Source organism: Marinobacter excellens LAMA 842 (assembly GCF_001574445.1).
Classification (GTDB): Bacteria; Pseudomonadota; Gammaproteobacteria; order Pseudomonadales; family Oleiphilaceae; genus Marinobacter; species Marinobacter shengliensis.
In genome coordinates this window covers 230,687-288,357 of the sequence record NZ_LOCO01000002.1, presented here as the reverse complement: position 1 = coordinate 288,357, position 57,671 = coordinate 230,687, and the positions used below count along the sequence as shown (strand labels likewise).

Below are 57,671 nucleotides of genomic sequence, written 5' to 3'. Positions count from 1 at the left end.
CGGGTCGCCGTTTTGTTTGGGCCAGATTTTTTCTGACTAAATAAAAACGCCCCGCAATGCGGGGCGCTCATCACCTACTCAGGTGTTCAGGTCAGATTAATCGTGACCATAAACAGCCAGCGTGGTGTCAGAGATGGTCAGGTTCTGCATGGCGATGGAGCCGATAGAAGTACCACCAATCTCGATTGCACCAATGGAAACATCCATACTGATGTCGGCGATGTCGATTCGCAGAACATCTGTCATGGTGGAAGCACCAAGGCCATCACCTTTGTAGACATGAACGTCTGCATAGGCAAAGGCTGTCGCGGCACTCGGAGCAGCGATATAGCCAGCGCCATAGATAGCCATGTCGCGAATGCCTACACCCAAGAACTCAACGTCGAAGTCCATATCAACAACGTTGAACAGAACATCCAGTTGCAGCTCGTCAGTTGCGGTATCAACGCGGATATCCAGCTGTCCCAGATTACCCCAACCGCTCAGGTTCGACACCAGAGTCGTGCTCTCGCTACCGTCAGCGGCAACCAACTCCATGGAGCCAGCGGTCATACCCCAGTCAATCGGCGCACCAGAGATTGAGCCAACGTGAATCACGGCGTCACCATCGGCCTCAACATCGATATCAATATAGAGGTCGTCCAGCAGGTTGGTGCCCGGACCGCCAGCGACACCAGAACCACCCAGAACGATGTCGTTAACGTTGAACGAACCTTCGTCAGTGTAGGTGAAGGTGCCAATGCTAACCTGCGTTTCCAGCTCGATGGTCACACCAGCCTGACCAGTAACGTTACCCATTGCGGTATCGTCAAGAGCTTTCAGGTCAGCATGAGCCGCGAACGGCATAGCAGCAACAGCAGTTGCCAGAGCAATTTTCTTCAGGCCTTTCATTATTATCTCCTTGTGAAACTCATTTTATTCTTGTGTGAGTTTTTAAAGTGAAGTCCTTTACTCCACGAGCCCATTTAAGATTGTTTTACAGTCCTAGTCCGTGACCCCATTCACAGTCTTTTACGTTGCGATTACATTTGGAAACAAGTATCGATGAGTTCACATATTGCTCAGGACTGGCCGTCTTTTCCATCGTAGAACCATTCAAAAGGCTTCTCCTGGGAGACAGGTTCTGCCCAGGAAATCGATCCATTCCGGATCTTATAGCCAATCACCTTGTTGGAGGAAACGCCCAAACGATGCTCGTGCTCGATAACCAATACTTCGGTATCACTGTTCTCACTAATTCGCCCGGTGTAGAGAATAGCGGCGGCATTAATCTGCCCCCTTCTCGCAATCGATTTTATGGCTGCGCGATACATTTTTAGTTGTGCGGCCGCCGGCATGCCGTCAGCCTGACCATCAATGTTGATTCGCTTAACAGTCTCCCCGTCTTTCATAAGCATCCACGCAGCAGGCATCGTCGCACCAGATCCGAGAATAGATTCGTTGTACTCTTTGGTTGCAGTATCCGATAAGTGAATCAATTGCTGCTGGGCGCCAACTATAAACATCCCGATTTCCTCCTCAGTGACTTTTCCATCAGACAGAGGGCCGCTTTGCGGCAGTCCCTGCCCCCAAGAGCCGCCTGAAATGAATATCGAAACACCGAGGGCTGCAGCAATTGCCTGTTTTCTGAAGCGGGACATAGGACAACTTCCGTTCTTGTTTTATGGATTTTCAGTTCATGGGCGTCAAAACCCGGTAAAATACGCTCCGGGCTGATCGGCTCCGTATAACCATTAGATCAGCGCCTGTCCTGATCGGACAACGGCCGTTTTGTGCATCGTGTATCATTCTTCCAATTTTTAACGGAGGTATCTTGGCCTTTCCTCTCTGCCAGCCTGTTACCCGGCAACAGTACAACCAACTGTGCACCCATGCCTCGCAGCAACCGGACTTCGTTTTTCTGGGCAGCCAGGCGTCATCGGGAGGTCGTGGTGGGGCCAGGGGCTTCAGTTGTCTTGCCGTGGAGCAGGTCGTCATCGAGAGCAATCCGGGTAGCCGAATCGATACGCCAGCGTTGGCCGCCAAGCTGGAGGCACTGGCAGACTCCTATCGGCAGCCCGGGATTACCAATGCCGAGGTGCCCTGCCCGCTAGCGGGCGGTTGGGTTGGCAGTATTGCCTACGAGTTCGGCTACGCCCGGGAGCCAAGGCTGAACAGATTGGCGAAAGAACACCGTTACCCGCTGTTTTTCTCCGGGCTGTACCTGTGGATGGCCAGTGAAGACCTGGAGAGTGGCGAATGTTATCTGTGGGTCCATCCCGCACTGCCTACCGCCGCGGCCAAACAAATAATCAGCTGGCTTGAGAGCTCCCCCAACGCTGATCATGCCCCCTGGCTGATGGCCAGCCATTTCACCCCAACGCAATCCCCCGAGCGTTTTCGGCAGCGGGTAGATCAGGTAAGACATTACATTCAGTCTGGCGACTGCTATCAGGCGAATCTGTCCCAGTCCTTTGAGGGGCGTTACCAGGGCAGCCCCTGGGCGGCCTTCAACGCGCTCAGCCATGCCAACCCGACGCCTTACGCGGCTTTTCTGCGCTTCCGGGGTAACGCCGTAGTGTCAGTATCACCGGAACGATTCCTGGCCATTCGCGACGGTGTGATTGAAACCAGCCCCATCAAGGGCACTCGTGCCCGGGGCCAGAACCCTGAACAGGATGAAGCTTTGGCGCAGGAGCTACTGGCCTCGGAGAAAGACCGGGCCGAGAACCTGATGATTGTGGATCTGCTTCGTAACGACCTCAGCGTTCACGCCCTGCCCGGCTCGGTCAGTGTGGATGAGTTGTTTGCGCTTCAGTCATACCGCAACGTGCATCACCTGGTTAGCCACATTCGAGCCAAATTGAAACCTGGCATCAGCCCGTTACAGGCATTGTTTGATGCGTTCCCCGGTGGCTCCATTACCGGCGCCCCGAAAATCCGGGCCATGGAAATCATTGCCGAATTGGAGCCCCACTGGCGGGGTCCCTACTGTGGCTCGGTGTTCTATTACGCACTTGATGGCAATCTGGACAGCAGTATTGCGATTCGCACCCTGCTGTGCGAGCCGGACGGGACAGTTAGTTGCTGGGGAGGGGGTGGAATCGTGGCCGACTCTGAACCAGAGGCTGAATATCAGGAAACCCTGGCAAAAGTTCGGCCGCTGATGCGGTTTCTGGAGCAACTGAAACTCTGACCTACACTGCCAGGCTTGCGGCAGCGCAAGTCAGAGCCCCAAAGGATCAGGCCGGGTGAACAGCGCTGGCCTTCAGGAATTCCTGCCGCAGATCATCGAAATTGTGCACAGCGGGGAAGTGCGGGAACTCGTCAATAACATTCTGCGGAGCATGGAACAGAATGCCGGCCTCTGCCTGGCCCAGCATGGTGGTGTCATTGTAGGAATCACCGGCCGCAATCACCCGGTAATTCAGCAACTGAAAAGCACGAACTGACTGGCGCTTGGGATCACGCTGACGCAGCAGATAGTTGGTGATCTGCCCATTCTCCGCCACTTCGAGTTTATGGCACAGCAGAGCCGGATAGCCCAGTTTTTTCATCAGGGGCATGGCGAACTCATAGAAGGTATCCGACAGGATCACCACCTGGAACCGCTCACGCAGCCAATCCAGAAATTCACGGGCGCCAGGCAGTGGGTCCAGGGTGCTGATCACTTCCTGGATCTCCGGCAGCCCGTAACCGTGCTCGTCCAGGATGCGCAGGCGCTGCTTCATCAGCACATCGTAATCAGGAATATCCCGAGTGGTTGCCTTGAGCTCCTCAATGCCGGTTTTTTCTGCAAATGCGATCCAGATTTCCGGGATCAGTACGCCCTCAAGGTCAAGACATGCGAGTTCCACAACGGTCTCCTGAAAAAGTCATAATTGGCCGGGCCAACAAGGCCCGGGTTGTCTGGGGCGTATGATATGAAAATCCTGGCCGGAATGCATCGTGAATCCCATGGATCACCTTATCAGCGAGGCATAAAGATATAGGTGCTCATTCCTTCAAGCTATGAGGCATTTGGTGGTAGCCTTTATTTCAGGTTAGATCACGCCTTTATTCACTCCGTTGATCGCACAGTGGAAAAGCCCCCTGGAGCAACATGACTGATATTGAAAATCTCCGCGCTGAACTCGACGGCCAAAGCCCCCGGGCTATCCTCAAGGCGGCGCTGGCACGCTATGACAACATCGCCATTTCATTCAGCGGCGCCGAAGATGTAGTGCTGATCGAAATGGCCCACAAGTTAACCGACAACCTGCAAGTGTTTACCCTGGACACAGGCCGGCTGCACCCGGAAACCTACGAGTTCATCGAGCGCGTGCGAAAGCATTACGGAATTGAGATTGAAGTGCTGTTCCCGGATGCCGGTGAAGTTCAGGACATGGTGAACCGCAAAGGATTATTCAGCTTCTACGAAGATGGCCATTCCGAATGTTGCGGCATTCGCAAGGTCAACCCTCTGCGCAAGAAACTGGCAACCGTTGATGCCTGGATTACCGGGCAACGCAGGGATCAGAGCCCCGGTACCCGCAACGACGTACCGGTAGTTCAGGTTGATTCAGCTTTCTCCAGCGACAACAAGACTCTGGTGAAATTCAACCCGCTCGCGAACTGGAGCTCGAAAGAGGTCTGGGATTACATCCGGATGTCTGAGGCTCCCTACAACACACTGCACGAAAAAGGCTTCGTCAGCATCGGCTGCCAGCCCTGCACCAGGCCGGTGCTGCCGGGCCAGCACGAGCGGGAAGGCCGCTGGTGGTGGGAAGAGGCCACCCATAAGGAATGTGGCCTGCATGCGGGCAACCTGATCGGCAAATCAGGCTAAACCCATTCTGCACCTGTAAAAAAGCCCGCTCGTCATCACTGACGGCGGGCTTATCTGTTATTCAGAACTTCAATAAACCGGCAGTTCAATATCCTTGAACAATTCCTGGATTTCTGTGCGACTGCCCTGACGCGCGACCACGTTATCGATCATGTCTTTAGTCAGGTGTGGCGCAAACCTATGCATGAAATCGTACATGTAACCACGCAGGAAAGTCCCTTTCCGGAACCCGATGCGGGTGACGGAAGGCCGGAACAATTTGCTGGCATCCAGCGATACCAGATCGGTATCCACTTTTGGATCAAACGCCATGCTGGCAATAATCCCCACCCCAAGGCCCAATCTTACGTAGGTTTTGATCACGTCGGCGTCCGCAGCGGTAAACACCACTTTTGGTGTCAGGCCACGGGACTGGAAGGCCTCATCCAGCTTCGACCGGCCGGTAAAACCAAAGACGTAGGTCACCAGGGAATACTCCGCCAGCTCTTCCAGGGTCAGCTCCTGCCCTTTTGCCAATGGATGATCCTTGGGCACGATTACGCAGCGGTTCCATTTGTAACAAGGCATCATAATCAGATCATTGAACAGATCCATGCCCTCAGTGGCGATGGCAAAATCCACGGCGCCATTGGCCGCCATCTCGGAAATCTGCATCGGCGTGCCCTGATGCATGTGCAGAGAAACATCCGGATATTCTGCAATGAAACCTCTGATCACCGGTGGCAAGGCGTAACGGGCCTGGGTATGGGTGGTGGCAATACTCAGGTCGCCCTTACGCTGATTGCTGAACTCCTGGGCAATCTTTTTGATGCCCTCTACCCGGCGCAATATTTCACCGGCTTCCCGGATGATAATCTCGCCACCAGGGGTGATGCGGGTCAGGTGCTTGCCACTGCGGGCAAACACCTCCAGGCCCAACTCATCTTCCAACAACCGAATCTGCTTTGAGATACCCGGCTGGGAAGTGAAAAGGCTCTGGGCGGTGGCGGAGACGTTCAGATCGTGGTGCGCCACTTCCCAGATATAACGCAGCTGCTGTAATTTCATTGAGTCTGTCGCTCCCTGGATGAGTCTTTTACTCGATAATACGCATAAGAATTTATTTTTTCATTCTTTTTGGATATACAATTTAATCTGTATTCAGTGTAGACCAATTACCAGGATTCGCTGCCCCACCAACGCTTTGCGTCACCACAGCACTTGACTTGTGTGCGACAAAGCACACAATCCGGTAACGACCATGCCCTGACCCCGGGAAACCATGCTACTGACCACCAAATTTCTCAGGCCAACACCCGATTCCAGAGCTGTGCGCAGGCACCGGCTGGACGCTCTGTTGGAACCGGAGCAAGGTAAAAAGCTGAACCTGATCGTGGCGCCGGCCGGCTTTGGCAAAACTACTCTGGTCAGCCAGTGGTGCGCCCGCAACAGTACCAGTACCGCCTGGCTGTCACTGGATGAACATGACGACCAGCCAGTGCAGTTCTGGCAGTATGTGATTGGCGCGTTCAAGCACGCCGGGCTAATGGGGCTTGAAGATAGCGAAAAACAGCTGGCCCGGCAGCAGGGTGATGACCTGAACGCCGCCATTACCGGGCTGGTCAATGCCCTGGCCGAAGACCGCAATCCCTGGCATCTGGTTCTCGACGATTACCATGTGATCAGTAACGACGGCATCCATCGTCAGTTGGCCTGGTGTATGGACTACCTTCCCCCGGGCATCCTGGTAACCATTGCCTCCCGCACTGAACCCCCACTGCCATTGGCACGGTGGCGGGTCAGGCGCCAGGTTCAGGATATTCATCCGGGACTGATGGCGTTTTCGGAGGACGAATGCAGAGCCTTCTTCCAGAACACCATGGCGATGAACCTGTCTGAACAGGAGATCCGCACCATTTGCCGGCGCACCGAGGGCTGGGTTGCCGCCATGCAGCTCTCCGCACTGGCAGGTAAGACCGAAGCCCTGGAGTCCGGCCACTCCGGCCATGAGCGTATCGGCACACCAGATGGTGCACTGATCAGTGATTATGTTCTGACCGAAGTTCTGCACCAACTCCCGGACGAACTCACCGGATTCCTGCTGGACACCGCTTACTGCCCTCGTCTGTCCAGCTCACTGTGCAATGCCGTTCGCCAGCGGGATGACAGCCAGGACATCCTCACTCGCCTGCTCTCCCTGAACCTGTTCCTGATTCCCCTGGACAAACACAACCAGTGGTTCCGCTACCATGACCTGTTCCGGGAAGCTCTGCTCCAACGGATAGAATCCATTGATCCAGAACGGGCGGCGGTGCTCCAGTCCCGCACCATTGACTGGTTGCTTAGCCACGGCCAAGTGCAGGAAGGGATTGCCCAGATCGTCAGCCAGAATGACACCGACCGCCTGGCCCGGGTGCTTGCCGAGCATGGTAACAACCTGATTCACGGTGGCTACCACCTACCGGTACTGGCCTGGCTGGATACCATACCGCCAAGGCAACTGGCTGAAAGCCCTCAGCTACAGATGCTTAGAATCTGGGGGCTGTTCTTTGCCAACCGCGTTGAGGGCCTGGCGCCGCTGCTGACAGAAGTCGAAGATTTGCTCGACCAGCGGGTAGCCGATTCCCATCCTGATGCCGAGGGCGCGCTGGCTATCCACAGTGAAATATCCCTGGTGCGTTCTTACCTGGCCCGAAGCAGGAATGACGAAAAGAATGCGTCGGACCTCACCCGTCAGGTACTCAAGGACATCGATCAGATCCAGATACCGTTGAAATCCGTCACCTATTATGGCCTCGGCCTCGACTACTTTGGCAAGGGTGAACTCAACGATGCCGAGGAAGCGCTGGAATCAGCCGTTCACTATGGACAGATAGAGCGCAAGGCCAGCACCGCGCTGTCCTCTGGCGGCCTGCTGGCGTGGATTCAGTACAACCGTGGTGACACCGAGCTGGCCCTGAAAACCACCACCCGCGTACGTAACTGGGTGGATGAGCATTTTGCAGACCCAAGCCAGCCACGGCTTATTTCCTGCTGGCAGAACAGTGCGCTGACCGAAATCTACCGTGAACGCAATGAGCCGGAGTTGGCCGCCAGTTACCTGTCTCCGCTGCTAGAGCATGTGGAGAAAGGTACGGAGCCCGGACAGCACGTGGTCATCCAGTACGTACGCGGCCACCTTGCGTTCAGCCAAGGTGAACTCGAAGAAGCCATCGAATTGCTGGGAGACGCTGTCGCCGTTGGCAGCAAGCGCCGTGACCACATCCTGTTTGATCCACCTGCCGCTTCGGCCCTTCTGGCCCGTTGTTACCTTGCGCTGGGCCTCGCTGATAAAGCCATGACCACCCTGAAGGCGGCCCTGGAAACACCAGCCACCAACCCCCTGAACCGGGAACAGAACCAGATCGCGCTGGCCCGGGTGCAGGTAGCCCTCAAGGATTACCAGAAAGCGCAGGAAACCCTGTCGGCACTGGTTCCGGTGGCAGAACGCAACGCCCATAACCGACATCTGGTGGAGATCCTGTTAGTGTATGCCGATGCCCTTGCGCAGGAAGATCGCACTGAGGAAGCCGCCGTCATGCTGGAGCGGGCGCTGGATCGGGCCGAAAACGCGGGTTTTTTGAAGCTGTTTGCGGAAGAAAGCCCCAGCATCCGGGCCATGCTGCTGGACTGCCCCCGACTACGAACGCCCGGGCGCTGGAACCGTGAACTGCTGACCATGCTGAAAGACCAGCTATCCGGAAACGCCGACATTGCCCTATCCAAGCCCCAATCGGACCAGCCCTCTGAAACAACTGACGGGCTGGCCGAACCCCTGAGCCAGAGAGAACAGGAAGTACTGCTCCTGATTAATCAGGGGCTGGCCAACAAGGACATCGCCACAAGGATGGCGGTGGCGCCCGCCACCGTCAAAGCCCATATCCGGAACCTGTACGGCAAACTCGGCGTTAGCCGGCGCACCGAAGCCCTGGCCCGGGCACGGGAACTGAAAGTGCTCCGCGAATAAACGTGTGATGTGCGTCACACTTTTCGAGAATTAAGCCTCTTCACTACGCCCTTTGGACGATCCATTTACGCCCCGTTAAGCCCTATTATTCAACCATGGTGAGGTTAACGCCTTACCGAGAATTCTGAACTTCAGGCCTTCAGACTTCTTGTTCCGCGTTGTTTCGACGCCCGGGTTCGTTTGAACCCCTTTCGATAAGAGCCATCCCCTTTCGGGCTGGCTCTTTTTTTATGGGCAAGACCCGAATTAATGCTCGATGATTCGCCGGAACGGCGGCAGCGCGTCCAGCAGCAACTGTCCGTATCGGCGTGCCACTATACGCCGGTCCAGAATGGTTACCCTCCCGGTATCCTGCTCGGTGCGCAACAGCCGCCCCACCGCCTGAACCAGCTTGACGGAGGCATCCGGCACGGTGATTTCCATAAACGGGTTGCCACCGCGCTGGGTTACCCACTCCGCCAGACTCGCCTCGATCGGGTCGTCCGGCACTGAGAACGGCAGGCGGGTGATCACCACGTGGTGCAGGTACTTTCCGGGCAGGTCGATACCCTCGGCAAAGCTGGCCACTCCGAACAGCACACTGGGCCGCCCTTCATCAACACGAGAGCAGTGCGTTTTCAACACCTCGTTCTTGGCCATGTCATCCTGAGTAAGAATCAACTCGGGATAATCCGGTGCCAGGGCATCCCTCACCTGCTGCATTTGCCGGCGGGATGTAAACAGAACCAGGGTGGCCTTCTCACCGGCCCAGAGATCTGGTAGCCGCTTGATCAGCGCCTCGGCAAAGCCATCATCGGTTGGCATGGCAGCCATAGCCGGCACTTCCACCGTGGCCATCTCGCCATAACGGAAGGAACTGGGCACCACCAGATAACGGCTGGCCTCTGGCAATCCCGCCCGGGAACGCAAACGGTCGAAACGGCCCAGGGCCGTCAGTGTGGCACTGGTCAGAACGGCGCCATAGACCCGCGACCACAGGCGGGAATACAACAGGTTGTCCGCCAGCACCGGTGAGCTGAACAGGGTAATATCTTCCGCGTGGTCCCAACGTTGGCGCACGGCCCAGCGGGCAGGCGGTGGACCTTTGCGCACCACCGGCGCGGCTTCCGCCTGCTCTTCGTTTTGCGGAACAGCTGGCCCGGATTCACACCAGGCCGCCCACAGGCGCAACTGTTCCTCAGCCCGGCTATGGAAAGCGCCAATCACCGGATACCAGGAATCGGCGGTGTCCCGGTCCAGCTCCGGGTCTTTTCGCTCATCGAAGGCACTTTGCAGTTCATCCACCAGGTTACCCAGGTGCCGAACCAGGCCGGCGGTAACAATCCGGGTCTCCGCCGCCAACTCTGCAACCGCCTCCGGCAGTTCACCATCCGGGTAACGCCACTGGGCGCTGCGCCGTTCATCGTTGAATTCCCAACCGGTGTTCTGTTCAACCTCTTCGTAAACCTTACCAAGCGTAAGATCCAGGTCACGACCAGAGGTACTGATTTTCTCAACCGCCTTGGCCGCCTGGGAGCCGCCTGGCAACCAGGGCTGCACCTTTACCAGAGCCTGGGACAACTGTTTCAGCCATTGCCGTGTGGAGTTTAACGGCACCGACGCGGCAAAATGGTTCAGCGCTTTGTCCGGCAGGTGATGCGCCTCGTCAAAGATGAACAGCGCGTTCTCAGGCTCCGGCAAAATGGCTCCGCCGCCGAGGGCAAGATCGGCCAGCACCAGGTCGTGGTTGGCCACCACCACATCGGCGTCATCCAGGTCTTTGCGGGCATCGAAAAACGCGCAACTGTCGAAGTAGGCACAATGGCGATTGGTGCACTGGCGGTGGTCGGTGGTCACCTGGCGCCAGATGTCATCAGGAATTTGCTCGGGCCAGTGGTCACGGTCGCCGTCCCATTCACGGGAACCGTAGGTGGCAAGCATCTTCTCAAAGGTGATTCGGCTTGCTGCCTCGTCGTCCATAGGCTGATCAAGAAGGAACAGGGGCATGGTATCGCTGTCGCCGTGCCCTTCGTCGTGTAACCGGGCTTCCAGGCGGGACATGCACAGATAGCGGCCCCGCCCCTTGGCAAGGGTCCAGCTGAAATCCAGCTTGCTGTGTTTACGAAGATCCGGCAGGTCTTTCAGGACAATCTGATCCTGCAGGGCCACGGTTGCCGTGGAGATCACCAGCGTCTTACCCAGGGCCTTGGCCACGGGTATCGCCGAAATCAGGTACGCCAGGGTTTTGCCGGTACCGGTTCCTGCTTCCACTACGCAAGCCGCCGGCGGTGAGGTGCGCTGGCCGTCGTTGTCAGTGATTTCGCCCATGTAACGGGCAATCTCCGCGATCATCAGCCGCTGGCCGTACCGGGCGCGAACGTCCTTACCGGCCAACACATCGCGATAGGCCTGCTGGATTTGTTGTTTGACGTCGTCAGTCAGCGCCATTATCGCGGGCTCACCCAGTCTCGTACCGTGCCCACCCGGAAACGTTGGCCAGATTTGCTGAGAATCACGCCATCCTCGGTGATACGTTCAACCACCAGGCTGGCAAAGGTGTCGCCAGGGCGAAGATACTGGTTGTTGATCATTACCCGGCTGGCCATGGGGTCGGATGAATAGATATGGCTATTGAAGGTCAAATCAGGAACGCTCTTTTGAAACGACAGCGGTAGTTCTACCAGGTGCGGCACTCTGCCCTGAGAGTCTGCCGGCGTCAACACCCTTTCCCGAACAGACTGGTCCGGCACAATCACCAGGGGAGCTTCATTGCCGGATTCAACCAGGGGTTCGCCCGCCACCTCAAATGCTGCAACCACTTCCTGGTTTGGCTCTGCCTGGGGCGTAGCCTCAACCGGCACAGGCTCCCGGCCCGGCTGCCCCTGTTCAGACACCGATACATCCGGATCAGCAACCAAATCAGGATCGGCAACCAATGGCGTCTTTCGGGCCACTGTTGGCGTTTCGTCGACCGGACGCTGATCTGCCGGCTGTTCTGGCCAGAACAGGTATGCCATCACAGCTGCATTGAGCAGCAACGCCAGAACCACCCAGACAACGGGCGATAACGGCTTCTTTTTGGGCCGATAGACCATTTGTACCTGCTGCCCCAGGTCTGGTGCCTTGCCCTGTCGCCGCTCGGCTTCGGATTTTCTCAACGCATCAAGAATATATGACATAGCCTACCCGCTATTGCCCACACGGGCCGCTACCAGCCGGGGTACATTCGTGCCCAGGTCATTATTGATCTGGATAATGGTCATCGGCCCGGCAATCCCATCCACCGTCAGTCCTTTGACCTCCTGATACCAGCGCACCTGTTCTTCGGTGGTCAGCCGCTTTACCCGGGCGCTCTCTGCCTGGTTCGGCGATATCCGATCTGCCAGCTCCATCATCCGTGCGCCCATCCATAGCTGTGCCCCGGAAGTTCCGGCAAAAAAACCATCACCCGACATATATTCGGGCATTCGCCACAGCACCCGGAAATCACCGTACCAATACTGCTCTAACTGGCGAAACGGAATCTCCCGGGTTTCCCCCGCCAACTCGATACTGGCAGTATCACCCTCCAGAGATCGCAGCACCACATAGCCGGTGTCGCCTCGACCATTGCGAAGGTGCAGAATCGCCGGGCGATCCAGAAACTCCAGGCTTCGTCGGCTGCCCTGCCGTTCCAGGCAGCCAAGGCGGACGCTCCGGGCGTAATCGCAGGCAACCGGAAACTGCCGGGCGTCATACTCTTCGCCCCAAACGCCGAACAGCTGGCCAAATGCCTCGGTCAGCGCTTGGGTGTGTCGTTCGAATTCGAAGGGTGTTACATCGGGTTCCACGGGTGCTGGAGGTGTAGTCGGCGCTGCCGTGTCGGGTTCGGGCTCAGCCACCACCGGCTCACCGACTCGCTCGATAATGCCAGAGATGGCGGGCGCGTCGAGGTCGTCAGCGAGGGTCTGCTCGGTTACCGGCAGCTGGAACAACCAGATGGTGCCAATGATCGCCACCAGAATCGACGCCGATAACAACAACAGATGACCCGCGCGGGAAACCTCCCTGCCACCCCCGGTGTTCATCAGGCGGCTGTTACCATGAACTTCCCGAGCTGCCTGGCGGATGTGGTCGGCGGTGATCTGGTGTTCACCCTCAGCATAAGCGCCCAGCAGCGCACGATCACTGATCAGGTTGATCAGGCGGGGAATTCCCAGGCTCTGGCGATAGAGTTTCCGGACGGCGGCCGGGCTGAAGATATCCCCGCGCAGCCCGGCGACACTCAAACGGTAGCGAAGGTAAGCCGGCAGATCTTCCTGCTCAATGGCATCCAGATGATACCGGGCGGTCACACGCTGGTTGAGCTGGCGCAATTCGGGCAGTGCCAGCATATCCTGCAATTCCGGCTGGCCCAACAGCACAATCTGAAGCAGCTTTTTCTCGGCAGTTTCCAGGTTGGTGAGCAGGCGCAATTGTTCCAGCACATCGGCGGACAGATTCTGGGCTTCGTCAATGATCAGAACTTTATGACGGCCCGCAGCGTGAGCCTTGAGCAAGTCCTGATTGATGCCATCCACCAGTTGCTTGATGGTGGCTTCCGGCGCATGGTCGATTTCCAGCTCGTCACAGATCGAAGACAACAGTTCCCGGGCAGACAGCCGCGGATTGAGAATCAGCGCAATGTCGACATGCTCGGGAGCATTCTCGATAAAGCAGCGGCATACGGTGGTTTTGCCGGTTCCCACCTCACCGGTAATGACAATAAACCCGCCCTGCCCCTGCACGCCGTACATCAGGTGCGCCAGGGCTTCCTTGTGGCGATCACTCAGGTACAGGTAGCGAGGGTCCGGTGCGATTGAAAACGGAGGTTCCCTAAAGCCGAAAAAATCGTAGTACATGGTTCCTCAGGATCAGGGTTTAGCCTTGTCGGCTCCGCTGACCAGTCGTAATTCAGCGGCCTTGCGGTTCTGTTGTTTCAGGCGACGAACGCACCGTTCAAGCGTTTTTGAAATGCGTGCGTGGGAGCGAATCATCGAAATTTTCGGCCAGGTTGCGCGCTCTCCGGCCAGAATCATCTCACGGACATACTCCGGGCTGGGATTCGACAGCATACGACGGAAGTCCCGGAATGCATAGGTGGGTGCAATCGTCACATCGCCGGAGTAGCGCTGAGCCATAATGGTGTACATCTGACCAGCCATCTGCCGCATCAGTTCCGGGCGTACCCTTTTTCTCAGATAATCGAACACACCCTGGCCGTGGAACTGGATCTCGGACTTCACCAGATGCATCGGCAGGCTTCCCAGGGACAGCTTTTCGTCCCGGCTCTGCTGGCTGAGGAACGGCACAACATGGGGATTGGTCTGACTGACAATGGTGAAGTTCACATCGTACAGATGGACCAATCGCTCAATCGGAAGGTCACTGACTACCGAGCCATCCACAAACTTCAACCGGGGCATGTACGGCAGCGAATTACCGTAAAGGTCTTTCTTCATCAGAGTAACGGGAGGGAAAATGCCTGGCACCGCGGCACTGGCAAGAGCCGCACTCCACACCTGGATATAAGGCGAGGTGTAACCGCACATCAACCGGGCTTTCTGGTGAGTCTGTACCGGAGACACACTGATATTGATGCTACGCCCGGTGCGCTGATAGGCCTCCTCAAAGGTGTAGTCGCCGATGTTTGCCCGCAGGCAGTTTTTCAGGGTTTCCTGATCCATCAGGCCATCACCCCGCATGGCGCTCATGATCCCCCGCCACTTCCAGGCGTTGAGGTTGTGGTTCTCGGGCACCAGCATCTCGGGGATTTCCGCGTCAGTATGCACGCCGAGGATACCGGCAATGATGGCACCAATACTGGAACCCGCAATAACCTGCGGTAGCAGGCCTTTTTCCCAGAGCGCCTTGATCACACCGAAATGGAACATGCCCAGACTGGCGCCGCCGCTGAGCAGCAACGTTGGCCTGCCATAACTGGTCAGGGTGTCTCTGAAGAACTGGAGCTTGTCGTAGACGGGGAAGCCTGGCACCGGATGATCACACAGATAATCCAGGGCCTCGCACACCTGGGTGATGTACTCCTCGATCAGGTGCTTGGTACCAACCCGGGAACGGGTGTAAAGCGCGGGATTGCCCATGTTGCCAAGATCATGGTGGAGGCCTTCCCGGAGCGCTCGCTTCAAACGCTCGAAGTCGTTCTGCTGACGATACTGCTTGATGTTACTGAGCCGGTCATAGATCAGCTCATAGTGATAAAGGTCAGATGCAAAGTCCTCCTTCCACTCCGCGTTGCCTTCGAGAAAATCCAGTTCCAGCGCGGCAGCCTTCCACTGTTCATAATTGGGAGCTTCCGCCAACAACTTGCGGAATCGGGCTATCCTGGGGTCCTTGATCACCTGCGGCCTCCCGGCGTGAACGCTCAGAAATCGTCGAGCATGAAGTCGTCATCATCTGCGAAGGGGTCTTGCGTGATCTTACCATCGTTAATCAGGAATTCACGACGCTGCAGGAAAGCATTACGCACAAACGTGTACCGGTCACCAGAAATAAAGCTTTCTGCCGGGATAAGGTCGGCCCGCTTATCAACAATCTGTAATGCCCGCAGGTAATATCGCTCGGGACTGCTGACCTCATCCCAGGCAGATGGCAAAAGGAACCCGTCAGTTGCCATGCCGGTAAAATAGCGCGGAGTCGCCGGGCCGAGAAGCGGCATCACCAGGTATGGGCCAGAGCCAACACCCCAGTATCCCAGGGTTTGACCAAAATCTTCCGGGCGCTCGGGCAAATCAAAGGCGGTGGCCACATCAAAAATACCCCCGAGGCCAAACACCGTGTTGTAGGTGAAGCGCCCGGCGGCCACCACGGCCGACTCCCCTTTCAACTGCAGCAAGCTGTTGCTGAAATTGCGGATTTCGGTGAGATTATTGAAAAAGTTGGTAATACCCCGGTCAACAATCGTGGGCGTGACGGTGCGGTAGGCCTGGGCGACGGGGCGGAGAAACCAACGATCAATGGCATCGTTGAACGAAAACACCTTCCGGTTCCAGCTCTCGTAAGGATCATCGGTATTGACCGGGGTTGAACCCTCGGGAACCGGCTCCTGCATGTTCTGGGCGTGTAACTGGCCACCTGAAAACGTCAGCAGTATCAGAGCGGCCAGCGTGGTCAGGCGCCGGGATAAAAGGTTTCTCATTTTGCTCTCTTGGGTTGTTTAACCTGTTTCAGTTCGTCGACAATACCGGCGCTTGATTATTATTATGAACGTCATCCGGAGGAAATCAGATGTCAGTACCGGGAAATCCCGTCAGTTCCCTGACCATGTCGCTGCGATGGGGCGATATGGATGCATACGGCCACGCCAATAACACGGTTTACTTCCGCTTCTTTGAAGAAGCCCGGATTGTCTGGCTGTCGTCACTGGAACTGGGTGGCGCGGAAGAGCCAACCGGACCGGTCATTATAAAGACCAGTGCCACATTTCTGAAGGAATTGACTCACCCCGCCAACGTCGTTGTTGAAACATACGCGGACAAAGCGGGAAATACCAGTCTGGATACCTACCACCTGCTGAAAGATTCAGATACCGGGGTAGTTTACGCGGAAGGCTACGCCAAGATTGTCTGGATGGATCGGGCTTCCCGAAAGTCCACCCCCCTGCCAGACACCCTGAGGGCGCTGGCAGCGAGGTAACAGGCCTCACCGGTGGCGAACAACCACGCTACCGATGGAATAGCCGGCGCCGAAGGAGCAGATCACGCCCAGGTCGCCGGTTTTCAGGTCATCTTTGTGTTTATGGAAGGCAATGATCGAACCGGCCGAGCTGGTGTTGGCGTATTCGTCCAGAATCACCGGCGCTTCCTCGACCGTTGCATCCCGGCCGAGAACCTTTCTGGCAATCAGTTGGTTCATGTTCAGGTTGGCCTGGTGCAGCCACATGCGTTTGAGGTCTTCAGGCGTCAGCTGCAGGGATGCCAGATGGCCCTGAATGGTGTCTGCCACCAGCGGTGACACCTCTTTGAACACTTTGCGACCCTGCTGAATGAATAGCTTGTCCGGCTTGCCAATACCCGATTCGTCTGCCCGGTTCAGGAAGCCAAAGTTGTTCCGGATATTGTTGGAAAACTGAGTCTTCAGGCGGGTGCCGAGAATTTCAAAACCCTGGCCTGCCTGGGTGTCCTCTTCCCTTTCCACCAGAATCGCCGTGCAGGCATCGCCGAATATGAAGTGGCTGTCCCGGTCCCGGAAATTCAGATGCCCGGAGCAGATTTCCGGACTGACCACCAGAACCCCTCTGGCGCTACCGTTTTCCACCGCGTTCACCGCGGCCTGGATTCCAAAGGTGGCGGAGCTGCAGGCCACATTCATGTCATAAGCAAAACCGTCGATGCCCATGGCTTGCTGGACTTCAATGGAAATGGCCGGATAGGCGCGCTGCAGGTTGGAACAGGCAACAATCACCGCATCCACATCTGCCGGAGTTTTGCCCGCCTGCTCCAGTGCTTCCTTACAGGCCACAATGGCCATCTCGCACTGGACTGACGGTTCGTCGTTATCCCGGTCCGGAATATTCGGTGTCATGCGCTTCGGGTCCAGGATACCTTCACGGTCAATCACATGACGGCGCTTGATACCCGATGCCTTTTCAATAAAGGCAGATGACGAAGGTTGCAGAGCCGTCAGTTCACCGCGGGCTATCTCTTCCGCATGTTCATCGTTATACAGCTCTACGTATTGATTGAAGGCTTCAACCAGTTGATCGTTTTCAATAATGGCGGGTGGCGTATACAGGCCGGTTCCGCTGATGACGGCTTTAATCACAATAACCCCACGTCATGGTTGTAATAAGACACTATGCTGTCAGAAATACTAACACACACGGCCGGAATTGCCCGCCTGACCAAAGTCCAGTAGCACCAGAACAGTGCAGCCCTCCCTCACACTGGCCCGAGAAGCACCATATTCAGGCCCTACACCCGTGTGTTCTGCCACTGTTTATCGAGTCGCTTGGCCGATACGGTCATCGCCGTGCCCAGTTGTTGGGCAAAGAATGAGATCCGATATTCTTCCAGCATCCAGCGGTACAGCTCCAGTTCAGGGTCCCGCACACCTTGGCGTTTCTGCTGTTCCAGCTTGGTGGCGTAGCGGGCCCATAGTGGCTCAATGGTGTGCAGGAATTCGCGCTCGCGGCCCATCTCCCTGGGCATTTTTTCCAGGCGAATCAAGGCAGCCTCGAAATACACCCCGAAGCGTTCCAGCCACTGGGATGGCGTGGCCACCAGGAAGCCCGGATAGACCAGGTGCTGAAGCTGGAATTTCAGATCTGCCATGCTCTGCGCCAGCGCCAGGTTAATTTTGCCCTTGAGCTGTTTGGCCACTTTCTGGTAACCGGCCATAGCCTGGTAAAGGCGTTCGTCGGCCTGCTCTAACGCCGGAATAAAATCCCCGCGGTGGGCATCGAACACTCGGATAAAGCTTTCTTCGTCTCTGGGCAGGGTTCCGGGCAGGAAGTGTTGCATCACCGCAGACAACAACAGATCGTCCAGCAGCACCTTCGCCTGTCCTACCGGGGCAAACATCAGCGCGGACTGTTTGAACCGGGGCAGCTTGCGCTCAAGGTCCGCGAGGGTGTTGCCAAACCGGTTGATGATCAGCCGGGCAATACCCCGGCGCATGGTGTCCTCAGCCGTTAACCGGTCCAGGCAGCGAATGGACCGTACTTGCTTGCCCAGGTCCTCAAGGGCGGGATAGACGGTTACCTGCATACCGCCTTTTTCGGTCTGCACCTGCTCGGGCATATTGCCAAACTGCCAGTCACTGAATTCTTTCGGTGCTCTCGAACGATCATCGTCGCTGGTAGCCGAGGCCAGCGACGCTTCCGCCCGACCCTCCAGCTTGGCCTGCAAATCGTCGGTATCCCGGCTCTCTGCCACCACTTTGCCTTTGTCTCCGGTTACCCGAAGGTTCATCCGCAGGTGCCGGGGCAATTCGTCCTCCGGCCAGGCTTCCGGATCAATCTGCACACCGGTCATCCGGCGCAGTTGATCCCCCAGTTTCAGGGCAAGGGGCTCGTTGCCAGGCTGCATGTTGGCGAGGGCGGCATCGACGAAATCCGGAACCGGCACAAAGTTACGGCGCAGGGATTTGGGCAACCCTTTCACCAGGGCGATGCATTTTTCTCGCAACAGCCCCGGCACCAGCCATTCCAGCCGGCGTGACGGAATCTGCTTGAGCGCCATCAACGGCACCTGCAGGGTTACCCCGTCCCGCTCGCTGGTGGGCTCGAATTCGTAACTGAGCGGGTACTTGACGCCTTCCCACTCCAGATAATCCGGATATTGCTCCGCTGCGCCTTGGTCCAGCGGGCGCTGCAAGACATCGGCCTCGGTCAGCTCCAGTTTGCGAAGTTCGTCGGCAGACAGGCCCTTCCACCAGCTTTCAAAGTGGCGACCGCTAACAATGTCTTTCGGCAGCCTCTGGTCGTAAAAGGCCACCAACACCTCGTCATCCACCAACAGGTCACGACGGCGGGTTTTCTTCTCCAGGTTCTCGACGGTATCGAGCATCTCCCGATTGCGGGCAATAAACGGAGCCTTTGAGCGGTAATCCCCCTCCACCAGGGCGCGCCGGATGAACAGATTCCGGCATTCCTCCGGGTCTACCTTGGCGTAGGGAATCCGCCGCTTGGCGACGATATCGAGTCCATACAGAGTCACCTTCTCGTAACCCATCACCTGGGCTCGTTTCTGCTCCCAGTGGGGTTCGAAAAAGTGGTGCTTTACGACATGGCCTGCAAGGGGCTCAACCCATTCCGGCTGGATAGCAGCAACCATGCGGGCGAATACCTTGCTGGTTTCCACAATTTCCGCCGCCACAATCCACTTGGGCCCGGACTTGGCCACCTTCGAACCAGGAAAGATCATCACTTTCCGATTTCGAGTGGCCAGGTATTCCCGCTTCTCTACCTTGACCGCAACGTGGCCCAGCAAACCGGCAAGAATCGCCTTGTGCATGGACTCATAGCTTGCCGGCTGCTTGTTCAGTGCCAGTTTCTGCTCCCGACAGATCAACGTCAGTTGCCGGTGAATATCCCGCCACTCGCGCATTCGCATCCAGCTCAGGAAGGTTTTCTGGCAAAGCCTCTTTAGCTGGTTCTGGGATTGCTCCTGGCGTTGCTCCTCAAACCAGTTCCAGATATTCAACAAGGTGGCAAAGTCCGATTCCTTGTCGTTGAACGGTGCGTGGGCCTGGTCGGCTGCCTGCTGTTTGTCCTGGGGCCGCTCTCTTGGGTCCTGGACACTGAGGCCGGCAATCACAATCAGCACTTCGCTCAGGCTGCCCTGCTCAGCGGCCGTCACCAGCATCCGTGCCAGGCGTGGGTCCAGTGGCAGGCGTGCCATGGTCCGGCCGAGACGGCTCACTCGGCGTTTATCGTCAACAGCGCTCAGCTCTTCCAGCAGCTTGTAGCCATCGTTCACCTGGCGGCGATCCGGCGCTTCCAGGAAGGGGAAATTCTGGATATCGCCCAGGCCCGAGGTGGCCATTTGCAGGATGACCGAGGCCAGATTGGTTCTCAGGATTTCCGGGTCGGTATACTCGGGCCGGTTAAGAAAATCGGCTTCATCATAGAGACGGAAACAGATACCTGGCGCCACTCGCCCGCAACGCCCCGCCCGCTGGTTGGCGCTGGCCTGGGAGATTGGCTCGATCGGCAAGCGCTGAATCTTGGAGCGAACGCTGTAACGGCTGATTCGCGCAACCCCGGTATCGATCACGTAACGAATACCGGGTACCGTCAGCGAGGTTTCCGCCACGTTGGTGGACAATACAAGCCGCCGGCCTTTATGGGCCTGGAAAACCCGGTTCTGTTCCTGGTTACTGAGCCGGGAATATAACGGCAATACTTCGGTGTGTCGCAGCTCCGCATGCCGCAGCACTTTACTGAGCGCCCGTATTTCCCGCTCACCCGGCAGGAACACCAACACATCTCCTGGGGGCTGCTTCTCCTTGCGTTCGTGCTGTTCGATCTCCTCAAGGGCTGACAGTACGCCGTCGGTCCAGCCCTGGTCACGGTCGTCTTCATCGCCGGTCAGGGGCCGATAGCGGACGTCCACCGGAAACGTTCGGCCGCTGACCTCAATAACCGGTGCTTTATCGAAGAACTCGCTGAAGCGATCAACCTCAATGGTGGCGGAGGTAATGATGACTTTCAGATCCGGCCGTTTCGGTAACAGTTGCTTGAGGTACCCGAGCAGGAAATCGATATTCAGGCTTCGTTCATGGGCCTCATCGATAATCAGCGTGTCATAACGATCCAGAAAGCGGTCGTGCTGGATCTCCGCCAGCAGGATGCCATCGGTCATGACCTTGACCCGGGACGCCTCCGAGGTGTTGTCGGTAAAGCGCACCTGGTAACCGATCTGCTGGCCAACCTGTTCACCAAGCTCTTCGGCGATACGGGCGGCGACACTGCGCGCGGCAATCCGGCGCGGTTGGGTGTGGCCAATCAGCCCACGAACGCCACGGCCATGGTTCAGGCAGATTTTCGGAATCTGGGTGGTTTTACCGGAGCCGGTTTCACCGGCGATGATCACCACCTGATGATGACGAATGGCCTCGCTGATGTCGTCCACCCGATCACTGACCGGTAGTCCCGGCGGAAAACTCGCTGGGCGGTGCAGCGCCTGACGCTGGCGCACCTTCTCAAGCCCCTGTTCCAACCAGTTCGCCATCTGTTCCAGGTCTTTCTGGCCCGGCTTGCCCTTGGTTCGGCCCACTCTGCGGATAATGCGCGCCGCTTCCTGCTGGTTACAGACATCCAGCTGGCTCATAAAGGCCTTCACTGCCGCCTGAGGATCAGCAGCCGTGGGTTGGGCGTTATCGGGCGTTGTTTTGTCAGTCATTGAACGGCAACAGACTCATGGATTGATGGATGCATCACAAGGCGCCACAGTCTAGCGGGAAATCCAAACGGTAGAAACACAAAGACCCTGCCTGAGCAGGGTCTTTGTGGGAAGCAGTGCAACCTCGCGGTTGCACCAATCGCCGTTTACTTGGCGTTGGCTTCATCCCGCAGTTCACGGCGCAGAATCTTGCCCACGTTACTCTTGGGCAGCTCGTCCCGGAACTCAAAGTGCTTGGGCACTTTGTAGGCGGTCAGGCGCTCGCGGCAGAACTCTTTGAGTTCGTTTGCGGTGACACCGTCTTTCGTGGGCACCACGTAGACCTTGACGGCCTCGCCGCTCTTGGCGTCCGGAATGCCCACAGCGGCGCACTCAACCACTTTCGGATGGCTGGTTACCACGTCTTCAATCTCGTTCGGGAACACGTTGAAGCCAGAGACAATGATCATGTCTTTCTTGCGATCAACAATGCGGATATAGCCATCTTCCTGGATCAGTGCAACGTCACCGGTTTTCAGGAAGCCATCGTCAGTGAAGGACTTCTGGGTGTCTTCCGGGCGCTGCCAGTAACCACGCATCACCTGCGGGCCTTTCACACACAGTTCCCCGGGCTCACCGATGGGTGTTTCGTTGCCGTCGTCGTCGATGGTTTTAACCACGGTGGACGGGATCGGCAGGCCGATGGTGCCGATCTGGATAGCGCTGCGGGGGTTGAAGGTAACCACCGGAGAGGTTTCAGTCATGCCGTAACCTTCACTGATCTCACAACCGGTCACCCGTTCCCACATTTTTGCGGTATCGCTGGTCAGCGCCATACCACCAGAAGCCGTCAGCTTCAGGCCGGAGAAATCCAGATCCTGGAAGTCCTCGTTGTTACATAGGGCCACGAACAGGGTGTTCAGGCCAATGAAAGCAGAGAACTTCTGCTTCTGCATTTCCTTCACGAAGCCCGGAATATCGCGCGGGTTCGGGATCAGAACGTTGTGGGCGCCGGCTTCCAGCATGATGCCGCAGTTCAGGGTAAACGAGTAGATGTGGTACAGCGGCAGCGGTGCAATCACCACTTCCTTGCCCTCTTCTACCTGGTCTTCCATCATCGGGCGCACCTGGGTCAGGTTGGCCACCAGGTTAGCGTGGGTCAGCATCGCGCCCTTGGCGACACCCGTGGTGCCACCGGTGTACTGCAGTACAGCCAGGTCGTCCAGATTGATGTCAACCGGAGTGAACTTCTCACGGGCACCGGCACTGAGCACCGCCGGCAGTTTGTGGGCAGTCGGCAGGTTGTAGGACGGAACCATCTTCTTGACGTGCTTCACCACAGCGTTCATCAGGGTACGCTTGATGGGTGAATGCATATCGGCAATTTCAGTCACGATCACGTGCTCAATGCCGGTATGGGGCAGCACTTTTTCCGCATTGTCTGCCATGTTGGCCAGCACCACCAGCGCCTTGGCACCGGAATCGTTGAACTGGTGTTCCATTTCACGGGTGGTGTACAGGGGGTTGGTGTTAACCACGATCAGGCCAGCACGCATGGCACCGAAGACAATCACCGGGTACTGGGTAATGTTGGGCATTTGCACCGCAATGCGATCACCCGGTTTGAGATCGGTTTTGTTCTGCAGCCAGGCCGCAAAATTACGGCTCTGAGTATCAAGATCCCGGTATGTCAGGGTGACGCCAACCGCAGTGAACGCAGGCTTGTCTGCAAACTTCTTAACAGCCTGTTCAAATACATCCACCATGTTTTTGTATTTCTTGAGATCTACCTCACGGGGAATGCCGGCGGGGTACTTGTCTTGATAGAACTGCTCAAAATCCATCACCATCTCCTGTCTGATTGGCGCTATTGGGGAGCCACCGGATGGGTTCAGAAGCTCCCTGATTGTAATGTTTTGCCAAGGCCGAACTGATCAAAAAATCAACCCGACAAAAGTCTCAGCCTTAAAAAGTCGGGAGAGAATAGCAGTTTTGTTAACGATGAGGTAGTTTCCGAAGCGTTAAACGGTACAACTGTATACCCCTTTCAAACACTTCTTCCATCACCGGAGTCTGTGATGAGCGACACCCTGGATACCCTTGAAAATATTACCTATGACGAATTGAACGAGGGCGACTCTGCCACCTTCACCCGGACACTGACCGAAGATGAGCTGGTATTGTTTGCAGCGGTGTCGGGGGATGTGAACCCGGTACACCTGGACTCCCAGTTTGCCGCGGAGTCCATGTTCAAAGAGCGCATTGCCCATGGAATGTGGAGTGGCTCTCTGATTTCTGCCGCACTGGCCACGGTCATGCCCGGCCCCGGCACCATTTACCTTGAGCAGAGCCTGTCGTTCAAGCGCCCGGTCAAACTGGACGACACCCTGACCGTCACCCTCACCGTAGTGCGCAAAGAACCGAAGAATCGCGTGGTACTCCAGTGCGATGTGCGCAATCAGAATGACAGCCAAGTGGTGACCGGCGAGGCGAAAGTCATCGCCCCCACCGAGAAAATCTCACTGCAAAAGCCACGCCTGCCGAAAATTACTATCGAAAGCTGAGGTCGGGCCCTGTCAGCCCGGGAGGAAATCGATCGGGAATCGAACCTTCCGGGTTTCGACATTGTCTGCGCCAAAATTGAACATCTGTACCCGCATGGCAATGCGTTGCTCCAGGGCCGGGTTGCCCAGCTCTGAGCTGACCACCTGGCATGCGGACACCGAGCCGTCCGGCTCTATCACCAGCTCCAGGGTGACTTTGCCTTCCAGCGTCGGGTCCTGTCGCAGTTCCCGCTGGTACAGGCCGTAGAGCACACTTTTCTGGGTATCAAACACCTGCCGGATATTGCTCATGGCCCGCTCACCTACCGAGGGCCTGGCCGGGGTTGCCGGGTCAACCGCCACTTCCCGGGGCGCAGAAACAGTTTGCATGCTATGCTCTGCCAGCGCCACTTCCCGGGCCGGCCCCTCACGGCTCTGGACGCCGCCACTGCCGGCTAACACCCTGGAGCGGTCGCCTTCCGGTTGCTGCACCTCTGCCTGTGCATCACCAATATTGGCGGTTCGATTCTCGGGCCGGGCTGAGGGCTCTGGCGCCTTCAGTGCCGCAAGCCGGTCTTTCATGGCAAACAAACCAGAACGTGCGGCATTTTCCCTCGCCTGTTCAGTGGTCTGCTCTTGGGGTGCCGAGACCCTGGGTTCCGGACGGGGTTCCGGGTCGGCCACGACCGGTTCAGCTTCCGCCCGCTCGGGTTCAGGCTCCGGCGAGGGCTCTGGCTCTGGCTCTGGCTCTGGCACTTCAACTACAGCGGGTTTTGGCGCCTCCACCAACTGCGCCAGCCGCGGCGGAATGCGCTCTGCTTCCGACCGTTCCCGTTCGGGCACCTGCAGGTTTGGAATGATGAGCGCCGGCACCAGAAACAACGCAAGCATGACTGCGAGTATCACACCGAAACGCGCGCTCTCCCATCCATCTCTGCTCCAGGGAAGGCGGGAAATTTGTGTGCCTGGCTTGCGTTCAGCCATTGCGCACCTCCCCCTCTACCGCCAGCCGGACCTGCCGGAAATCCTCGTCCACGCAGGTTTGCATGATCTTGCGCAGTAACCGGTAGTCGGTCTCTTTCCCCGCCATGATGGTGACTTCCAGTCCCTGATCTGGCACTTCCGCCCATCGGCCCCGTCGATACGCCAGCTCCTCAGACAGGCCCGCAATGTGAGTGTCCGAGGCCTCAATGCCGTCCAGCCTCGCCACTTCCCGGCCCTGAACCAGAATGGATCGGCCACTGACCTGCACGGTCAGGTTCTCCACGGCTTCTTTCTCCGCCGTCGAGGTGGGCAAAGGCACGTCTGCTGTATTCTGCATTACCTTCACATCGGAGGAATTCACCATCAGAAAGAACACGAGAATGGTGAATATATCCATCAGCGACACCAGGTTCAGGCCACCGGCCGTATGCATCCTGCCGTAATGGCGTTGGCGCAGACGGGCGCGACGCGATGCCTTCATACTCCACCCCCGTCTGCTGCTGACGCACTCTGCGCAAGGGTACGATCTTCGCCTGCATCCATCAGGGACACATCCGGGAACAACTCAGCCTCCACCACGCTGGCGGCAACCACTGCCGGGTAAGAGCGGACTGTGTCCATAACGGTTACCAGTGTCTGATAATCCACATCCGGGCCTACTTCCAGGGTTACGTCGGTCTTTTCGGGCATACGGGCCTTGATCTGCTGAAGAAGGGCGCTGAGCCCCTGGTAGTCCTGGCCGCCATCCTTGACCGGAAGCACTTCAATCAGCCCGCGCTCACTGTCGGCCACTTCCAGGCCACCGGGAATAACAGTGACCACCAGCCGGAAATTTTCAGAGGCTGGCGCCTGCCCGGCTTCCATCCCCGGAAAATTCAGCTCTATCATGCGGATCTGCGTGAATACCATGCCCAGCAACAACACCGGTACCAGCACAATCATCAGGTTCAGAAACGCGGTAATGTCCAGATCCGCCTGAGCCGTCAGCCTGCGATGTCTGCGTCTCATATCGCCATACTCCTGTTTACACTGGCTGAAACACGAAGTGCATCAGGCGGCTACCCTGCCGGCGTCGGGATCTGACACCATATTCAACAGCTTGACCCCGGCCATCTCGAAACTGTCCACGATTTCATTGGTTCGGGTTTGCAGCAAGGCGTGGAACAACAGCAAGGGAATGGCGGATATCAGGCCAAAGGCGGTGGTGTTCATGGCTACCGAGATGCTTTCCGACAACAAGGTGGCCTTCTGGGCAGGATCGGCTGCGGCAACGGCGGTGAACGCCGCGATCAGGCCAATGATGGTACCAAGCAGGCCCAAAAGAGTGGCCACATTGGCCAGGGTTGCCAGGTACTGAGTGCGCTTTTCCAGGCGCGGCAGTACTTCCATCAAACCTTCCTCCATAGCGTATTCGATATCTTCACGGCGGCTGTTATTCAACAACCGGGAAATACCCGCCCCGAGCACCGAGGCAATGGCACTGTCGGAACTGGTTGCCGCCTTCATGGCGCGCTGGTAGTCCCGTTTTTGCAGGGCGGGCAGAATACCGCGCTCAAACGCCAGGCGGTTGCGCCGCCGCACCGACCCCAGATAAAGAAACCGTTCAAGCGTGATCGCCAGCCCCAGCGCCAACACAATGGCAATGGGGTACATGAATGGACCGCCGTCCTGAAAAAATCGAATGATGGTATCGAGCATGCCTTTGTCTCCGTTTACTGCAGGGTCACGGTTGGCCCGGACCGGCCGCATTCACGGCTGGCTTCAGGACCAATGGGTTCAGGGATTCCCGGAACTGGCGATGATTCTCCAGCACCTGAGGGGAAAGGGGTTGGTTAAGCTCCGGCGCCTGGCTATTGAGCTCTGCCCTGGGCCTTCTGGGCAGCGTCGGGTTCTGCCAGGGCAGAATGTAAAGCACCCTGGGGTCATCGTCCCCCACGCTGGCAGACAAACCGCTCACTGTCAGGGCCGATTGTTCCGGGTCTTCCGCGGTGGCCGCCTGGAAAAAACCACTGGCCAGCACAACAATGCAGAGGCGGAGAAGATTCCGGCCGATGCTCATTGCAGCCTCCGCTCAAGGTCGGCAATCCAGCCGGCGACCAGCTTGTCTTCCTCACCGGTCAACGCCCGGTATCGCTGGTAATGGACCAGTGCCTTATCAAGATCCAGCAGATAAAGCTCACTGATCACCGCCAGGTTGTAATGCAGTTGGGCAACCTCTGGAGCCGCCTCCACGCCCTGCTCCAGCAGGTTGGCCGCGTCCCGGAAACGGTTTTGCTGTTTCAGCAAAAGCGCCAGGTTATTGACCGTTGTCGCGTCGCTGGGGTCCAGGGCCACCGAGGTCTGCCAGGCCTTGATGGCCCCAGGGATGTCGCCGTTCTCATGGGCGTTCACCCCCTTTATGGCCCACTCTCTCGCCTGTTCCGGTGAATGCACAGGCTGCACCGCGGCCCGCTCGGGGGTTTTGCCGGGGCCAGTAGCGCAAGCGGTCAAACCCACCAGAACCGAGATGATCAGGGCACGTTGCGCGTAGTGAAAACCTTTAAGCACCTTCGTTCTCCTCCATGTTCCAGCTCATCCAGCGAAGTTCACGGTCGTAACGCCCCGGGTGCATGACGGCCAGCGCCTTCAGGCTCTGACCAATCCATTCATCAAAACCCTGGCTGGCAATGCGCCCGTGATTCCTGGAATGCAATTCCATTGCCCGCTCTTCCAGCGGCCAGGCTTCTTCTTCCAGAAGCATCTGGTATTGCATGGCTTCCAGCTCATTGAGTTCTGACGGTACCTCAGAAGCCATTAAGTCTGCCGCCAGGGTGCGATAGAGCTCGGCCCTTCGGTATAGCACCTCTGATGCCACAGTTTCTCCGGCAAAGGATTCCGCTTCGAGGAAATAGGCCTGGGCCTGCTCCATTGCCTTTTGCTTGCGTTCAAGTGCCCGCTCCAGGGGATGTTCCAGGCGGATGCCAGCAAATTCCTGAGCCACCGAAGCACCCAGGGCCAGCGCCGCCTTGCCGGCCCACAGCAGGGTTTCTTCCGAGTGCCACTGGCTAGCTGCTTCACGGGTGACCATCGCTTTCTGCTGGCGCACTGAATCAACACCGGATTCAATCAACCTCTGGCGCATGGTTTGCTGCTGCACATGATCAGCCGCCGCATCCGGATCCGGAGCAACCGCCAGCCAATCCACATACAGGGCATTGCGCTCGGGCAATTCACCGGCCTGGTGGTAGAGCGCCGCAGCGCGTAGCTTCAGCGGCCAGGGGTTTTGCGCACGTTCAGAGGCCGCCATCAATTCGCCGGCTGCTTTCAGAGGTTGACGGGATTCGTGGTAGGCGTAGACCAGTTTTTCACTGACCTCATCCGTGAGCTCATGGGCGGGGTAGTCGAGCCGGAAACGGTTCAGCTCGTTAATGGCCGTTTGCCATTCAGAAGCCTTGAGCAATGCATTACTGGCATCAAAGCGCGCCCGGATGGCAATCTCGGAATCGGGTAAAACGGAATTCACGCGCTGAAAATGGGCGACCGCCACGGCAGTGTCGCCACTGGCGGCCGCTTTCTCTCCCTGCCGGTAGATGGCGGTCGCCAGCTGCTCACGAATCTGCTCCGGTTCATCCTGAGTCGTGGCCACATCAGGCGCGCTGTCCACCAGCATCAGCGCCTGTCGCCAGGCCCGCTCTTCCAGCCCGTACTCCCCCGTCCTCTGACGCACCCGGGCGGTCACCAGCCAGGCGGCATAACGTTCTTCGTTATTCGCCGACTCAAGAACCAGTGTCGAGCGCGCATAAGCCAGCGCCTCATCCTGAGCACCAATCTCGTACCAGCGGTTTGCCAGGTCAGCCCTCAAACCTGAAAGCCTGGCGTCCTGCGCAAAGGTATTGCCGAATTGTTGCTCTTCACTGGACAATTCCGTCAAGACGCCTCGGTATGCCCCGGCAGCGCTCTCCTCTAGGGTCGATCTCAACACCTTGATAGCAGCCCAACCGGCCTCGGCCGCATCGGCGTATGGCTGGCCGTAACCCCGAGCGCCGTAAGCGGCGCTGCGATAGTTCTCCAGAGCCTTGTCACGATTGCCGGCCTGTAACCGGGCGTCGCCGGCCAGATGCAACAGTTTGCCCGTGTCGCCGGAATGGCCTGCAAGTGCTTCATAGTAGCCGGCCGCACTGGTCCAATCCTGTGCGGCGTAATGGTAATCCCCGAGGAAGCGCGCATAGTCCTGCCAGAGGGCCTGCTGTTGGCCCTTCAACTCTTGATACTCTGGCTGTGATTGGTATCGGGCCACATAATCTGCCCTCGCTTCACGAGCCTTACTGGTGTCGCCCGCCATCCGCCAGTAATCCACACTCTGAGCCAGGAAATCCGGAGCGGCTGAATGCTCGGGGTAGTTCCCGGCAAACGCCTGGTTGATGCCAACGGCCAGATCAAAACGCCCTTCAAGGGCATGCAAATCTGCCAGCCGGTCGTAAAGCAGGTGCGGCCAGGCCACTGGCGCTCGGTTGCCAAGCCACGCGGCCAATGTCGCAGAGTTGTCAGTCCGGGCGGCCATCAAAGCCAGCACCCGAAAACTGTCTTCAATCATGTCCAAACCAGTCTGCGGCGGATCCAGCAACGTGGCTTCGCTGGGCAGGTGTTGATCCAGCAATGCCATAAACGTCTCCGCCGACCGGTTCCAGGCCGCGGGCCCCTGTTTGAATTGGCTCCAACCCAGCATGTAACGGGCTTTCATGGCCAGGTCCTGGTGACCGTCACCTTCAATCAACTGCCGATACCCGGTTTCCGCTTCCTGATACTCGCCGGTGTTATAGGCGGCTTCGGCAATCCGGAACCGGGCTTCCGGCACCAGTGATGAGCGAGGGTACAGGCCCACCAGCTGTCTGAGTCGCTGGATGGACTCTTCATGCTGCCCAGTCAGTGCATGGGCTTTGGCCATCTGATAGAGCAACTCGTCGAGTTTGCCGGAGAAGGATCCGCGGGCCAGGATGCTTTCATAGCTGGCCAGAGCCTCTTCATAGACCGCCGACTGCTGCTCATCGGAGAAGCCAATATCCTGGCCGGAACGGTCTCGGATATTATTGAGGCGATTCAGCGCATCAATACGGACTTCAGGTTCGTCGGACTTCTCGAACAGTTTCTGATAGCGACGAGCCACCTCTTTCGGCGAGATTGCAGGCAGGGGGCGGCTTTCAAACTTGAGAAACACCGGGCGCATATCGCCCAGGGTTTCGCCATCCCGGCCGAGTTCCACACGGAACGATTCCTGGGCCGCTACGCTCCCACCTGGAACTGCAGATATCAGGATGACAGCGAGCGACAACCGACGCACAAACTGACGATTCATCGGGCAGCCTCCCCGATGTTTTCCAGCGCAAGATACTCGTATAGGTGCGCAATCTGTTGTTCGGTTTTATCCAGGGAGTGGGCCATCCGCTGCTGTTCAGCGGCAACCAGGGCCAGTGCCTTTTTATCAAGGTAGTCAGCAGCCCGGGCGCGGGCTTTGCTCACACGGGTCTGCAGGCTGGAGATCTCGCCCCGCAATTGCCGGGCCTCGGCAAGGTTGTCCCGCAACTGCTCTTGCCTGCCGGCTTCACGACGGGGCAAGGACGACAGACGCTGCCCACCAGACTGAAGCAAACGCTGCAACTGCCGGAGCCGGGCGATGTGATCTGCACTCAATGGGCGATCCGTAAGCTGTTCAAGTTGCCGGGTTAACGTGTCTTGCTGCTCCTGCAACGCGGCAAGTTGGCTGCCCCCACCACCATGATGGTTGTTTTCCAGGGCGCCGATAAATACATCGAGATCATGCTTGCTGCTCTCCAGCGAGAACGCCAGATCATCAAGCCGGGCTACCCGGCCAACCGCCGCCTGCCCCTCGGCGCTCTCAAGGAAGCGAAGGAGGTAAGCCAGCCGGGGCTGGGTCAACGTTCGGCTGTCGGCAAGGAACCATTGGGTATCAGCGCCCCGTGCGTCTGCCACCAACGCCTTGTAGGCACCTTCAGCACGGATTCGCTCTGCGAGCGAACCAAGCGTTACCCGCTCCCCTTCGTAGGCTGCGTTGGCAGCAAGCCAGGCTTCACCGGCCTGCCCCGGATAACCCGCCAGATCGTATCCACGGCCCATTCCGATCCAGGCATCGGCCACCCCGGGAAACGCCAGCGGGAATTTCTTGGCACGGTGCCAGCTCTGCATCGCCGCCCGGTGATTGCCCTTTTCGGACAAGGCAAAACCATGCAGGTACAAGGCCTGGGGGGTGTAATAGCTCTCCAGAGAGACTTTCTCAAGGAAGTCAGTGGCCTTGTCGTAATCCTGATTGCGCACAGACAAATAGCCTGCCCGGAGATAAAGCTGATTGCGCAGATCCGCGCTACGGGCACTGTCGGGGTCTTTCGCAGCCATGGCCATGGCAACCCTCAAAGACACCAGGGCCCTTGATGGATCAAGGTCATCCCGGGCGAAATCGCCCGCCAGGTTCATATAGCCCACTGCGGCCCAGTATCCGTTGTCCATACTGGCAAGGTATTGGCCGGCACGATCCGTTTTCCCCTGCTGCCGCTGTGTTTCCGCAAGGTTCAGCAGTGCTCTCTGGCGCACCTCGCCAAACCCGGTTCGGGCAGCCTCCTGATACCACTGCACTGCTTCGACCTGATTACTCTCTGCCTCTGCCAATCGGGCAAGCTCCAGAGCGGCATCGGCGCGATGAACGTTGCTGTTGAACACACGCTCCAGCAACGGTTTCGCCTCGCTGGTCTGGCCACTGGCCAGCAATACTCGCGCGCTAAGGTAGTCGGCGGAATCGCCTTTGACCTGGCCAGCCAGAGGAATAGCCTGTGCGATATTCCCGGTGTCCAGCGCAAACCGGGCAACACCAGCGGCCAGCTCTGTCGGCTCAGATTCCGAGGCTCCTGCCTGAGGCACCGCCAGGGTAAAAAGCACCAGCAAAGCCCGGGCAGCGCAATGAACGTTGCGAACAGGTCCCGTCATGATCGGCTACTTCCATTCCTGGAACGTGACTTCCGGCTCGTAGTCCGGAGCCCGGGCATCGAGATTCATCTGCAGGCGCAAGGTACCCGGGCGTTTATCAAACCGGTGAACCACCTCACGGCGGACAAAGCGCTTATTGGCAGCCCGGGCGTTGATCACCGTCTTCAGCTGGTGGTTGCCGTCAGCCATATTGCCAACGAATAGCTGCTGCACCCCACCCTGCTCCAACGACGTTCGCTCTGTGGCGCTGTATAGATGGGACGCTACGGGCTGATCGTTGATAAAGAGTTCAACAGAATCAAGATTGAGTGCCTGCCGGTTTCCCAGGGTCAGGAACACCGAGACTCGGGTATCCACCGGGTGCAGCAAGCGTTGCTCAAGGGCATGCACCGATGCCGAATGACGGGTAACGTCCGCTGTCAGGCGGTTGATTTCATCGTCCAGCGATGAAGCTGAAACAGAGCCGAATGCCAGTGCGGCAATCATTCCGGATATCCAAAGCCCCTTGGTCCCTGGGACAATCCGGCAGTGTTGTGATTTTTGTTTGCCGAACATAATTTTCCTGCCGTGCGATCTCGGGCCCCGGCATAACCGGGCACCGTTACAATTCGAAATAAAGAGTAACACCCGCTAACAACCAAGAACGGTATCCAATTCACCAAATGAAACTTTCACCGGCAGTGGCGTAATAATAAGTGTCGAGTTATTTGACAGAACAAAAGGCGGGAGCGGGAAAGACCGGTCGACATGACCGAGCAAAAAGAGTAACTAATTGATAATTATAAACTAATTTCGGGTGGCCCAAGGCTTGCTACGGGGAAATCGGCGGGAGCGCCTTCTGGCAACCCCCGCTTGAATATGCCGAGCTTTGCCGATGCCCTCAACCGCATCGGCTTTTTTTATCCGCCCACCTCGATCCGAACTACTTGCTCAGGTGTTTCATGGCGGATTCAAGTCCCTCAATGGTCAGAGGGTACATATGATTATTGACCAATTGTTTGGTTATGCCCAGCGAACCACCGCTACCCCAGTAACTTTCCGGTAGCGGGTTCAGCCAAACCACCTTGCGGAAATGCTCCGACACCCGCTGGAACCAGGTAGCGCCAGCTTCTTCGTTCCAGTGCTCAATGGATCCACCCGGATGCGTTATCTCATAAGGTGCCATGGTGGCGTCCCCAACAAAAATAACCTTATAGTCCGGAGTGTACTTGTGCAGGATGTCCCAGGTGCTCAGGGTCTCATTCATGCGGCGAATATTGTTCTTCCACACACTCTCATAGATAAAATTGTGGAAGTAGAAATACTCCATGTGCTTGAACTCGAGCCTGGCGGCGGAGAACAGCTCTTCACATACTTTGACGTGCGGGTCCATGGAGCCGCCGACGTCGAAGAAGATCAGAACCTTCACCGCGTTGTGCCGCTCTGGCACCATTTTCAGATCCAGGTAGCCGGCGTTGCGGGCGGTGGAACGGATGGTGTCGTCCATATCCAGTTGATCTGCCGCACCCTGTCGAGCGAATTTACGCAACCGACGCAGCGCCACCTTTATATTCCGTAGCCCCAGGGTGATGCTGTCGTCCAGATCACGGTATTCCCGTTTCTCCCAGACCTTGACGGCCCGGCCATGGCGACCGTTCTTCTGGCCAATGCGGAAGCCCTCAGGATTGTAGCCATTGGCGCCAAAGGGTGAAGTTCCGCCGGTACCGATCCATTTATTGCCACCGGCGTGGCGCTCGTTCTGCTCTTCCATGCGCTTCTTGAAAGTTTCAATCAACTCCTCAAGGCCACCCAGGGACTCAATCTTGGCTTTTTCCTCTTCGGTGAGGTGCTTCTCGAACTCGGCCCTTAGCCAGTCATCGGGAATCAGGGCTTCGAGCAGATCATCAAGGTTCTCGATGCCTTCAAAATACGCCTTGAAGGCCCGGTCAAACTTGTCGAAGTGCCTTTCGTCTTTCACCAGGCACACCCGTGCCAGGTAATAGAACTCCTCCATGTCTGCGAACGCCAGACGCTGCTGGATAGCTTCCAGCAGGTCAAGGAACTCTCGCAGACTGGCCGGAACCTTGGCCCGGCGCACTTCGAGGAAAAAATCGATCAACATAAAGCGAAACTCTTGCCAGAGATCAGTTGCGGCGACGTGCCATAAACGCCAGCTTCTGCAGCAGGTGCACGTCTTGCTCGTTCTTCACCAGGGCGCCATACAGAGGCGGCAGTGCAGAACTGCTGTCCTTCTCCTGAAGCGCCTTGGCAGACAGCTCATCGGCCATCAGCAGTTTCAACCAGTCAATCAGCTCCGAGGTGGACGGCTTTTTCTTCAGCCCGGGCACCTTGCGCACGTCAAAGAACACTTCGAGGGCATCACGCACAACCTGTTGCTGAAGGCCCGGGAAATGCACATCCACGATGTCTTTCATGGTGTCGTGGTCCGGGAAGCTGATGTAGTGGAAGAAGCACCGGCGCAGGAAGGCGTCCGGCAGCTCCTTTTCGTTGTTACTGGTAATGACCACAATCGGGCGTTTCTTCGCTTTCACGAACTCCTGGGTCTCGTATACGAAGAACTCCATGCGGTCGAGTTCCAGCAGCAGATCGTTCGGGAACTCGATGTCGGCCTTGTCGATTTCATCGATCAGGAGCACCACCTGCTCATCGGCCTCGAAGGCCTCCCAGAGCTTGCCCTTGACGATGTAGTTGCGGATGTCCTTGACCTTTTCATCGCCCAGCTGGGAATCACGAAGGCGGGATACCGCATCATACTCGTACAGGCCCTGCTGGGCCTTGGTGGTGGATTTGATGTGCCAGGGAATCAGGCGCATACCCAGCGCCGCGGCCATTTCTTCTGCCAGCAGGGTTTTTCCGGTGCCGGGCTCGCCTTTGATCAGCAACGGGCGCTGGAGCGCGATTGCTGCGTTTACAGCCATCTGCAGGTCATCGGTGGCTACGTATTTATCGGTACCGGTAAACTTCATGTGTCTGTTTCCTGTTGGTTACTTTTTCTGATCTTCGTCGTCTTTATCGGTGTCGTCGGCCTCGGACTTGTCCGTGGCCTCGTCATCCGCCTCTGATTCGTCCAGGTCTGGCAGATCATCGAACTCAGACAAGTCAAAGTCTTCAAGACCAAACTCATCATCGTCGTCTTCCTCTGGCTCTGGCTCTGGCTCTGGCTCTGGCTCTGGCTCTGGCTCTGGATCAGTCTCGGCCAAAGTCTCATCGTCTTCCGGCTCTTCGTTAACCGCATCATCGGCAACGGGAATCTGGTCATCTTCCGTTTCCGGAACCTCATCGCGTTCAAGCGATTCGGTCATTTCCGGGATATCCTCGGGCTCCGGCGTTTCATCCGGTTCGCTGTCTGACACAGCTGCTGCCACCACAGGGATCTCCGGCTCCTCCTCCGGCAGATCCTCCAGGGTCTCTCTCTCCGCTGCGGCGGCCTGCTCAGCCTCGGCAATGGACTTTTTCTGGCGCCAGGCGAAAAGCCCCAGCCCGATAATGACCACCAGTAAGGCTGCACCCGCTCCAAATGCCCAGACCGGTATTCCCCACAAAGTGCCTTTTTCCGGTACGTGAACCGGTTCCGGTTGTGGCTCCGAGGGAGCTTCTGCTTGTTCAGGCTCAGGCATTGGTTCGGGGTCTGCGACAGGCGCCGGCACCTCGACCGGTTCTGGCTCAGCCGGCGCCTCGGGCTCAACCCGTTCACTGAGGTCGGGTACCAGGGGCTCAGACACCACCGCCAGCTCAGGTTCCTCACCCGGCAATGTAAAAGCGGTCATTGCACTGAATTTCCGGGAGAATGTACCGCCGTCTGCCACCACATCAATCTGATACCGCCCGGGAGCAGGCAGCCGCGTCACGGTATCCCGATACACGCCATCTTCCGGAGGCTGGTCGCCAGACAGCACCTTGGTGCCCCGCCGGCCATCATTGGCGGTGATCGACAGGCTTACCTGCATCACACCCAGAAAATCCCGATTCCTGATCTTCTCGGATTCCTCGAAAAACACGACCTCCAGATTGAACGGCGTTTCTTCCGAGAATTCTGATGGCACCTCACTCACGGCCATGCGCAAGTCACTGACAACCGTCACCCGGCTACCTTGGCCGAGGTCTCCAACAATACGCCATCGCCCGGCGGCCGGTTCAGTTACGGTAATCAGGTCGTAACCCGGCTCAACAGCCCACCGCACGTTGTCTGGCAGATTATTGGCCGTGAACGGCTCGCCATCCGGCTCAGAAAGGGCCAGGCTTCGTGCTTCGGCGTCAGAGCCGCCCGTGAAGATCAAAGCGGTAAATTCCCGAACGCCAGCATCCACCGCAAAGCCATCGCCCTCAATGGGAATCTGTTCTTGCGGTACGGCCGTGTTCAGGGCATCCGCAAACGCCAGGTTGAGCGCTTCAGCGGTTTTGGCCAGTTGAAAGCTGCCGCCGGTTTCCCGGGCCAGGCGCTGCAGGAAGGTGATGTCTGCCAACTCCGACAGGCCGACAGTATGGATAGTGGCGCCTTTGGCTTTCAGGGAAGGCAGCAGGGTTTCAAGGATACGCCGCTCCTCTTCACGGCTGGCAGCCTCACCGCCCGGAATATCAACCTTGCCGTCACTCAGAAGAATCAGGTGGGTGTTTTCCAGTGTTCCGCCAGACAACCAGTCGTCGCTGGCCTTTTCCATAGCCAGCCCGAGATTGGTATAGAGGGCCACGGAATTGATCTGCTCGGAACGCTCTATCACCCTGTTACGCCAGGCGTCATCAACAGTGGCGTGGGGTACCAGCATGTTGACATACTGGCCAAAGGTCCAGACACCGGCTTCGGCACCCGCTGGCAGCATCCGAGCCAACAAGCGTACCGCCGGCCGGCGAAGGTTCTCCGGGTCGGTTTCCTTCATAGAGCCGGAGATATCAACAATGATGCGCACGTCGGCCTGCTCGGGTAATGTCAGACCTGAATCCTGGGCACTGGAATGCGCTGGCACAAAACTGGCCAACACCAGCATGAGGATTACCTGAACTCGCTTCATAGCTACCCTTACCTGTCTGATATTTCGCACGTTCTTGGAGTTATTTGCGCACCAGCCGATACCGGACAAGATCCAGAATCCAGACCAACAACATCACCAGAGCGGCAATGCTGAAATTCAGCAGTGCCCTGCCGGCCGCGTCGGCGTCTCCCAGAATAAGTTCGTAACCGGCGAACAACCAAGCGGGAATCCACCAGCCTGCAAGCTCTGCAGACTCTACGGGCGTCAGAAATAAAACAACCAGGGCCGACAGCAGCAACGTCCGCACACCATAGAATGGCAGTATCCGAAACAGCGCTTTCATCATGTAGAACAACACAACGAAAGCGACTGCGTAGGCCGCCCAGAAAATTCCGTAAGCTAGTGAAGCATCAGTATCGATCATTACAGAACCCAGTGAATAATGTGGTCTTCCCAATCCTCTTCCGGCACGCCGTCCTCAGAGACGACTTTGCCTTTTACCGAAACCCCGGCGCGATGCACGGATTCAGGATCACCGGATCGCAAGGGGTGCCAGTCCGCAAGGGGCCGGCCTTCCGCCAACGTTCGGTAAGCACAGGTGTACGGTAACCAGTGGTAGTCTGATACCGTTTCCGGTGTCAGAACCGTACAACCCGGAACTTTCTTCAGCCGGTCAGAATACACGGTACAACGGCAGGTTTGCGTATCCATGTAACCGCAGACCAGGTCGGTGTGGTACACCTCGCCGGTGTCTTCGTCTTCAAGCTTCTGCAGGCAACAAAGCCCGCAGCCATCACACAGAGATTCCCACTCTGACCGGGTCATTTCGTTCAGGTGCTTACGCTGCCAGAAGGGAATCTCTGCAATCATTGTCCACGCTGCTCGATTTTTCGCCGAAAATCAACAATATAAGTTTCCTGCTCTTCCGGCATCTGCAGAAAGAAATCCTTCTCGGCCAACGCCTCCAGCACTTCTTTACCGGTGGTCCTGGCGAGCTTTTTGTCTGGGCTCAACAGCAGATCCATAGCGTGAACCGGCTGCCCGAAGATCGAACGCAAAGCCTCCGGGAGATCATCCCAAACCTGGCCACGGCGAACATAGATGTAGGTATCGCTTTTTTTACTGCTGCGAAACACCGATACAAATTCACGGTCTTTCATTGTACGAGAAGCTCCTCAATTTCCGGGACGACCGGCGCCAGTATATCCCTGCGCCAGCCTTCAAAAAACGGATTACCTGCCATGATGCCCTCTTCAATAACGCCTTCAAGGCGTTTTCTTGGCGCCAGCAATTCAATGGGTATATCAGTATCTTCTGCCACTTTTCTGAAGCAACGCTTGACCTTTTTGAACAGCGCTTGCTGATCTCGGGTCAGCGGCCTGGGTATGGGCTTCAGATCGGTGTGGTCAGCTTCTCTGGCACCCCGAACCAATTCCAGCAGGTGTTCGCCATAACGCTTTACAATGCCGCCCGGAACGCCCTGGACATCATTGAGGGCTCTGAGCGAGCCAGGGCAGCGCTCGGCAATGGCTATCAGCAAGCCATCATTCAACACTCGGTTTCGGGGGCGATCCAACCGCCGGCACTCCTGTTCCCGCCAAACCACCAAGGCCTGCAGAACCGCCTGCTGTTCCCGATTCAGTGTCCAGCCACCACGAAGTTTCAGGTAGTGTTGCCCGGCGTCCTCCAGGCTGGCTGCTTCATCCGCAAAGCGCTGTGACTCGTCGGCCATAGCCTGTTCCAGCCCGCGCTCGCGCAAGCCGTGGCAAACCCACTCATACACCGGTTGCAAAAAACGGATATCATCCAGGGCATAGCGCTCCTGTTCCGGGCTCAATGGCCTGGCCACCCAGTCGGACCGGGTAACGGATTTATCCAGGGTTTCACCGAACAGGGTTTCCACCAGGCGGGCATAACCCACCGAAAACCCGGCACCGGCCAGTGCCGCGCCAATCTGGAGGTCCAACACACCTTTAGGCATCACATCCAGCCAATGCCGGAACAGCTCAAGGTCTTCGCTCATGGCGTATAACAGCTTTGGTCGCTGGCTATCCGCCAGCATCTCCCGAAACCGTTCGGAGGCCTCGGCTACGTCCGGATCAATCAGCCAGAACTCACCGCCGCCACCCAGCTGCACCAGACCGGGAATGGGATAGAAGGTAGAGACTCGCTCAAATTCTGTGTCCAGCACCACCGGTACCCCGGGCTCGAGGGCGTCCAGCCAGTTGTCCAGGGTATCTGGCTCGCGAATCCAGCGAACAGTGTCAGGGGCCGGGGGAATGGTAACGGCCGGTGCGGAAAGAGTCATGGAGGAACCTGAGACGTTATTCAGACAGGGGCTTTCGGCCCCGGAATGCATGGGTAAGTGTGAAGCCATCTACATAGCCCAGCTCGCCACCCACCGGAATGCCATGGGCCAGACGGGTGATCAGGATATTCTGGCCATCCAGGCGGTCAGCGATGTAGTGGGCAGTTGCCTCGCCTTCGACGGTGGGATTGGTCGCCAGGATCAGTTCAGTCACACCCTCTTCGCGGACCCGCTGTAGCAACCGTTCAATACCGATTTCTTCCGGGCCCACGCCATCAATCGGCGACAAGTGCCCCATCAGCACGAAATAACTGCCCCGATAATCGCCGGCCTGTTCGATGGCAAGCAAGTCAGAAGGACTTTCCACAACGCACAGGGTGCCGGTACGCCTCTCCGGCTTCTCGCAGATGTTGCAGATTTCGGTGTCAGAAAAGTTCTGGCAGCTGTCGCATCGACGCACGCCATCCATCGCCTGGCTCAGGGCGCTGGCCAGCCGGGAGCCTCCAGAGCGGCCCCGCTCCAGCAGATGAAATGCCATGCGCTGTGCCGTTTTCTGACCAACTCCGGGCAAACACCGGAGGGATTCAACCAATTCATCAACCAGGGGGCTGAATGCCATGAACGCTCCTCAAAGACTATGGCGGGCCGGGCCCAGGTTCAGAACGGCATCTTGAATCCGGGGGGCATACCCATTCCGGACATCATGCCAGACATCTTTTCTTTCTGATTTGCCTCAACACGGCGAACGGCATCGTTAACGGCCGCTGCCAACAGATCTTCAAGAATCTCTTTGTCTTCAGACAGCAGCGACGGATCAATGTCTACCTTGCGAACGTCGTGGCGACCGTTCATGGTCACTTTGACCAGGCCGGCACCGGACTCGCCTGTGACTTCCGCCTTGGCAATCTCTTCCTGGGCCTTCTGCATCTGCTCCTGCATCTGCTGCGCCTTTTTCATCAGGTCGCCCATGTTATTCATCATGTGTTTATCTCCTGCCTGTCTCTATGGGACGGATGCTTTCTTCAACCACCCGCCCTTCAAATCGTTCAACAATGCTCTTTACCACCGGGTCCTGACGGATCGCTTGCTCTGCCGCTTTCTGCCTGGCTGCCCGCTGGCGTTCTTCCCAGGCGGCCGGGGTATGAAGCCCTGGCTCACCCTGCTCTATTCTCAGTGAAGTGGCATCACCGAAGCGGGATCTCAAGGCTGCCAGTATTTTTTCTTCATGGCGCGCATTCAGCAGCCGGGCGTGGCCTTCATCCAGGGTTAACACCACGGTTTGACCGTCCATCGCCATGGCACTGTAGCTGGCGAGGTTGCCGGGCATGCCAGTAATCTCCAACTGGCGAAAATCCCGTTCCCATACAAATCCGTCCGCGGTTACCGGCTCCTGATTTTCGACAACCGACTCAACCTCCGGTTCCACCGGGCCTTGAGGTTGGGCTTCCTCAAACACCGGCGGTTCGGTGGGCTCAAGTGCAATATTACTGACCAAAGTCTCTGGCTCTTCAACCTCCGCGCTCAGAGCCGGGTCGCCGGGGTCTGGATCCCAGGGCGGAGCATCCATCATGGGCGGCTCGGGTTCCGGTTCTGCCGAGTCAGCCTCGGCTGGACGGTGTGCCTGTGCTGATTCTGGAATCGGCCGCGGCTCTTCCACCGGCTCAGGATTCTGCGCGGGCGCTGATGCCTGCTCAGCTACCGGTGCAGGCTGATGGCTCTGGGCAGGGGCAGGGTCGGGTTCCGGTTCGGCGCGCGCCTGGCCCTCATTGCCACCAGAAGCAATGGTTGGCGGCTCACGGCGATCAGCCCCCGGCCGGAAAGCCAACATCCGGAGCAGAGTCATTTCAAACCCCATGCGGGCATCGGGTGTAACCGCCAGATCTTTACGCCCCATCAACGCCGCCTGATAGAACAGCTGGGCGTCTTCCGCGCTCAACTGTTTCGCCAGTGACTGAACCTGGGCGGCATCGCCCAGGGCATTGTCGGCACTGCCCGGTACTACCTGTTCCATGGTGACCCGGTGAAAGAGGGATAGCAGATCCGCAAGAATGACGGCGTAATCCGGCGCAAAATCTGAAATGCGGCTGATCTCCGCCAGCAAACCGGGGCCATCCCGCTCAACCAGCGTTGCAACAATGCGCTCAATGTCACGCTGATCAATGGTGCCCAGCATATTGCTGACATCACTGGCAGCCAGATTCTGGTTGCCGAAGGCGATCGCCTGGTCGGTCAGACTCAGGGCATCACGCATGCTGCCGTCCGCTGCCCGGGCAAGCAGCCAGAGCGCAGGCTCCTCAAAGGGAATCTGCTCTTCGGTCAGTACGTGCTTGAGGTGGCCTACGATGTGCTCCGGTGTCATCCGCTTCAGGTTGAACTGCAAACAACGGGATAGCACCGTCACCGGCAGTTTCTGGGGATCGGTCGTAGCCAGAAGGAATTTGACGTGCTCGGGCGGCTCTTCCAGGGTCTTCAGGAAGGCATTGAAGGACTGGTTGGTGAGCATGTGTACCTCATCGATGAGGTATACCTTGTAGCGGCCGCGACTGGGAGCGTACTGAACGTTGTCTGTCAGTTCACGCATGTCGTCAACACCGGTGCGGGAGGCCGCATCGATCTCGATCAGGTCAACAAACCGCCCTTCCAGGATTTCCTGGCAACTGCCACACTTGCCACACGGATTGGCGGTAATGCCTGTTTCGCAATTAAGGCAACGGGCCAGCAATCGACCGATGGTGGTTTTACCCACGCCCCGGGTGCCGGTAAACAGGTAGGCGTGATGCAGCCTCTGGTGCTCAAGCGCATGCACCAGTGCCTGAAGCACATGCTCCTGCCCCACCATGTCCTCAAAGGTGCGGGGGCGCCATTTTCGGGCTAAAACCTGATAGCTCATGATCCTTCAACTACTGCTATAAACCGGCGCTAACAATAGCATGTAGCCGGGGCCAGAAGAAGGATGATCTGTTCACGCACCGTCATCCCCGGCCCGGTCAAGGGCACTGATCCGCCTGCGCTCATGTTCCGTTTCAAACATCCGCACCCGCAGCGCCTCAACCTCTGCCTGCCGGTCTTCGGCGGTCAGCCCACCGGCCTGGTCGATCAGCGCCTTCTGGCGCCGATACTCAGCCACCCGGCTTTGCCACTGGGCCCGCTGTTCGTCCAATCGGCTCAGCCTTTGCGTCGCTTCCGGGCCGTAGGCTTCCAGCCGCACCGCCCGCACCTCCTCCTCTGAGGCGCCCTGCTCTCGCATTTCGCTGACCTTCAGGCTGGTCGACACCACCGCTTCTGAACGGCGGCGAGTTTGAACCGAAAACTCAGGCAACAGCTGGTCAACCTGCGCCAATGCCTGGTCACGCTCGTGGCCGCTCAGGCTTTCGTCCGCCAGAATGCGTTGCCGGTCGAGCATCAATCTGAGGCGTGCTTCCTCTGCTCCAAAGAATCCTTCAGCTACATCCGGGCCCAGATGCTTCCGTCGTAGGTCCTTCAGTTCGTCCAGAACCGCCTGCAAATCCTCCACGTTGCCACTACGCCTCACGGCCAGTGCTTCCGAAGCACCCCGGTAGGCAAGGTAATCATCCAGAATCTCGAGCACTTCCAGTTGCACCTGGGCCGATATGCCGCGCTGGCGCATCTCTGCCGCCAGTCTCTGCCTTAGTGCTTCGCCGTGGACCTGGTCACCGGTGAGACCTATGTAGAAATCCAGAAACCGCCGCAGTGACGGATCCAGCACCAGGTTTCCGTTCATATCCACCCGAACACTGCCATCCACGTCGATATCGGATATCCTCTCATCACGGGGTAACGGCGGCACGCTATCCTCAGCGGAGGAACTTCCAGCTACTTCTTCAGGCAGTGCGACGGAACGCCCTGCAGTCTGCTGGCCAACGTTCTCGATGCCTGCACCCGGCAAGCCCTGCCCACCATCAGCAAACAGCCAAAAACCGGCCACAACGGCGAGCAAAGCCCCGAGTGCGAAAATCCCAACTCTGTGTACCACGGTTTCGCTCCAGGGCGGGCCCGGAGGCCCGCCAACAGGTTGGGATTAAAGCCCGAGATTTTTCAGCCGGTTCGCCTGCTGGCGATACAGCTGCACCGGGCTTGCCGCGAAGGGGCCTACCAGACCAAAAATCTGGTTCACCTCATCCAGGTGGTTGTGCCGATAATCCACACCCAGCACCTTACCCAGCTTCATGCTGCAGGCGGGCACCAGGCCGTCGTGGGGCTCATTGAAAAGCGGGCTCATGGTCGCCAGCAAGAGATCGCTGGGGTCGAGCAGATTGGTCACTACCCTGTTGCCACCCCAAGAGTAATACCGCACCCCATTGGCCACTTCAGCGCCATCATCACCGCAGTAACTGGACGGCATACCTGCGGGAAACTGGGCATTGAATGCCAGGGAGCCTTCGGTGCTGAGCGAATGGATGGCTGCACTGGTATCCTGAGGCAAACCGCCTCCGCCAGAAAGAGTATCAATCAACCCGAAGAACCAGTTTCCGAGGCCATCCAGATCTACGCCACTGGCAGCATCGGCCACCGGTGTACCCCAGTTAACACCACCGACACTGGCGGCGGACGCCACCAGGTCAGGCCGCACCCCGGCCACGTAGCGCACCGTGGGCCCACCATGACTGTGACCAATAAGGTGAACTTTCTCAGCGCCGGATACCGCCAGGTATTCTTCAATCTGGGCAAGAAGTTGCTCGCCACGAACTTCCGTGGAATTGGCGGCAGACACCTGGGGCACAAAGACTTCCGCGCCGCCTTCCGCCAGGGCATCGGGAATTCCGTTGTGGTACTCCACAAAGCCCAGCAGCTTGTTAAAACCAGAAAGCCCGTGCACCAGCACGATCGGGTATCTGGTTTCGGTGTAGGTGTCCTTTTTACTGAACCACCACGCGGAGGCTGGCTGGGCTGTCAATGCAGCCGCCAGCACGCCCGCTGTTACGAGCGATGTTGTTTTGGCACTTTTCATAGCTTTCCCTTTTTGTCTTTGTTTTGATCGGGCAACAGCAAAATACCGCTTGGGTAGCATGCCAAAAACACGATAGACAGGGACAAGTGCCAACCGGGCCATAAGGTGGCTCAGCGTGAACCAGCCCACAAAATCACAGAGGAAAATCGATAAAAAGGAGAAAATAACAGAGGGAGAAAATCTGGGGGTGACCCCATCAGCAATCCCCCGGCACACACATCCACCGCTTCGGCTGCTCCCTTCCGGGCCTGACCGGGTTCACGGTTTCATGTTGCGGGGGCACCAATGGGGCCACCATAACGGCGTTCCGGGACTTTTACCCCGAAAGCGGCGCGCATAATATCAGAAGGATATAAGGACTACAACGGCTAGTGTCTCTTAAGGGACACTAGAGCGGCAAGGGCACTTCATCCTGCCGAAACCAGCAGGCAATGCTATAACGGGTTCGCCTTGCCGGCAGCACCTCATGGGGCACTTCCTCGCTCAGGAAGAGTACGGCACGGCCAGCTTCCGGGCGCACAAGGCCAATCGCCCTATCCTCTTCCCGTGGGCTGAACACCTGCAATTCGCCGCCGTCTTCCAGGCCCCAGTCGTCATTCAGGTAAAGCACCAGGCTGATCATCCGGGACGCCCGCCCGCGAAAGCTGTCGAGGTGGCACTTGTAAAAGTCGCCGGCCTGATAGGTCGCATAATGCGCTTCATACCGTTTAAGCCCGAGAAACAGCTTTTGATTGAGGCCAGCCATCAACTGGTCCAGAAACCTGAAAAGACTTGCCTGCGGTTCGGTGAACCCTTCCAGCCAGGCAATACTGTCTCGCCGAACGCTGCGATCCTTCACCAGATCCGCTCCACGCCCGATACCAGCCCGGCTCATCGCTTCGGTGCGTTCGAGAATCTTCACCTCATTGAGCAGGGCCGGCACCAACCCCTCCGGCAGGCGATCAGCAAGATCCAGCTCAAGCCAGGCGTGCTCGCTCAAGCCATCCGCCAACTGATCCAGCCACCTTGCGTCAACACGATCAACATCGTGCGCGCCCGCAGTGCCCGCCAGCGAGCCCTCACCCACTACCTGATCGAAATGTCCCTGGCCATGTTCGAGCCGAGGCTCCGGCAGTGGAACAATAACCGCGCTCTGGCTATCAGAATCCATCAATACACCCCCTGAATTTTAGGCTATTGTATGATCAAACTCGCCGGCGCGGCGGATTTAATTTACTCTCTTGGTAAGCAGATACCCTTAAGGAAATCATCGCAAAGGAAGTCGTCGCAAACCATGTCTGAAAGCAGTAACAAACCACCGGTCTCGGTGACACCGGGACAATGGTCGTTCACCCGCTGGCAAACCATCGGCCAGCTTGAGGCCCTGGAGGTGCACCATCCTCTGTTTCAGGCCACTATTTTCCTCCAAGGCGCACACCTGACTCACTTTTCCCCACGGGACCAGAACAATTGGCTGTGGCTGAGTGAGCTGGCCAGATTCCAACCGGGCCGGGCAATCCGGGGCGGCATTCCAATTTGCTGGCCCTGGTTTGGCGACCCAGCCAAAAACCCGCCGGAAATCCGCAAGCGGGTTCATGAACCGACTGCTCACGGTTTCGCCCGCACCGCCCTTTGGCGCCTGGAAGATGTACGCGAGAGCGCCCATGAAGTGGAGATCAGCCTGTCTCTGAATGCCAACGAGGATTTCGCCGAGCAATGGGATGGCCACGCACTGGTGCTGGCCACGTTCAGTTTCTCGGTCAGGGGTTGCCAGGTTGCACTGACCACCACCAACCTCTCACGCCAGCCACTGGCGTTCAGCCAGGCGCTGCACACCTATTTACCAACCGCTGACATCAGCCGCACCCGCGTGCTTGGCCTTGGCAACAGTCAGTACATAGACACCCTGAAAGACTGGGAGTATTGCACTCAGGAAGGCCCGGTCTATTTCGAGGGTGAAACCGACAGAATCTATGAATCCGGCGAGCCCCTTACAGTGGTGACACCGATTGGAAAACGCAAGCTGACCTCGGTGGGCAGTGACTCAACGGTGGTATGGAATCCCGGGCCGGACAAGGCTGCCCGGCTTTCGGACTTCCCCGGCAATGGCTGGCAAAAAATGCTGTGTGTCGAAACAGCCAATGCCGACGGCGATTATCGGGTGTTGAATGAAGGCCAGAGCCACATTCTGGGCGTATTGATCGGCCGCATCTGACTGCGCCGAAAATCCAAATCCATCAGACAGGGAGCAGGCATGGGCCTGGCATCGTTTCTCAAATCCAGACTGGTACCAGCCGAACTGGACCAGCAGATAGAGCGAATACGCAAGCCAATCGGTTCCCTGGGCTACGACCCCTGGGGTTATAACAACGAGGCCATCAAGTACGGCTTCTCCCTTACCCGGCAGATCTACGAGAAGTACTTTCGTGTTCAGGCCTCTGGCGTTGACAATGTGCCCGCCGAAGGCCCGGTTCTGATCATTGCCAACCATTCCGGCCAGCTCCCCCTGGATGGCCTCCTTATCGGCTATGCTTTGGCATCACGAAAAGACAACCCCCGCATTCCCCGGGCCATGATCGAGCGGTTCTTTCCCACCGTGCCCTGGCTGGGCAACCTGCTCAATGAGATGGGCGCCGTTCTTGGGGACCCGGTCAATTGCGCCAAGATGCTGGAAAACAATGAAGCGGTGATCGTCTTTCCCGAAGGGGTTCGCGGCTCCGGCAAACTGTACCGTGATCGGTACCAGCTCAAGCGGTTCGGCAACGGCTTCATGCATTTGGCCATGAAATACAACGCGACGATTGTTCCGGTAGGTGTGGTGGGTTGCGAGGAAACCATCCCTGCCATTGCCAATATAAAGCCACTGGCCAATGCACTGGGCGTGCCCTACGTTCCGGTGGCACTGCCCGTGATTCTTCCGGCCAAGGTACACCTGAACTTCGGCCCACCCATGCATTTCGACAATACCGAAATCCCGGAAGAACAGGTGACCGAGCGGGTGGAAGCCGTCAAGGCTGAAATCAGCCGATTGATCGACAAAGGGCTTAGTGAAAGGAAAAGGCTGTTCTGATGACCACCAAACGAAGACCCCACATCCTCGTGACTGGTGCCGCCGGCGCCCTGGCTCAACAAGTCATCAGCCGCCTCAGGGAAACCTGCGACCTGGTCGCCGTCGATTTCCGTGAGCAGGTGTATCTGGGAGACGACATCCCCAGCTATTGCATCGACTTCAACAAGCGGGTTTTCGAGGACCTGTTCAGGCGATATCAGTTTGACGGCGTGATCCACCTGGGCCGGATACTGTCCAGCCAGCTCACCCGCATGCGCCGCTATAACGCCAACGTGCTGGGCACGCAGAAGTTGCTGGATCTTTCCCAGAAGTACGGCATTCGCCGGGTGATTGTTCTCTCCACTTACCACGTATACGGCGCCGTCGCCTACAACCCGGCCCTGATTGATGAATCCGCCCCCCTCAAAAGCGCGGGCCTGAGCGCGGATCTTGTGGATTCCGTGGAACTGGAGAACCTGGCCAACATTTACCTCTGGCGCTATCCGGAGCTGAACATCACCATTCTTCGGCCATGCAACATCGTGGGCCCCGGTGTGCGAAATTCCATGAGCTCACTGCTCGGCAGCTCCCGGGCTCCGGTGCTGGCCGGCTTCTCGCCGATGATGCAATTCATCCACATAGACGACATGGCAGATGCCATCGTACTGGCCTGGAACAAACCCGTAAAAGGCGTGTTCAACGTCGCCCCCCAGGATTGGGTAGCCTATCAACAGGCCTTGAAACTTTGCGGATGCCAGCGCATTCCACTGCCATCCATTCCACCCGTCGTTCCCAAGGCGATTTCAAGAATTCTGAACCTCAGGAGCTTCCCGACTTACCTGATGGCGTTCTTCAAGTACCCAGTGGTGATTGATGGCCGGGCCTTTGCCCGGGAGTTCGGATTTACCCCCAAACGTCAGTTGACAGATATTTTCCGTTACTATCAGGACAACAAACGGCCAGTGTGAACCAGGCCGGGAAAACGCCGATACCCGTAGACGGAACCGGGAGTTCAGAGCTACCCTGTACAGAATAAGTACAGAACCCAGGTTCAAGGAAAGACCGAATGCTCAGGGACATCAGCGTGATCAGCTACGGTGCGGCGGCAGCCTTGTTCGCGGTGCTGTCTGTGCTGATCGCGACACGTTATCTGCGAAGGGATCTTGACCGCGCCCTCTTCCTTGCGGCGTTGGTCACCACCTTGTGGGCAAGCACCCTGGTCTCCCAGAGCCTTTGGGGGCACCCCGGCTTTTTCGTACGTTACCTGCTTGAATTGCTCAGAGATACCGCCTGGATCCTGCTGCTGTTCGCCATGCTTCGGGACGCTTTTCGCCAGGGCAAGCTCGCCAGCCAGCTCAAAAAAGTGCTTGGCGCCTCCCTCTTCATACTGATCGCAACCCTGCTGACCCTGGGCAGCCTTGAATTTATCCTTGGCCTCGCCCTGCTGGATGGCAAAACCAAAGTCATCGGGCAAATCGCTCTGGCCCTGCTCGGGCTGTCACTGGTGGAACAGATCTGGCGCAACGCCCCCGGCTTTGGCCGGTCCTCCATGAAGTACCTCTGCATTGGTGTTGCCACCATCTTCACCTTTGACTTCTTCATGTACGCCGATGCCCTGCTGTTCGGCAAAGTCGCCGATTCGTTCTGGAATGCCAGGGGCTTCGTCAACGCTGCATTAATGCCGCTGTTTGCCGTCAACATTATCAATACCCGCAAACAACCGGTGGATTTCCAGCTTTCGCGCTCCGCGGTATTCCATGTGGGCACCTTCCTGTTCGCCGGCGGGTACCTGTTGTTCCTTGCCGTAGGTGGATACTACGTTCGCGCCCTGGGCGGAGCGTGGGGCGAAGCCATGCAGGTGCTGTTCATCAGCGTTTCCCTGGCATTTCTGGTCACCCTGTTATTGTCGAGGCGAATCCGGGCCAAGCTGATGGTGTTCATCAGCCAGAACTTTTTCGACTACAAGTACGATTACCGGAACGAATGGCTGAGAATGACCCGTGAACTGGCCGACCTGAGCAATGACCCTCCCCTGCCCGAGCGAGTAATCCGAATTCTCGCAGGCCTGGTGGAGAGCAACGCTGGCGCCATCTGGCTTCGCAGCGACCAGGGCGACTACCTGCTGAATGCGAGCGTGAACCTCGCCACGCCCAAATACACCATTATCGATAGTGATTCGGAACTGGTCCGTTTTTTCACGGATCGGGAGTGGATTATTGATCTGAACGAATACCGGTCCGACCCGATAAGCTACAACCTGCTCGAGATTCCTGACCCCATCACCAACACCCCAGACGCCTGGCTGATTATTCCCCTGTACCTTGGCAACGAGCTTTACGGCGTTGCCATGGTGGGGCGCCCCTATTCGAAAGTTGAGTTGAACTGGGAAAACTTCGACCTTATCAAAGTGGTAGCCCGACAGACCTGTAACCTGCTCGCCCAGATGGATGCCCAGAACCGCCTCTCGCGGGCCATGCAGTTCGAGGCTGTGAGTAAAGCCTCAGCATTTATGGTGCACGACTTGAAAACCCTGATTGCACAGCTGTCGCTGCTGGTTAAAAACGCCCCCAAGCATCGGAACAACCCGGCGTTTATCGACGACATGATCGCCACCACAGACCACGCAGTACGCAAAATGGCCAACCTCGTGGACCACATTCGTAAACCTTCCAACCCGGCAGAAGAAAACCGGAGCCCGATAAACCTGACCGAACTGGTCCAGGAGCTGATCGCCCATCACAGCCATCGGGCGCCTGCACCATCCCTGCAAGGCAGCCCAGACAACATCTTTGTGTCTGCGGATAAAGAACAGCTGCGGAGCGTGCTCGGCCACCTGTTGCAGAATGCCCAGGACGCAACCCCGGCAAACGGCGACATATCCATCAATCTTAAAACCGCCAAAGGCAATGTTGTGATCTTCATTCAGGACACGGGCACCGGCATGACCGACGACTTCATCCGCAGCCAGCTGTTCAAACCATTCGAGAGCACCAAGGGCCTTACCGGCATGGGAATTGGCGCCTACCAGGCCAGAGAATACATTCAGGAATTAGGCGGCAATATTGATGTCACCAGTGAGCCAGGCGTTGGGTCTTGCTTTTCCGTCAGGATTCCTCTGCTCACGTCCGAAGCCGAAATACGGGCTGCGGCCCCGAGTGTGCCAATTCAGGAAACCGTACAACCACAGAAAACCGTCAACTAATCGTCGCCCGAAGGTATTTTTATGAATCAGCATTGCAAAGTGTCAATGTTCAGTTAAGAATCATAACCATGGAAATGCCGGTTCAGCCAATGGTGGCAGCCGCGCCGTACACAGACCAAAGGATTGAGTGTTGTTGTGAAGCAGCTACTGATTGTAGAAGACGACCCCGGCCTGCAGAGCCAGATGCGCTGGTGTTTCAGCGACGACATTGATGTATCTGTTGCATCAGACCGTGAGGCCGCTCTCACGGCCCTTCGGCGCCTTGAACCCCAAGTTATTACTCTGGACCTAGGCTTGCCGCCCGACCCAGGCGGAGCATCCGAGGGCTTTGCGCTTCTGGAAGACATTTTACGCCTGGCCCCCATGACCAAAGTCATTGTGGTGACCGGCCGGGAAGATAAAGAAAACGCAGTTAAAGCTATTGGCATGGGCGCATCGGATTTCTACCAGAAACCGCTGGATGCCGACATCCTCACCTTCGTGGTCAACCGCGCGTTCCGGCTTGCAGAGCTTGAAAGAGAGAACCGTGAACTGGCCAGCCAGGGCAACGGCACCACCATCAAAGGCATTGTTGCCGCCAGCCGTGAAATGCTCGCTATCTGCCGTACGGTTGAAAAAGTCGCCCCTGCAGACGTTACTACTCTGATTACCGGAGAAACCGGCACTGGCAAGGAACTGCTGGCCAGGGCACTACACGATCTCAGCCACCGGGCTGACAAACCCTTTGCCGCCATCAACTGTGCCGCCATCCCGGAGAACCTTCTGGAAAGTGAGCTGTTCGGCTTTGAAAAGGGATCGTTTACCGGCGCGACGCAATCGAAGAAAGGCAAAATTGAAAGCGCCAATGGGGGAACCCTGTTCCTCGATGAGATCGGCGACATGCCCATGGCCCTGCAAGCAAAACTGTTGCGGTTCCTGCAGGAACGAGTGGTAGACAGAGTGGGTTCAGTCAAACCCATACCGGTAGACGTCCGGGTGGTCTGCGCGACCCATAGAAATGTTCAGGACCTGATCAGCCAGGGAGAGTTCAGGGAAGACCTTTACTACCGGATCAGTGAAATCACCCTGGATGTGCCAGCCCTGCGGGAACGTGAAGGCGATGCTCTGGTAATAGCCCAGTCGTTGCTGAAAACCCTGGGCAAGCAGCTCGACCGGCCCAACCTGTGTTTCTCCGAAGACGCTGCACAGGCCATTAATGCCTATGGATGGCCAGGGAACGTGCGGGAGATGATCAACAAAGTGAAACGGGCCATCATTATGGCTGACGGCAAACGGATTACCGCAGACGACCTGGTGCTCCCCGCCGACGGCTGTGAAGCTGACTACCAGCTAAACCTTCGCCAGGTTCGTGAAGCGGCGGAACGTAAAGCGATCATACAGGCGTTGACCACCAGCAACTTTAATATGGCGCAGGCTTCGAGACTGCTGGGGGTCACCCGCCCAACGCTCTATAACCTCACAGACAAATACCGGATTGAGACCTCCACCGCGACAAGCGGTGTGTGACCAACCCCAACGGATTCAGAACAAGACCCCGATAAAAGGAAGGAACAGGGCATGAAAATCAGTAACGTTGTAAGAGTGTCGCTGCTTTCGGCTGCCATCGCGTTAAGCCTGACTGGCTGCAACAGCGAGCCGGACATGTCACAGGATGACATCCAGTATATCAGCCACCTTGACCAGGCGCGGTTCTTCCAACGCCAGGGGGAGTTAAGAGCGAGCACTATTGAGGCTCGCAGCGCCATCCAGATGCAACCTGAGCGCGTTGATCCCTACTTCGTCATCATCAACAACCTGCTGACCGCAGGAGATGCTGTTAACGCCGAGCGCCAGCTTGACCAATTCCTGGAGAACCGGTCCGAAGACGCCCTTACCCAGCCCCAGATGAACCAGGCCGCGTTAATCCGCGCGGAATCAAGGATATTGCAGGGAAAAACCGCAGAAGCTGTCCAGGCGCTGGATCAGATTAGCTCACCCTCTCGGGACCAGGAACTCAAGGCGGATAACCTGAGGGGCCAGGCCTGGTTATCGGCCGGGGATTTTGGTCGGGCCGAGACAGCCTATACTGACGCCCTTCAACGCAATGATCAGAATGTCACCGCCGCGGTCGGATTATCCAGAATCGCCGCCGCCCGGGGCGACATTGCCAAAGCCCGCGAACTGCTCAGCCAGGCAGAAACCATCGATTCTGACCATGAAGACATCTGGCTATGGAAAGCACAACTCGCCCACTCACAGGAACAATGGGCCGAGGCAGAGCAAAACTATATCCGCGCACTGGAAACGATTGGCCAGTACGACGTGATGACCTACCGAAAGTACCAGACCATCTCAGCTCTGGTAACGGTTCTTCGCCAGCAAGGCAAATCAGCAGAAGCCTTTGTTTATGAAGAAATCCTTGCCAAGTCCGGGCCCGGAACCATCAAGAGCAACCTTGAAGCTGCAGCCGCCGCCTATAACGATGGAGATCTCGATACCGCTGCTCGCTTTTTACAGGAAGTGCTGAACCAGGCGCCCGGGCACCAGCAAAGTGCCCTGATGCTGGGCGTTATCCGTTTCCGGCAGGGCCGCACTGAAGAAGCCGCCAGCCTGCTGGAACCCCTCGCGGAGATGAACGACACCGACGGTGTTCGCAAGCTTCTGGCCGCAACCAGAATCTCCATGCGAGACCCCCAGGGCGCCAAAACACTGCTTGACGACCTCAAGGATCGCGACAGCGACCCACAAACTCTGGCTCTGGTTGGCATCGCTTCTCTCGCCAGCGGTGACGACCAGAGTGGCCGCCAGCTCATCAACAGGGCCCTCGAACTGCAACCGGATAACCACAATCTTCGGCTGCGCTACGCCACCTACCTTGCCCAGCGCGAGGACTACGAGGCCGCCATCCGCCAGGCGCGCCAGATTCCAGCAGAGGCTCCTGAATCGACCCAGGCCACGATACTAGTGAGCCAGGCGCAGATGGCCTCGGGCAATCCCGACGCCGCACATAAGGCCTTGGACGACCTGTTAAGCAAAGAGCCGGCCAACGTGGCCGCTTTGATTGCAAAAGGCAACCTGGCCGGCAATACCGGGAACATGGACAACGCCCGGAAGTTCTTCGAGCAGGCACACAAAGCGGCACCCGACAACCCGACGCCTCTGGTAGGGCTCGGTAACCTGGCCCGGTTGCGCGATGATAATGACACCGCCCGAGAACTCTATACTCAGGCCGTAAGGCTGGCGCCCGACAACCGCGGAGCACTGCAAGCAATTGCCAACCTCCTGCCCAGAGACGACCTAACCGAGTTGATGCGAAGCATACGCGAGGACAACCCGGAAGCGGCAGGGCCGCGCCTGATTCTTCTTGAGACAGCACTCATTGAGAACAACACCTCCGAAGCCGACGAACTCACTGCCCAGCTGGTGGAGCGGCAGCAAGCGGATGCGCCATCTCCCACCGAGCCACTGGTCGCCACAGTGTACGACGGTATTGCAACGCAAATGGTACAGCGTGGACAAACCGAACGGGCGCTACAGATACTCAATCGGGGCCGCACCTTGTTCCCGGATAACGAAGACATGGCCCTGAAAGTGGCCTCTATCGAATTCCGTAATGGCAATACCGCTGCCGCCAGGGACGCTCTGAGGGACGCAAAACAGCACAACCCCGAATCCCCAGGCCCGTATCAGCTGGAAGCCAGCTATTACGAGAGCCAGGGAGAACACCAACAAGCCGCTGAGCTCTATCAGCTCGCACTCACCAAACGAAACACCCCAGAGCTGCAAGTTGTCCGAGCCAGAGCACTCAGTAGTGCAGGCCAGCCCACCGCGGCCCTGGAGTCTCTTGAACAGGCCATGGAGCAGTTCCCGAACAACACCAGAATCATGCTCAGCCTGGCCATGGCACATCAGCAGACGGGCCAACAAGACAAAGCCAAGGCGAGTTACGAACAGCTGGTATCACTCAGCCCGACCAATGCGGTAGCCCTTAACAACCTGGCATGGTTGTATTACGAAACGGGTGATAATCGGGCCCTGGACACTGCCAGGAAAGCCTACGAACTGGTCCCCGACAGCGCAGCGGTGGTGGATACCTATGGCTGGATACTGTTTGAATCCGGTGAGCAACAACAAAGCCTTGTCGTGCTTGAGAAAGCGCACGAGCTGGACCCAGGCTCCCGCGAAATTGCCATGCATCTGGTGGAGGCCTACAGGGCAGCCGGCAGGGATGACGACGCCAGGCGAATTCTGACCAAGCTGGATAACGAGGCCTGACAGAGCTTAACGCTATAAGCGCGGTAGGCAGATAGCGAAACGTTCCTAAGACTCGGTGGCAGCCCTAACACACTGCAACAATACTTTACACAATGTATCGTTGCGCAAGGAAGGTGAGTTATGGCTGCCAAGAAGATTCTCGGCCTCGGTGTAGTGGTGGTTTTTCTCGGTGGTTGCCAGAGTTGGCAGTTTCGGGACATTGAAAAGTTACCACCCACTGCTGCCATTCCCGAAGTCAGCGAACCGGGAAAAGTCGACGTCTGGTACTTTGATGGCATATCAGGCAACAACGTTCAAAGCATGATAGACGCCGAGAAATTCCCGGACTCACCTGACGAAATTACAGAACTCAACCAATTAAGGCGCGCAGCCAACCGGGCCAACAATTACGGCACCTTGATTCGTGGCTATTTAGAACCCCCCGCAACGGGTGAATACACCTTCTACATTGCAGGTGACGACGAAACTCAACTCTGGCTCTCCCCTTCGCAGTCTCCGGAAGATATCGTTCGAATCGCCTCAACCATGGCGACCCCGCTCGATAATTTCACTCGCTACAGCTCGCAAACCTCAGGCATTCATTACCTCGAAGCCGGACAAAAATACTATTTCGAGCTGAGGCACAAAGAAGGCGGCTGGGATGACCACTTTACCGTGGCCTGGTCCGGACCCGGGCTGAATCAACAGGTGATCGATGGCCCTTTCCTGCACAGTTTTGCGCAGACAACCCCGGGCACCCAACCGGAACTGACCACCGAAGAAGCCTATGAACTCGGCTACCGTCTCGGATTTTTCGATGGTGAAAAGGGCTTGTCGTATAACGCCCAATATCCACCGCTGGATGAAGATGGTGATGGCCTCTACGACAACTGGGAAATCTATTACGGCCTGGATCCGACAGACCCGACGGATGCGATGTCAGATACCGACGGAGACCTGCTTACAGCACTGGATGAATTCTGGGCGCGCACAGATCCCAACCTTGCAGATACCGACGGCGATGGCATTCCCGATGGTTACGAATACGCTTACGGCCTTGATCCCACAGACCCAACCGATGCCTCGCGAGACCTGGATGGAGACGGATACTCCGTACTCGAGGAATACCTGGCGGGCACAAACCCACTGGATCCTGAGGATTTCCCTGCACCTGAAGCAACCTACCAGCCAGGATACGTTGGCCAGTATTTCACAGGCGTAAACTTTGACAGCTTTGTTTACACCCAGCGAGACACCGCCATTAATTTCAACTGGGGAAGTGGCAGCCCGTCTGCCAATATGCCCAATAATAATTTCAGTATTCGGTGGCAGGGCTGGTTTACTCCACCGCACACGGAAGGCACGCGCGAATACACGTTTGCCACAAGAACGGATGACGGTGTTCGCCTTTTCCTTGATGGCAATCTGGTTATCAATCAGTGGAAAAACCAATCCGCCACCACCTATACCAGTACAGCCAGCCTTCCGGCCGAGATACCCGTAGCGGTTACTATGGAATATTTCGAATCAGGATGGGACGCCTCTGCGAGCCTGGTGATATCCGATACAGCCACCGGGCAAAGTCTTAACCCGGAAAACGTGGTGCAAGCCCTCTCTCTTGATAGCACCTCCAGCGACAGCTCACTCAACGACGGCATAGACGACCTGTACAAGCTCCGATACGGCTTACCGCTGCTACAACCTGTCGCCGATCAAGTCTTTAATGACAGCGGTATTACCGTGTTGCAGGCTTACCAGTCAGGACTTCACCCGTACACACTTGAGACCGTATCTGAACCGGATGCGCCGGTAACCAGCGAACCATCTGATAATGGCGCCAGCGCGGGCAGTGTCACGCTATCCTGGACCCCGCCCCTTACACGCGTAGACGGCAGCAGTATCTCACTCAGCGAAATCTCCGGGTATTTGATCAACTACGGCCAAGCGCCAACAAACATGCCCCAGATCCTGGAGGTTCCAGCGGGCACAACTGAAGCAAGGATAGAAGGGCTCTCCTCGGGAGATTGGTACTTCACTATAAGGGTGATTGACACCAACGGACTGAGTAGCGAACCGTCAGATCCGGTTCAGTACAGTGTGCAGTAAAAGACAGATCGTCGAATTAATTTACATCGCCCAGATTAAAGAAATAATTAATGCATTAAAATCAATGAGTTAAAATCTGGCACGCTATCTGCTTTGGTTAAAGGGTGTTGTAAAAATTCGACCACTCACTGGAGGAGTGACTCAAATGAACAAACTTACACAAGGCATCGCACTGGCAGCCGCAGTTGGTTTTTCCGGTTTCGCACAGGCAGCCTACATTGACGCCGTTGCCAACGGAAATGCCCCCGGCGCAGCCGCCGAGCAAACCGTACCCGGCGATAACGATTACGCAACCCGCGTTGCCGGCACCTGGACTGCTGACGCCCCGCTATATAGCGTTGGTGACTCAGTGTTGTTCGGGCACAACCTCACCTCAACCTCAGCAGATCCGTTCAAGCTGACCTTTACCTACCTCGGTAAAGAAGCCTCTGACAACAACCAGTTCTACTGGGGTAACACCTTGGTATTCGATACCAACAGCACCCCTGACGATACTTTCAGCACTGTTTTCACTGGTGGCCTCGGAGCCCTTCTGGACTTCAAATTCACCATCCAAACCGGTCTGGACATTGTGAACGACGCCAACAACGGTGGCCAGTTCAGAACTGCTAGCCCGAGTTCCAGCACCAACTTCAACCTGTTCTTTGTTGAAGAAGATTACTTTATCATCAGTCTGGATGACGGCTACATCGGCGACGACAACCACGATGACATGGTTATTGCGG

General features: G+C 57.3%; 47 protein-coding genes and 1 other RNA gene (1 of these 48 cut by a window edge). 13 read left to right on the top strand and 35 right to left on the bottom strand.

Annotation, left to right across the window (positions count from 1 at the left end):
- Window positions 1-96: 96 nt before the first annotated feature.
- Entirely contained in the window at window positions 97-891 is a 795-nt protein-coding gene (locus J122_RS03400; protein WP_061331126.1) for a DUF6160 family protein, read from the bottom strand.
- A gap of 170 nt (window positions 892-1,061) precedes the next feature.
- A complete protein-coding gene (locus J122_RS03395) occupies window positions 1,062-1,640 on the bottom strand; it encodes a hypothetical protein (protein ID WP_061331125.1) in 579 nt (192 codons plus the stop codon).
- A 173-nt stretch (window positions 1,641-1,813) separates the two neighbouring features.
- Here J122_RS03395 and pabB point away from each other — a divergent pair, with 173 nt between their 5' ends.
- Window positions 1,814-3,175 (top strand): aminodeoxychorismate synthase component I, encoded by a 1,362-nt coding sequence (gene pabB, locus J122_RS03390; RefSeq protein ID WP_061331124.1) that lies wholly within the window; start codon window positions 1,814-1,816, stop codon window positions 3,173-3,175.
- 46 nt (window positions 3,176-3,221) lie between these two features.
- Here the strand turns inward: pabB and thrH are convergent, their stop codons facing one another.
- Window positions 3,222-3,836 carry a bifunctional phosphoserine phosphatase/homoserine phosphotransferase ThrH gene (gene thrH, locus J122_RS03385; RefSeq protein WP_061331123.1) on the bottom strand — a complete coding sequence of 205 codons (615 nt, stop codon included), beginning with the start codon at window positions 3,834-3,836 and terminating at the stop codon, window positions 3,222-3,224.
- Between the two features lie 245 nt (window positions 3,837-4,081).
- Here thrH and J122_RS03380 point away from each other — a divergent pair, with 245 nt between their 5' ends.
- Entirely contained in the window at window positions 4,082-4,807 is a 726-nt protein-coding gene (locus J122_RS03380) for a phosphoadenylyl-sulfate reductase (protein WP_061331122.1), read from the top strand.
- A gap of 69 nt (window positions 4,808-4,876) precedes the next feature.
- Here J122_RS03380 and cysB read toward each other — a convergent pair whose 3' ends face one another.
- Window positions 4,877-5,854, bottom strand: coding sequence for an HTH-type transcriptional regulator CysB (gene cysB, locus J122_RS03375; protein WP_061331121.1), 978 nt, complete (start codon window positions 5,852-5,854; stop codon window positions 4,877-4,879).
- 214 nt (window positions 5,855-6,068) lie between these two features.
- Between cysB and J122_RS03370 the strand changes: the two genes are divergently transcribed.
- Entirely contained in the window at window positions 6,069-8,792 is a 2,724-nt protein-coding gene (locus J122_RS03370; protein WP_061331120.1) for a LuxR C-terminal-related transcriptional regulator, read from the top strand.
- A 246-nt stretch (window positions 8,793-9,038) separates the two neighbouring features.
- Here J122_RS03370 and dinG read toward each other — a convergent pair whose 3' ends face one another.
- From dinG to J122_RS03345, 5 genes are read right to left on the bottom strand one after another with little or no spacing between them, the layout of a single operon-like run.
- Window positions 9,039-11,219, bottom strand: a complete 2,181-nt coding sequence (gene dinG / locus J122_RS03365) for an ATP-dependent DNA helicase DinG (protein ID WP_061331119.1) — start codon at window positions 11,217-11,219, stop codon at window positions 9,039-9,041.
- On the bottom strand, window positions 11,219-11,950 hold the full coding sequence (locus J122_RS03360) for a general secretion pathway protein GspB (protein ID WP_061331118.1): 732 nt from the start codon (window positions 11,948-11,950) through the stop codon (window positions 11,219-11,221). The genes dinG and J122_RS03360 overlap by 1 nt, the downstream gene beginning before the upstream one ends.
- A gap of 3 nt (window positions 11,951-11,953) precedes the next feature.
- Window positions 11,954-13,651: an ExeA family protein gene (locus tag J122_RS03355; protein ID WP_061331117.1), complete on the bottom strand. Its 1,698-nt coding sequence runs from the start codon at window positions 13,649-13,651 to the stop codon at window positions 11,954-11,956.
- A 12-nt stretch (window positions 13,652-13,663) separates the two neighbouring features.
- Complete coding sequence (locus J122_RS03350) at window positions 13,664-15,151, bottom strand: DUF3336 domain-containing protein (protein ID WP_061331116.1); 1,488 nt, start codon at window positions 15,149-15,151, stop codon at window positions 13,664-13,666.
- Between the two features lie 23 nt (window positions 15,152-15,174).
- Window positions 15,175-15,948 (bottom strand): VacJ family lipoprotein, encoded by a 774-nt coding sequence (locus J122_RS03345; RefSeq protein WP_061331115.1) that lies wholly within the window; start codon window positions 15,946-15,948, stop codon window positions 15,175-15,177.
- A gap of 89 nt (window positions 15,949-16,037) precedes the next feature.
- Between J122_RS03345 and J122_RS03340 the strand changes: the two genes are divergently transcribed.
- A complete protein-coding gene (locus J122_RS03340) occupies window positions 16,038-16,445 on the top strand; it encodes an acyl-CoA thioesterase (RefSeq protein ID WP_061331114.1) in 408 nt (135 codons plus the stop codon).
- Window positions 16,446-16,451: 6 nt separating this feature from the next.
- Here J122_RS03340 and J122_RS03335 read toward each other — a convergent pair whose 3' ends face one another.
- The 3 genes from J122_RS03335 to J122_RS03325 all read right to left on the bottom strand — a co-directional run bounded on the left by J122_RS03335 (window position 16,452) and on the right by J122_RS03325 (window position 23,478).
- Complete coding sequence (locus J122_RS03335; protein WP_061331113.1) at window positions 16,452-17,573, bottom strand: beta-ketoacyl-ACP synthase III; 1,122 nt, start codon at window positions 17,571-17,573, stop codon at window positions 16,452-16,454.
- A gap of 149 nt (window positions 17,574-17,722) precedes the next feature.
- Window positions 17,723-21,583: an ATP-dependent RNA helicase HrpA gene (gene hrpA / locus J122_RS03330; protein ID WP_061331176.1), complete on the bottom strand. Its 3,861-nt coding sequence runs from the start codon at window positions 21,581-21,583 to the stop codon at window positions 17,723-17,725.
- Window positions 21,584-21,801: 218 nt separating this feature from the next.
- Complete coding sequence (locus J122_RS03325; RefSeq protein ID WP_061331112.1) at window positions 21,802-23,478, bottom strand: long-chain fatty acid--CoA ligase; 1,677 nt, start codon at window positions 23,476-23,478, stop codon at window positions 21,802-21,804.
- A gap of 234 nt (window positions 23,479-23,712) precedes the next feature.
- On the opposite strand from J122_RS03325, the gene J122_RS03320 reads away from it, so the two are divergent.
- Window positions 23,713-24,198 carry a MaoC/PaaZ C-terminal domain-containing protein gene (locus tag J122_RS03320; protein ID WP_061331111.1) on the top strand — a complete coding sequence of 162 codons (486 nt, stop codon included), beginning with the start codon at window positions 23,713-23,715 and terminating at the stop codon, window positions 24,196-24,198.
- A gap of 12 nt (window positions 24,199-24,210) precedes the next feature.
- Here the strand turns inward: J122_RS03320 and J122_RS03315 are convergent, their stop codons facing one another.
- From J122_RS03315 to J122_RS03205, 23 genes are all read right to left on the bottom strand, one after another.
- Window positions 24,211-25,161 (bottom strand): AgmX/PglI C-terminal domain-containing protein, encoded by a 951-nt coding sequence (locus J122_RS03315; protein ID WP_061331110.1) that lies wholly within the window; start codon window positions 25,159-25,161, stop codon window positions 24,211-24,213.
- Complete coding sequence (locus tag J122_RS03310) at window positions 25,154-25,642, bottom strand: ExbD/TolR family protein (RefSeq protein WP_061331109.1); 489 nt, start codon at window positions 25,640-25,642, stop codon at window positions 25,154-25,156. Before J122_RS03310 ends, J122_RS03315 begins: the two co-directional genes overlap by 8 nt.
- The gene (locus J122_RS03305) at window positions 25,639-26,169 is read right to left on the bottom strand and encodes an ExbD/TolR family protein (RefSeq protein WP_061331108.1); all 531 of its coding nucleotides are present in this window, start codon (window positions 26,167-26,169) and stop codon (window positions 25,639-25,641) included. The genes J122_RS03310 and J122_RS03305 overlap by 4 nt, the downstream gene beginning before the upstream one ends.
- 42 nt (window positions 26,170-26,211) lie before the next feature.
- Window positions 26,212-26,859, bottom strand: a complete 648-nt coding sequence (locus J122_RS03300; protein WP_061331107.1) for a MotA/TolQ/ExbB proton channel family protein — start codon at window positions 26,857-26,859, stop codon at window positions 26,212-26,214.
- 25 nt (window positions 26,860-26,884) lie between these two features.
- On the bottom strand, window positions 26,885-27,220 hold the full coding sequence (locus tag J122_RS03295) for a hypothetical protein (protein WP_156471715.1): 336 nt from the start codon (window positions 27,218-27,220) through the stop codon (window positions 26,885-26,887).
- Window positions 27,217-27,708, bottom strand: a complete 492-nt coding sequence (locus J122_RS03290) for a tetratricopeptide repeat protein (RefSeq protein ID WP_061331106.1) — start codon at window positions 27,706-27,708, stop codon at window positions 27,217-27,219. Before J122_RS03290 ends, J122_RS03295 begins: the two co-directional genes overlap by 4 nt.
- Window positions 27,701-30,493, bottom strand: a complete 2,793-nt coding sequence (gene bamD, locus J122_RS03285) for an outer membrane protein assembly factor BamD (protein WP_061331105.1) — start codon at window positions 30,491-30,493, stop codon at window positions 27,701-27,703. The genes J122_RS03290 and bamD overlap by 8 nt, the downstream gene beginning before the upstream one ends.
- Entirely contained in the window at window positions 30,490-32,133 is a 1,644-nt protein-coding gene (locus J122_RS03280; RefSeq protein WP_061331104.1) for a tetratricopeptide repeat protein, read from the bottom strand. Before J122_RS03280 ends, bamD begins: the two co-directional genes overlap by 4 nt.
- A 6-nt stretch (window positions 32,134-32,139) precedes the next feature.
- Window positions 32,140-32,619, bottom strand: a complete 480-nt coding sequence (locus J122_RS03275; RefSeq protein ID WP_061331103.1) for a hypothetical protein — start codon at window positions 32,617-32,619, stop codon at window positions 32,140-32,142.
- 436 nt (window positions 32,620-33,055) lie between these two features.
- Entirely contained in the window at window positions 33,056-34,234 is a 1,179-nt protein-coding gene (locus J122_RS03270) for a vWA domain-containing protein (RefSeq protein ID WP_061331102.1), read from the bottom strand.
- A 22-nt stretch (window positions 34,235-34,256) separates the two neighbouring features.
- Window positions 34,257-35,099: an AAA family ATPase gene (locus J122_RS03265; protein WP_061331101.1), complete on the bottom strand. Its 843-nt coding sequence runs from the start codon at window positions 35,097-35,099 to the stop codon at window positions 34,257-34,259.
- A gap of 18 nt (window positions 35,100-35,117) precedes the next feature.
- Window positions 35,118-37,139, bottom strand: coding sequence for a vWA domain-containing protein (locus tag J122_RS03260; RefSeq protein WP_061331100.1), 2,022 nt, complete (start codon window positions 37,137-37,139; stop codon window positions 35,118-35,120).
- Between the two features lie 40 nt (window positions 37,140-37,179).
- Window positions 37,180-37,524 (bottom strand): hypothetical protein, encoded by a 345-nt coding sequence (locus tag J122_RS03255; RefSeq protein ID WP_061331099.1) that lies wholly within the window; start codon window positions 37,522-37,524, stop codon window positions 37,180-37,182.
- Window positions 37,524-37,970: a YcgN family cysteine cluster protein gene (locus tag J122_RS03250; RefSeq protein ID WP_061331098.1), complete on the bottom strand. Its 447-nt coding sequence runs from the start codon at window positions 37,968-37,970 to the stop codon at window positions 37,524-37,526. The genes J122_RS03255 and J122_RS03250 overlap by 1 nt, the downstream gene beginning before the upstream one ends.
- Window positions 37,967-38,260, bottom strand: a complete 294-nt coding sequence (locus J122_RS03245; protein WP_061331097.1) for a YcgL domain-containing protein — start codon at window positions 38,258-38,260, stop codon at window positions 37,967-37,969. The genes J122_RS03250 and J122_RS03245 overlap by 4 nt, the downstream gene beginning before the upstream one ends.
- Window positions 38,257-39,408, bottom strand: coding sequence for a ribonuclease D (locus tag J122_RS03240; RefSeq protein WP_061331096.1), 1,152 nt, complete (start codon window positions 39,406-39,408; stop codon window positions 38,257-38,259). Before J122_RS03240 ends, J122_RS03245 begins: the two co-directional genes overlap by 4 nt.
- Window positions 39,409-39,424: 16 nt before the next feature.
- Window positions 39,425-40,027: a recombination mediator RecR gene (gene recR, locus J122_RS03235; protein WP_061331095.1), complete on the bottom strand. Its 603-nt coding sequence runs from the start codon at window positions 40,025-40,027 to the stop codon at window positions 39,425-39,427.
- A gap of 38 nt (window positions 40,028-40,065) precedes the next feature.
- Window positions 40,066-40,389, bottom strand: a complete 324-nt coding sequence (locus J122_RS03230; protein WP_061331094.1) for a YbaB/EbfC family nucleoid-associated protein — start codon at window positions 40,387-40,389, stop codon at window positions 40,066-40,068.
- Between the two features lie 4 nt (window positions 40,390-40,393).
- On the bottom strand, window positions 40,394-42,298 hold the full coding sequence (dnaX, locus tag J122_RS03225) for a DNA polymerase III subunit gamma/tau (RefSeq protein ID WP_061331093.1): 1,905 nt from the start codon (window positions 42,296-42,298) through the stop codon (window positions 40,394-40,396).
- 72 nt (window positions 42,299-42,370) lie between these two features.
- Window positions 42,371-43,402, bottom strand: a complete 1,032-nt coding sequence (locus tag J122_RS03220; protein WP_061331092.1) for a lipase secretion chaperone — start codon at window positions 43,400-43,402, stop codon at window positions 42,371-42,373.
- 45 nt (window positions 43,403-43,447) lie between these two features.
- Window positions 43,448-44,377 carry an esterase/lipase family protein gene (locus J122_RS03215; protein WP_082780496.1) on the bottom strand — a complete coding sequence of 310 codons (930 nt, stop codon included), beginning with the start codon at window positions 44,375-44,377 and terminating at the stop codon, window positions 43,448-43,450.
- Between the two features lie 191 nt (window positions 44,378-44,568).
- Window positions 44,569-44,665, bottom strand: an RNA gene (gene ffs, locus J122_RS03210) — signal recognition particle sRNA small type.
- Window positions 44,666-44,765: 100 nt separating this feature from the next.
- Window positions 44,766-45,527 carry a 2OG-Fe(II) oxygenase gene (locus J122_RS03205; protein WP_082780495.1) on the bottom strand — a complete coding sequence of 254 codons (762 nt, stop codon included), beginning with the start codon at window positions 45,525-45,527 and terminating at the stop codon, window positions 44,766-44,768.
- A gap of 123 nt (window positions 45,528-45,650) precedes the next feature.
- Here J122_RS03205 and J122_RS03200 point away from each other — a divergent pair, with 123 nt between their 5' ends.
- The 8 genes from J122_RS03200 to J122_RS03165 form a co-directional block, all read left to right on the top strand.
- A complete protein-coding gene (locus J122_RS03200) occupies window positions 45,651-46,571 on the top strand; it encodes a D-hexose-6-phosphate mutarotase (protein ID WP_061331091.1) in 921 nt (306 codons plus the stop codon).
- Between the two features lie 39 nt (window positions 46,572-46,610).
- Window positions 46,611-47,426: a lysophospholipid acyltransferase family protein gene (locus J122_RS03195; RefSeq protein WP_058089657.1), complete on the top strand. Its 816-nt coding sequence runs from the start codon at window positions 46,611-46,613 to the stop codon at window positions 47,424-47,426.
- On the top strand, window positions 47,426-48,373 hold the full coding sequence (locus tag J122_RS03190) for an SDR family oxidoreductase (protein WP_061331090.1): 948 nt from the start codon (window positions 47,426-47,428) through the stop codon (window positions 48,371-48,373). Before J122_RS03195 ends, J122_RS03190 begins: the two co-directional genes overlap by 1 nt.
- A 98-nt stretch (window positions 48,374-48,471) precedes the next feature.
- Window positions 48,472-50,607: an XrtA/PEP-CTERM system histidine kinase PrsK gene (gene prsK / locus J122_RS03185; protein WP_061331089.1), complete on the top strand. Its 2,136-nt coding sequence runs from the start codon at window positions 48,472-48,474 to the stop codon at window positions 50,605-50,607.
- A 135-nt stretch (window positions 50,608-50,742) separates the two neighbouring features.
- Window positions 50,743-52,113 (top strand): PEP-CTERM-box response regulator transcription factor, encoded by a 1,371-nt coding sequence (prsR, locus tag J122_RS03180; RefSeq protein WP_061331088.1) that lies wholly within the window; start codon window positions 50,743-50,745, stop codon window positions 52,111-52,113.
- 51 nt (window positions 52,114-52,164) lie between these two features.
- Window positions 52,165-54,861, top strand: a complete 2,697-nt coding sequence (locus tag J122_RS03175) for a tetratricopeptide repeat protein (protein ID WP_061331087.1) — start codon at window positions 52,165-52,167, stop codon at window positions 54,859-54,861.
- A gap of 120 nt (window positions 54,862-54,981) precedes the next feature.
- Entirely contained in the window at window positions 54,982-56,946 is a 1,965-nt protein-coding gene (locus tag J122_RS03170; RefSeq protein ID WP_061331086.1) for a PA14 domain-containing protein, read from the top strand.
- A gap of 145 nt (window positions 56,947-57,091) precedes the next feature.
- Window positions 57,092-57,671: the 5' portion of a PEP-CTERM sorting domain-containing protein gene (locus J122_RS03165; RefSeq protein WP_061331085.1), read on the top strand. 98 nt of this gene lie beyond the right edge of the window; only the first 580 of its 678 coding nucleotides appear in the window; its start codon is at window positions 57,092-57,094; the stop codon falls past the right edge of the window.

Coding starts and splice junctions, on each gene's coding strand:
- J122_RS03360 (WP_061331118.1), bottom strand. CDS start 11,950: ATGTCATATATTCTTGATGCGTTGAGAAAATCCGAAGCCGAGCGGCGA.
- J122_RS03170 (WP_061331086.1), top strand. CDS start 54,982: ATGGCTGCCAAGAAGATTCTCGGCCTCGGTGTAGTGGTGGTTTTTCTC.
- J122_RS03395 (WP_061331125.1), bottom strand. CDS start 1,640: ATGTCCCGCTTCAGAAAACAGGCAATTGCTGCAGCCCTCGGTGTTTCG.
- J122_RS03205 (WP_082780495.1), bottom strand. CDS start 45,527: ATGGATTCTGATAGCCAGAGCGCGGTTATTGTTCCACTGCCGGAGCCT.
- dnaX (WP_061331093.1), bottom strand. CDS start 42,298: ATGAGCTATCAGGTTTTAGCCCGAAAATGGCGCCCCCGCACCTTTGAG.
- bamD (WP_061331105.1), bottom strand. CDS start 30,493: ATGAATCGTCAGTTTGTGCGTCGGTTGTCGCTCGCTGTCATCCTGATA.
- prsK (WP_061331089.1), top strand. CDS start 48,472: ATGCTCAGGGACATCAGCGTGATCAGCTACGGTGCGGCGGCAGCCTTG.
- J122_RS03315 (WP_061331110.1), bottom strand. CDS start 25,161: ATGGCTGAACGCAAGCCAGGCACACAAATTTCCCGCCTTCCCTGGAGC.
- J122_RS03190 (WP_061331090.1), top strand. CDS start 47,426: ATGACCACCAAACGAAGACCCCACATCCTCGTGACTGGTGCCGCCGGC.
- J122_RS03380 (WP_061331122.1), top strand. CDS start 4,082: ATGACTGATATTGAAAATCTCCGCGCTGAACTCGACGGCCAAAGCCCC.
- J122_RS03355 (WP_061331117.1), bottom strand. CDS start 13,651: ATGTACTACGATTTTTTCGGCTTTAGGGAACCTCCGTTTTCAATCGCA.
- J122_RS03320 (WP_061331111.1), top strand. CDS start 23,713: ATGAGCGACACCCTGGATACCCTTGAAAATATTACCTATGACGAATTG.
- J122_RS03240 (WP_061331096.1), bottom strand. CDS start 39,408: ATGACTCTTTCCGCACCGGCCGTTACCATTCCCCCGGCCCCTGACACT.
- J122_RS03250 (WP_061331098.1), bottom strand. CDS start 37,970: ATGATTGCAGAGATTCCCTTCTGGCAGCGTAAGCACCTGAACGAAATG.
- recR (WP_061331095.1), bottom strand. CDS start 40,027: ATGGCATTCAGCCCCCTGGTTGATGAATTGGTTGAATCCCTCCGGTGT.
- J122_RS03230 (WP_061331094.1), bottom strand. CDS start 40,389: ATGATGAATAACATGGGCGACCTGATGAAAAAGGCGCAGCAGATGCAG.
- J122_RS03305 (WP_061331108.1), bottom strand. CDS start 26,169: ATGAGACGCAGACATCGCAGGCTGACGGCTCAGGCGGATCTGGACATT.
- dinG (WP_061331119.1), bottom strand. CDS start 11,219: ATGGCGCTGACTGACGACGTCAAACAACAAATCCAGCAGGCCTATCGC.
- J122_RS03270 (WP_061331102.1), bottom strand. CDS start 34,234: ATGTTGATCGATTTTTTCCTCGAAGTGCGCCGGGCCAAGGTTCCGGCC.
- cysB (WP_061331121.1), bottom strand. CDS start 5,854: ATGAAATTACAGCAGCTGCGTTATATCTGGGAAGTGGCGCACCACGAT.
- J122_RS03200 (WP_061331091.1), top strand. CDS start 45,651: ATGTCTGAAAGCAGTAACAAACCACCGGTCTCGGTGACACCGGGACAA.
- J122_RS03345 (WP_061331115.1), bottom strand. CDS start 15,948: ATGAGAAACCTTTTATCCCGGCGCCTGACCACGCTGGCCGCTCTGATA.
- J122_RS03175 (WP_061331087.1), top strand. CDS start 52,165: ATGAAAATCAGTAACGTTGTAAGAGTGTCGCTGCTTTCGGCTGCCATC.
- J122_RS03195 (WP_058089657.1), top strand. CDS start 46,611: ATGGGCCTGGCATCGTTTCTCAAATCCAGACTGGTACCAGCCGAACTG.
- J122_RS03300 (WP_061331107.1), bottom strand. CDS start 26,859: ATGCTCGATACCATCATTCGATTTTTTCAGGACGGCGGTCCATTCATG.
- J122_RS03245 (WP_061331097.1), bottom strand. CDS start 38,260: ATGAAAGACCGTGAATTTGTATCGGTGTTTCGCAGCAGTAAAAAAAGC.
- J122_RS03400 (WP_061331126.1), bottom strand. CDS start 891: ATGAAAGGCCTGAAGAAAATTGCTCTGGCAACTGCTGTTGCTGCTATG.
- J122_RS03370 (WP_061331120.1), top strand. CDS start 6,069: ATGCTACTGACCACCAAATTTCTCAGGCCAACACCCGATTCCAGAGCT.
- J122_RS03265 (WP_061331101.1), bottom strand. CDS start 35,099: ATGAAGTTTACCGGTACCGATAAATACGTAGCCACCGATGACCTGCAG.
- J122_RS03260 (WP_061331100.1), bottom strand. CDS start 37,139: ATGAAGCGAGTTCAGGTAATCCTCATGCTGGTGTTGGCCAGTTTTGTG.
- J122_RS03280 (WP_061331104.1), bottom strand. CDS start 32,133: ATGACGGGACCTGTTCGCAACGTTCATTGCGCTGCCCGGGCTTTGCTG.
- J122_RS03310 (WP_061331109.1), bottom strand. CDS start 25,642: ATGAAGGCATCGCGTCGCGCCCGTCTGCGCCAACGCCATTACGGCAGG.
- J122_RS03215 (WP_082780496.1), bottom strand. CDS start 44,377: ATGAAAAGTGCCAAAACAACATCGCTCGTAACAGCGGGCGTGCTGGCG.
- J122_RS03325 (WP_061331112.1), bottom strand. CDS start 23,478: ATGGATTTTGAGCAGTTCTATCAAGACAAGTACCCCGCCGGCATTCCC.
- J122_RS03275 (WP_061331103.1), bottom strand. CDS start 32,619: ATGATTGCCGCACTGGCATTCGGCTCTGTTTCAGCTTCATCGCTGGAC.
- J122_RS03255 (WP_061331099.1), bottom strand. CDS start 37,524: ATGATCGATACTGATGCTTCACTAGCTTACGGAATTTTCTGGGCGGCC.
- J122_RS03340 (WP_061331114.1), top strand. CDS start 16,038: ATGTCAGTACCGGGAAATCCCGTCAGTTCCCTGACCATGTCGCTGCGA.
- J122_RS03295 (WP_156471715.1), bottom strand. CDS start 27,220: ATGAGCATCGGCCGGAATCTTCTCCGCCTCTGCATTGTTGTGCTGGCC.
- hrpA (WP_061331176.1), bottom strand. CDS start 21,583: ATGAGCCAGCTGGATGTCTGTAACCAGCAGGAAGCGGCGCGCATTATC.